At 72.5% G+C, this 55,868-nt stretch carries 55 protein-coding genes and 1 riboswitch (2 of these 56 cut by a window edge); of the genes, 24 read left to right on the forward strand and 31 right to left on the reverse strand.

Translation table 11 applies throughout. The features are described 5' to 3' along the window. The 4 genes in view from ACIHAD_RS14070 to ACIHAD_RS14085 are tightly spaced (at most 4 nt apart) and all read right to left on the reverse strand, a layout consistent with a single transcriptional unit that may run on beyond the window. On the reverse strand, positions 1–79 hold the 5' end (the start) of the coding sequence (locus tag ACIHAD_RS14070; protein ID WP_397354798.1) for a DUF2804 domain-containing protein. 905 nt of this gene lie to the left of the window's left edge; 79 of the gene's 984 nt are visible here — the first part of the coding sequence; its start codon is at positions 77–79; its stop codon lies off the left edge, out of view. Beyond that, positions 66–1,772 (reverse strand): glycoside hydrolase family 2 protein, encoded by a 1,707-nt coding sequence (locus ACIHAD_RS14075; RefSeq protein WP_397354799.1) that lies wholly within the window; start codon positions 1,770–1,772, stop codon positions 66–68. Before ACIHAD_RS14075 ends, ACIHAD_RS14070 begins: the two co-directional genes overlap by 14 nt. Continuing rightward, positions 1,769–3,388: an alpha-amylase family glycosyl hydrolase gene (locus tag ACIHAD_RS14080; RefSeq protein WP_397354800.1), complete on the reverse strand. Its 1,620-nt coding sequence runs from the start codon at positions 3,386–3,388 to the stop codon at positions 1,769–1,771. The genes ACIHAD_RS14075 and ACIHAD_RS14080 overlap by 4 nt, the downstream gene beginning before the upstream one ends. Positions 3,389–3,392: 4 nt before the next feature. Continuing rightward, positions 3,393–4,595, reverse strand: a complete 1,203-nt coding sequence (locus ACIHAD_RS14085; protein ID WP_397354801.1) for an MFS transporter — start codon at positions 4,593–4,595, stop codon at positions 3,393–3,395. A 120-nt stretch (positions 4,596–4,715) separates the two neighbouring features. Between ACIHAD_RS14085 and ACIHAD_RS14090 the strand changes: the two genes are divergently transcribed. The 9 genes from ACIHAD_RS14090 (at position 4,716) to ACIHAD_RS14130 (ending at position 13,904) form a co-directional block, all read left to right on the forward strand. Next, entirely contained in the window at positions 4,716–5,351 is a 636-nt protein-coding gene (locus ACIHAD_RS14090; protein WP_397354802.1) for a TetR/AcrR family transcriptional regulator, read from the forward strand. A 76-nt stretch (positions 5,352–5,427) separates the two neighbouring features. Further along, positions 5,428–6,552 carry a zinc-binding dehydrogenase gene (locus tag ACIHAD_RS14095; RefSeq protein ID WP_397354803.1) on the forward strand — a complete coding sequence of 375 codons (1,125 nt, stop codon included), beginning with the start codon at positions 5,428–5,430 and terminating at the stop codon, positions 6,550–6,552. A gap of 31 nt (positions 6,553–6,583) precedes the next feature. After that, entirely contained in the window at positions 6,584–7,942 is a 1,359-nt protein-coding gene (locus ACIHAD_RS14100) for an ABC transporter substrate-binding protein (RefSeq protein ID WP_397354804.1), read from the forward strand. Beyond that, complete coding sequence (locus ACIHAD_RS14105; RefSeq protein ID WP_364088450.1) at positions 7,939–8,823, forward strand: sugar ABC transporter permease; 885 nt, start codon at positions 7,939–7,941, stop codon at positions 8,821–8,823. The genes ACIHAD_RS14100 and ACIHAD_RS14105 overlap by 4 nt, the downstream gene beginning before the upstream one ends. Beyond that, positions 8,817–9,635, forward strand: coding sequence for a carbohydrate ABC transporter permease (locus ACIHAD_RS14110; protein WP_357704931.1), 819 nt, complete (start codon positions 8,817–8,819; stop codon positions 9,633–9,635). Before ACIHAD_RS14105 ends, ACIHAD_RS14110 begins: the two co-directional genes overlap by 7 nt. A gap of 7 nt (positions 9,636–9,642) precedes the next feature. Next, complete coding sequence (locus ACIHAD_RS14115) at positions 9,643–10,803, forward strand: mandelate racemase/muconate lactonizing enzyme family protein (protein WP_397354805.1); 1,161 nt, start codon at positions 9,643–9,645, stop codon at positions 10,801–10,803. A gap of 14 nt (positions 10,804–10,817) precedes the next feature. Further along, positions 10,818–11,483 carry a GntR family transcriptional regulator gene (locus ACIHAD_RS14120; RefSeq protein WP_397354806.1) on the forward strand — a complete coding sequence of 222 codons (666 nt, stop codon included), beginning with the start codon at positions 10,818–10,820 and terminating at the stop codon, positions 11,481–11,483. Beyond that, complete coding sequence (locus ACIHAD_RS14125) at positions 11,476–12,879, forward strand: NAD-dependent succinate-semialdehyde dehydrogenase (protein ID WP_397354807.1); 1,404 nt, start codon at positions 11,476–11,478, stop codon at positions 12,877–12,879. The genes ACIHAD_RS14120 and ACIHAD_RS14125 overlap by 8 nt, the downstream gene beginning before the upstream one ends. 11 nt (positions 12,880–12,890) lie before the next feature. Beyond that, the gene (locus ACIHAD_RS14130; RefSeq protein ID WP_397354808.1) at positions 12,891–13,904 is read left to right on the forward strand and encodes a DUF2804 domain-containing protein; all 1,014 of its coding nucleotides are present in this window, start codon (positions 12,891–12,893) and stop codon (positions 13,902–13,904) included. A gap of 5 nt (positions 13,905–13,909) precedes the next feature. On the opposite strand, the gene ACIHAD_RS14135 is transcribed toward ACIHAD_RS14130, so the two are convergent. The 4 genes from ACIHAD_RS14135 to ACIHAD_RS14150 all read right to left on the reverse strand — a co-directional run bounded on the left by ACIHAD_RS14135 (position 13,910) and on the right by ACIHAD_RS14150 (position 19,674). Then, a complete protein-coding gene (locus ACIHAD_RS14135) occupies positions 13,910–14,392 on the reverse strand; it encodes an FxsA family protein (protein WP_397354809.1) in 483 nt (160 codons plus the stop codon). 84 nt (positions 14,393–14,476) lie between these two features. Then, on the reverse strand, positions 14,477–15,223 hold the full coding sequence (locus ACIHAD_RS14140; RefSeq protein ID WP_397354810.1) for a polyprenol monophosphomannose synthase: 747 nt from the start codon (positions 15,221–15,223) through the stop codon (positions 14,477–14,479). After that, a complete protein-coding gene (gene lnt, locus ACIHAD_RS14145; RefSeq protein WP_397354812.1) occupies positions 15,220–16,890 on the reverse strand; it encodes an apolipoprotein N-acyltransferase in 1,671 nt (556 codons plus the stop codon). Before lnt ends, ACIHAD_RS14140 begins: the two co-directional genes overlap by 4 nt. A gap of 528 nt (positions 16,891–17,418) precedes the next feature. Further along, positions 17,419–19,674 (reverse strand): HelD family protein, encoded by a 2,256-nt coding sequence (locus tag ACIHAD_RS14150; protein WP_397354813.1) that lies wholly within the window; start codon positions 19,672–19,674, stop codon positions 17,419–17,421. A 251-nt stretch (positions 19,675–19,925) separates the two neighbouring features. Between ACIHAD_RS14150 and ACIHAD_RS14155 the strand changes: the two genes are divergently transcribed. Genes ACIHAD_RS14155 through ACIHAD_RS14180 form a run of 6 tightly spaced genes read left to right on the forward strand, consistent with a single transcriptional unit; the run spans position 19,926 to position 26,591 of the window. Beyond that, on the forward strand, positions 19,926–21,122 hold the full coding sequence (locus ACIHAD_RS14155) for an ROK family protein (RefSeq protein ID WP_397354814.1): 1,197 nt from the start codon (positions 19,926–19,928) through the stop codon (positions 21,120–21,122). Positions 21,123–21,182: 60 nt separating this feature from the next. Then, positions 21,183–22,514, forward strand: coding sequence for an ABC transporter substrate-binding protein (locus ACIHAD_RS14160; protein ID WP_397354816.1), 1,332 nt, complete (start codon positions 21,183–21,185; stop codon positions 22,512–22,514). Between the two features lie 6 nt (positions 22,515–22,520). After that, entirely contained in the window at positions 22,521–23,474 is a 954-nt protein-coding gene (locus tag ACIHAD_RS14165; RefSeq protein WP_397354817.1) for a carbohydrate ABC transporter permease, read from the forward strand. Beyond that, complete coding sequence (locus tag ACIHAD_RS14170; protein ID WP_397354818.1) at positions 23,471–24,361, forward strand: carbohydrate ABC transporter permease; 891 nt, start codon at positions 23,471–23,473, stop codon at positions 24,359–24,361. The genes ACIHAD_RS14165 and ACIHAD_RS14170 overlap by 4 nt, the downstream gene beginning before the upstream one ends. Further along, positions 24,358–25,617: a 6-phospho-beta-glucosidase gene (locus ACIHAD_RS14175; RefSeq protein WP_397354819.1), complete on the forward strand. Its 1,260-nt coding sequence runs from the start codon at positions 24,358–24,360 to the stop codon at positions 25,615–25,617. Before ACIHAD_RS14170 ends, ACIHAD_RS14175 begins: the two co-directional genes overlap by 4 nt. Continuing rightward, the gene (locus ACIHAD_RS14180; protein WP_397354820.1) at positions 25,617–26,591 is read left to right on the forward strand and encodes an N-acetylglucosamine kinase; all 975 of its coding nucleotides are present in this window, start codon (positions 25,617–25,619) and stop codon (positions 26,589–26,591) included. The genes ACIHAD_RS14175 and ACIHAD_RS14180 overlap by 1 nt, the downstream gene beginning before the upstream one ends. 129 nt (positions 26,592–26,720) lie before the next feature. Here ACIHAD_RS14180 and ACIHAD_RS14185 read toward each other — a convergent pair whose 3' ends face one another. From ACIHAD_RS14185 to ACIHAD_RS14205, 5 genes are all read right to left on the reverse strand, one after another. After that, positions 26,721–27,206, reverse strand: coding sequence for an Lrp/AsnC family transcriptional regulator (locus ACIHAD_RS14185; RefSeq protein WP_397354821.1), 486 nt, complete (start codon positions 27,204–27,206; stop codon positions 26,721–26,723). Between the two features lie 23 nt (positions 27,207–27,229). Beyond that, positions 27,230–27,823, reverse strand: a complete 594-nt coding sequence (locus ACIHAD_RS14190; protein ID WP_357704895.1) for an ATP/GTP-binding protein — start codon at positions 27,821–27,823, stop codon at positions 27,230–27,232. A gap of 247 nt (positions 27,824–28,070) precedes the next feature. Next, the gene (locus ACIHAD_RS14195) at positions 28,071–28,676 is read right to left on the reverse strand and encodes a terpene synthase family protein (RefSeq protein ID WP_397354822.1); all 606 of its coding nucleotides are present in this window, start codon (positions 28,674–28,676) and stop codon (positions 28,071–28,073) included. A 243-nt stretch (positions 28,677–28,919) separates the two neighbouring features. Next, on the reverse strand, positions 28,920–29,687 hold the full coding sequence (locus tag ACIHAD_RS14200; protein ID WP_397354823.1) for a protein phosphatase 2C domain-containing protein: 768 nt from the start codon (positions 29,685–29,687) through the stop codon (positions 28,920–28,922). 5 nt (positions 29,688–29,692) lie between these two features. Further along, positions 29,693–30,808 (reverse strand): M24 family metallopeptidase, encoded by a 1,116-nt coding sequence (locus tag ACIHAD_RS14205; RefSeq protein WP_397354824.1) that lies wholly within the window; start codon positions 30,806–30,808, stop codon positions 29,693–29,695. Between the two features lie 176 nt (positions 30,809–30,984). Here ACIHAD_RS14205 and ACIHAD_RS14210 point away from each other — a divergent pair, with 176 nt between their 5' ends. Together ACIHAD_RS14210 and ACIHAD_RS14215 are read left to right on the forward strand one after the other, a co-directional pair. Further along, the gene (locus tag ACIHAD_RS14210) at positions 30,985–32,232 is read left to right on the forward strand and encodes a PP2C family protein-serine/threonine phosphatase (RefSeq protein WP_397354825.1); all 1,248 of its coding nucleotides are present in this window, start codon (positions 30,985–30,987) and stop codon (positions 32,230–32,232) included. A gap of 10 nt (positions 32,233–32,242) precedes the next feature. Then, positions 32,243–33,136 carry a 5'-3' exonuclease H3TH domain-containing protein gene (locus ACIHAD_RS14215; RefSeq protein WP_397355371.1) on the forward strand — a complete coding sequence of 298 codons (894 nt, stop codon included), beginning with the start codon at positions 32,243–32,245 and terminating at the stop codon, positions 33,134–33,136. Here ACIHAD_RS14215 and menD read toward each other — a convergent pair. Next, a complete protein-coding gene (gene menD / locus ACIHAD_RS14220; RefSeq protein ID WP_397354826.1) occupies positions 33,126–34,787 on the reverse strand; it encodes a 2-succinyl-5-enolpyruvyl-6-hydroxy-3-cyclohexene-1-carboxylic-acid synthase in 1,662 nt (553 codons plus the stop codon). The two genes, ACIHAD_RS14215 and menD, sit on opposite strands and share 11 nt — an antisense overlap. After that, on the reverse strand, positions 34,784–35,677 hold the full coding sequence (locus ACIHAD_RS14225; RefSeq protein WP_397355372.1) for an o-succinylbenzoate synthase: 894 nt from the start codon (positions 35,675–35,677) through the stop codon (positions 34,784–34,786). The genes menD and ACIHAD_RS14225 overlap by 4 nt, the downstream gene beginning before the upstream one ends. A gap of 82 nt (positions 35,678–35,759) precedes the next feature. Between ACIHAD_RS14225 and ACIHAD_RS14230 the strand changes: the two genes are divergently transcribed. From ACIHAD_RS14230 to ACIHAD_RS14240, 3 genes are all read left to right on the forward strand, one after another. Then, entirely contained in the window at positions 35,760–36,905 is a 1,146-nt protein-coding gene (locus ACIHAD_RS14230) for an AMP-binding protein (RefSeq protein WP_397354827.1), read from the forward strand. Between the two features lie 44 nt (positions 36,906–36,949). Beyond that, positions 36,950–37,264 (forward strand): hypothetical protein, encoded by a 315-nt coding sequence (locus ACIHAD_RS14235; protein ID WP_397354828.1) that lies wholly within the window; start codon positions 36,950–36,952, stop codon positions 37,262–37,264. Between the two features lie 172 nt (positions 37,265–37,436). Next, positions 37,437–38,762: an RNA polymerase sigma factor gene (locus tag ACIHAD_RS14240; RefSeq protein WP_397354829.1), complete on the forward strand. Its 1,326-nt coding sequence runs from the start codon at positions 37,437–37,439 to the stop codon at positions 38,760–38,762. 157 nt (positions 38,763–38,919) lie between these two features. Here the strand turns inward: ACIHAD_RS14240 and ACIHAD_RS14245 are convergent, their stop codons facing one another. Further along, positions 38,920–39,318 carry a hypothetical protein gene (locus ACIHAD_RS14245; RefSeq protein WP_397354830.1) on the reverse strand — a complete coding sequence of 133 codons (399 nt, stop codon included), beginning with the start codon at positions 39,316–39,318 and terminating at the stop codon, positions 38,920–38,922. Positions 39,319–39,427: 109 nt separating this feature from the next. Here ACIHAD_RS14245 and ACIHAD_RS14250 point away from each other — a divergent pair, with 109 nt between their 5' ends. Together ACIHAD_RS14250 and ACIHAD_RS14255 are read left to right on the forward strand one after the other, a co-directional pair. Next, entirely contained in the window at positions 39,428–39,988 is a 561-nt protein-coding gene (locus ACIHAD_RS14250) for a TetR/AcrR family transcriptional regulator C-terminal domain-containing protein (protein ID WP_358286538.1), read from the forward strand. A 198-nt stretch (positions 39,989–40,186) separates the two neighbouring features. Continuing rightward, on the forward strand, positions 40,187–40,384 hold the full coding sequence (locus ACIHAD_RS14255) for a DUF5999 family protein (protein ID WP_125637444.1): 198 nt from the start codon (positions 40,187–40,189) through the stop codon (positions 40,382–40,384). On the opposite strand, the gene ACIHAD_RS14260 is transcribed toward ACIHAD_RS14255, so the two are convergent. After that, on the reverse strand, positions 40,341–40,976 hold the full coding sequence (locus ACIHAD_RS14260; protein ID WP_397354831.1) for an alpha/beta family hydrolase: 636 nt from the start codon (positions 40,974–40,976) through the stop codon (positions 40,341–40,343). The genes ACIHAD_RS14255 and ACIHAD_RS14260 overlap by 44 nt on opposite strands. A gap of 82 nt (positions 40,977–41,058) precedes the next feature. On the opposite strand from ACIHAD_RS14260, the gene ACIHAD_RS14265 reads away from it, so the two are divergent. Further along, positions 41,059–41,415, forward strand: a complete 357-nt coding sequence (locus ACIHAD_RS14265) for a hypothetical protein (protein WP_397354832.1) — start codon at positions 41,059–41,061, stop codon at positions 41,413–41,415. A 20-nt stretch (positions 41,416–41,435) separates the two neighbouring features. Here the strand turns inward: ACIHAD_RS14265 and ACIHAD_RS14270 are convergent, their stop codons facing one another. From ACIHAD_RS14270 to ACIHAD_RS14305, 8 genes are all read right to left on the reverse strand, one after another. Further along, positions 41,436–42,236 (reverse strand): hypothetical protein, encoded by an 801-nt coding sequence (locus ACIHAD_RS14270; RefSeq protein ID WP_397354833.1) that lies wholly within the window; start codon positions 42,234–42,236, stop codon positions 41,436–41,438. A gap of 126 nt (positions 42,237–42,362) precedes the next feature. Next, positions 42,363–45,188: an aminomethyl-transferring glycine dehydrogenase gene (gcvP, locus tag ACIHAD_RS14275; protein ID WP_397354834.1), complete on the reverse strand. Its 2,826-nt coding sequence runs from the start codon at positions 45,186–45,188 to the stop codon at positions 42,363–42,365. A 166-nt stretch (positions 45,189–45,354) separates the two neighbouring features. Beyond that, a riboswitch (glycine riboswitch) is annotated at positions 45,355–45,451 on the reverse strand. 48 nt (positions 45,452–45,499) lie between these two features. After that, the gene (locus ACIHAD_RS14280) at positions 45,500–46,120 is read right to left on the reverse strand and encodes a MerR family transcriptional regulator (RefSeq protein WP_357704863.1); all 621 of its coding nucleotides are present in this window, start codon (positions 46,118–46,120) and stop codon (positions 45,500–45,502) included. A 147-nt stretch (positions 46,121–46,267) separates the two neighbouring features. Beyond that, positions 46,268–46,738: a bifunctional nuclease family protein gene (locus ACIHAD_RS14285; protein WP_090771501.1), complete on the reverse strand. Its 471-nt coding sequence runs from the start codon at positions 46,736–46,738 to the stop codon at positions 46,268–46,270. Between the two features lie 132 nt (positions 46,739–46,870). After that, complete coding sequence (locus ACIHAD_RS14290; protein ID WP_397354835.1) at positions 46,871–47,497, reverse strand: MerR family transcriptional regulator; 627 nt, start codon at positions 47,495–47,497, stop codon at positions 46,871–46,873. Positions 47,498–47,520: 23 nt separating this feature from the next. Then, the gene (locus tag ACIHAD_RS14295; protein WP_352325615.1) at positions 47,521–48,033 is read right to left on the reverse strand and encodes an FHA domain-containing protein; all 513 of its coding nucleotides are present in this window, start codon (positions 48,031–48,033) and stop codon (positions 47,521–47,523) included. Positions 48,034–48,295: 262 nt separating this feature from the next. Beyond that, on the reverse strand, positions 48,296–50,800 hold the full coding sequence (locus tag ACIHAD_RS14300) for a sugar phosphate nucleotidyltransferase (RefSeq protein ID WP_397354836.1): 2,505 nt from the start codon (positions 50,798–50,800) through the stop codon (positions 48,296–48,298). A gap of 4 nt (positions 50,801–50,804) precedes the next feature. Then, positions 50,805–51,386 carry a CDP-alcohol phosphatidyltransferase family protein gene (locus tag ACIHAD_RS14305; protein ID WP_397354838.1) on the reverse strand — a complete coding sequence of 194 codons (582 nt, stop codon included), beginning with the start codon at positions 51,384–51,386 and terminating at the stop codon, positions 50,805–50,807. A 168-nt stretch (positions 51,387–51,554) separates the two neighbouring features. On the opposite strand from ACIHAD_RS14305, the gene ACIHAD_RS14310 reads away from it, so the two are divergent. Next, positions 51,555–53,189: a hypothetical protein gene (locus ACIHAD_RS14310; RefSeq protein WP_397354839.1), complete on the forward strand. Its 1,635-nt coding sequence runs from the start codon at positions 51,555–51,557 to the stop codon at positions 53,187–53,189. A 24-nt stretch (positions 53,190–53,213) separates the two neighbouring features. Here the strand turns inward: ACIHAD_RS14310 and ACIHAD_RS14315 are convergent, their stop codons facing one another. The 6 genes from ACIHAD_RS14315 to ACIHAD_RS14340 all read right to left on the reverse strand — a co-directional run. After that, the gene (locus ACIHAD_RS14315) at positions 53,214–53,351 is read right to left on the reverse strand and encodes a hypothetical protein (protein ID WP_397354840.1); all 138 of its coding nucleotides are present in this window, start codon (positions 53,349–53,351) and stop codon (positions 53,214–53,216) included. Next, entirely contained in the window at positions 53,351–53,842 is a 492-nt protein-coding gene (locus ACIHAD_RS14320; RefSeq protein WP_397354841.1) for a hypothetical protein, read from the reverse strand. Before ACIHAD_RS14320 ends, ACIHAD_RS14315 begins: the two co-directional genes overlap by 1 nt. Next, on the reverse strand, positions 53,835–54,425 hold the full coding sequence (locus ACIHAD_RS14325) for a phosphoribosylanthranilate isomerase (protein WP_397354842.1): 591 nt from the start codon (positions 54,423–54,425) through the stop codon (positions 53,835–53,837). Before ACIHAD_RS14325 ends, ACIHAD_RS14320 begins: the two co-directional genes overlap by 8 nt. Positions 54,426–54,435: 10 nt before the next feature. After that, positions 54,436–54,855 (reverse strand): hypothetical protein, encoded by a 420-nt coding sequence (locus ACIHAD_RS14330; protein ID WP_397354844.1) that lies wholly within the window; start codon positions 54,853–54,855, stop codon positions 54,436–54,438. Between the two features lie 62 nt (positions 54,856–54,917). Next, complete coding sequence (locus ACIHAD_RS14335; RefSeq protein ID WP_397354845.1) at positions 54,918–55,616, reverse strand: response regulator; 699 nt, start codon at positions 55,614–55,616, stop codon at positions 54,918–54,920. Beyond that, positions 55,613–55,868: the 3' end of a sensor histidine kinase gene (locus ACIHAD_RS14340; protein WP_397354846.1), read on the reverse strand. Its footprint extends 1,337 nt past the window's final position; the window shows 256 of its 1,593 coding nt (coding positions 1,338–1,593); its start codon lies beyond the right edge, outside the window — the gene reads right to left on this strand; the stop codon is at positions 55,613–55,615. The genes ACIHAD_RS14335 and ACIHAD_RS14340 overlap by 4 nt, the downstream gene beginning before the upstream one ends.

The raw sequence follows: 55,868 nt of genomic DNA on the forward strand, positions 1-55,868 counted from the left end.
CGACCGCGGCGGGGTCAAGCCGCCCGCCGGGCAGGCACAGGTCGGCGGGGGCGGTGATCTCCCGTTCATGGGTGGTCATGGAAGGCGAGCCTCCTGGTGACGGAGCGGATGAGGTCGGCGGGCAGCTTGAGCTCGGCCCTGTCGTAGGTGAGCAGGCCGTTCAGCTCGTCCTCGACGTCGGAGAGCTGGGTGTAGACCGTGGCGCTCAGACCCTTGGCGATGGCCGGGACGATCTGCTCCTCGTGCAGCCGGACGAACGCCGCGCCCAGCTCCTCGGCCGTGCGGAAGCGCCGGTAGCCGAACTCCTTCTCGCCCCAGGTGTGGCCCTCGACGGGCAGGCTGTAGCCACCGTACTCCGACAGGACCAGGACGCGGCCGTCCGGGCGGGGCGGGCGGAAGCGGCGGAAGTACACGTGCAGGCTGAGCAGGTCGCCCGCGCGCTGGTCGTGCCAGCCGCTGGCGTGGTCGACGGTCCGGGTGGGGTCGAGCCGGGCCAGCTCGGCGGCGATCCGCGCGGCGTCGAACTGTCCCCAGCCCTCGTTGAAGGGCACCCAGACCGCCAGGCTCACCACGTTGCGCAGGTGCTCGACGGTCTCGCGCAGCTCGGCCTCGAACGCGGCCCGCCCGTCGGCGTCGGCCCGGCCGAAGCGGCGGTGGCGGCGGTCGTCCAGGCGCAGCGGCAGGAGCGCCGGGGTGGTGATGACCAGCGGCCGGTAGGTCTCACCGCCGTTGACCAGGTCCTGCCAGACGAGCATGCCGAGCCGGTCGCAGTGGTGGTACCAGCGCAGCGGCTCGATCTTGATGTGCTTGCGCAGCATGGTGAAGCCGAGCCGCTTCATCATGACGATGTCGTCGACCATGGCCTCGTCCGAGGGCGGCGTGTACAGGCCGTCCGGCCAGTAGCCCTGGTCGAGGATGCCCGCGTGGAAGTACGGCCGGCCGTTCAGCAGCAGCCGGGGCACGCCCTCGGCGTCGGGGCCGACGGAGAAGGAGCGCATGCCGACGTAGCCGCGGACGCGGTCGTCGCCGAGCGAGACGGTCACGTCGTACAGGAAGGGGTCCTCGGGGGTCCACGGGCGGGCGCCGGGCAGCGGGACGCGCACCGGCCGCCCGGCGGGGGCGGTGACGCGGGCCGCCACCCGGCCGCCGGCGAGGATCTCCACTTCGGCCTGGCCGCCCGCGGCGTGCACGGTCACCTCGACGCACTCCTCGGCGAGCACGGGGGTGATCGTGAGCCGTTCCACGTGCAGGGCGGGCACGCGCTCGGCCCAGACCGTCTGCCAGATGCCCGACTGGGCGGTGTACCAGATGCCGCCGCGGCGCAGGCGCTGCTTGCCGCGCGCCCGCCACCCGGTGTCGGTGTCGTCCCGAACGGCCACGTCGAGGGTGTTGACGCCCCCGGTCAGGGCGTCGGTGACGTCGAAGGAGAACGGCAGGTAGCCGCCGCTGTGGCCGCCGACCTCGACGTCGTTGACCCACACCCGGCAGGTCTGGTCCACCGCGCCGAAGTGCAGGATCACCCGCCCGCCGACCGGCCCGGGGGGCGGCTCGAACGAGCGGCGGTACCACAGCGTCTCCCCCGGCCGCAGCTGCCGGCCGACGCCGGACAGCGGCGCCTCCGGCGAGTACGGCACGAGGATGTCGCCGTCGTGGGACTCCGGCCGCGAGCCGTCGTTGATCGCGTACCGCCAGCGGCCGTTGAGGTTGAGGTAGCTGTCGCGGACGAGCTGGGGGCGCGGGTACTCCGGCAGCGGGATCGGCTCGCCGGTCACGAGAGCCACACCGCCGTGTCGGCGGGCAGCGTGCCGCCGTCCAGGGGGCCGCTGGCCAGCAGGACGTCGTGGTGCGGGGGCAGCGGCACCGCGCCGGGGCCGAAGTTGACCACGAGGGTGAAGCCGGGCCCGCGGGTGAGGGCCAGCACGCCGGGCGGGGCGTCGAGCCAGGTCAGGTCACCGTCGCCGAGCGCGGGGTGCTCGCGGCGCAGGGCGATCGCGCTGCGGTAGAGGCTGAGCGTGGAGGCGGGGTCGTCCCGCTGGGCGGCGACGGTGAGGGAGGCCCAGTCGGCCGGCTGGGGCAGCCAGGTGCCGCCCGTGCCGAACCCGTACGGCGCGGACGTGCCCGACCAGGGCAGCGGCACGCGGCAGCCGTCCCGGCCGATGAAGGCGCGGCCGGTGCGCTCGAACATCGGGTCCTGCCGCGCCTCGGCCGGCATGTCCAGATATTCGGGCAGGCCCAGCTCGTCGCCCTGGTAGAGGTAGGCGCCGCCGGGCAGGGCCAGCAGCAGCAGCGCCGCCGCGCGGGCGCGCCTGAGGCCGAGCTCGCGGTCGACGGCGACCCGGCCGAGCAGCACGTCGGCGGTGGGGGCGCGGACCAGGTCCTGGTCGATGCCGAACCTGGTCACCATGCGCGGCACGTCGTGGTTGCCCAGCACCCAGGGGATCGAGCCGCCCGTCTCGCGGGCCAGCCGGTGGGACTCCTCGATCACCGCGCGGAACTCGCCGGCCGACCACGGCAGGGGCATCAGCCGGAAGTTGAACAGCTGGGCCAGGCCGTCGCCGGTGAGGTAGGGCCGGGCCTGGGCGGGGTCGCCGAACCAGATCTCGGCCACCGTGCCGCGCCGGCCCGGGTAGGAGGCCAGGATCTTGCGCCAGGACCGGTACAGCTCCAGCAACTCGGGCTGGTGCTCGTACGGGACCGCCGACCGGCCGGGCGCCAGCGGCGCGCCCTGGCTGCCGGGGACGACGTCCGGCAGGCCGTCCTCCTTGAACAACATGGCGGCCACGTCGATGCGGAACCCGGACACGCCGCGGTCCAGCCAGAAGCGCAGCACGTCCTCGAACATGGCGGTCACGCCGGGGTGGCGCCAGTTCCAGTCGGGCTGGGCGGAGTCGAACAGGTGCAGGTACCACTGGCCGTCGGGCGCCTGGGTCCAGGCGGGGCCGCCGAACATGGACTGCCAGTTGTTGGGCTCGTCGCGGAAGACGAACCACTCGCGTTCGGGGCTGCCGGGGCCGGCCGCCAGCGCCTGCCGGAAGCGGGGGTGGGCCGAGGAGCAGTGGTTGGGCACGATGTCGACGACGACCTTGATGTCCCTGGCCGTGGCGGCGGCGACGTAGGCGTCGAAGTCGGCCAGCGTGCCGTAGCGGGGGTCCACGTCGGTGTGGTCGGCGACGTCGTAGCCGCCGTCGGCCAGCGGCGAGGGGTAGAACGGGCTCAGCCAGACGGCGTCCACGCCCAGGTCGGCCAGGTGGTCCAGGCGGGCCAGCGCGCCGGGCAGGTCGCCCTGGCCGTCGCCGTCGCCGTCGGCGAAGCTGCGGGGGTAGATCTGGTAGACGACGGCGTCGCGCCACCAGGCGTCGCCGTCGAAGGCTGCGGATCCGTCGGACACTGCTTTATCGGACACTGCGGATTCTCCAGATGAGGCAGGCGCCGAGCGCGGCGAAGGCCGCCGCGACGGCGTACATGAGCGGGTAGCCGCCCGCGGAGGTGACGAGGGGCGCGGCGATCACCGGCCCGAGGGTGTTGGAGGCGGAGTTGGCCAGGCTGACGATGCCCAGGTCCTTGCCGCGGTCGGCGTCGGCGGGCAGGAGCTGGGTGACCATGGCCTGGTCCACGGCGGCGAACATGCCGTAGCCCGCGCCGAGCAGGACGCTGGCGGCCAGCGCGGCGGGCCAGCTCGTCAGGAACGTCAGCACCAGCCCGGAGGCGGCCATCGTGAGGCCGCCGATGAAGACGGCCGACCTGCGGTTGCCGAACCGGTCCGACAGCCAGCCCGCCAGCAGCGTGGGCACGACACTGCTCAGCGTGAAGACCGCCACCAGCACCACGACGCCCTGCTCGACGGTGGAGCCGGGGAAGAGCGCCTCGTAGCCGACGCCGTCGCGCAGGTAGTACTGCAGGTAGCCGATCGCCATGGCCAGGGTGAGGGTGATCAGGAAGCGGCTCAGCCAGGCCCAGGCGAAGTCGGGGTGCTTGCGCGGGCTGACCCGGAAGCTGCGCAGCAGCGCGCGCAGGTCGAACGGCGGCAGGTCGGCCGGCGCGGTGGCGGGCTCCTTGGTGAACAGGCTGAACGGCAGCACCAGCAGCAGGATCAGGACCGCCATCGCCATGAACCCGGCCTGCGAGCCGGTCGCCACGACGGTGACCACGACCCCGCCCAGCAGCGGCCCGGCGAGCTGGCCCACGCCCGCCAGCGCCGAGGCCTTGCCCCGCTGGTGGATCGGCACCTGGTCGGGGACGGTGGCGATGGCGGTGGCCAGCGCCGCGGTGAAGGCGAGCTGGGCGACCGCCCAGCCGACGACCAGCCCGGCCAGGGAGTCCTGGCGGGACAGGAAGACCAGGGACGCGGCGCAGACCAGCGCGCCGCCCGCGATCCAGGGGCGGCGCCGGCCCATCCGGGCGCGGGTGCGGTCGGACAGGGCGCCGAACAGCGGGTTGGCCACGATCGTGCAGACGGCGGCGACGGCGAACACCACCGCCAGCGACGCCTCCTTGTGCTGGGGATCGATGCGCGCCACGTGGGAGGGGAGCAGGATCTGGTTTCCGACGGTCATCGCCATGATGACCCCCATCTGGGCCAGTGCCAGCAGGGACATCCAGCCCGCGGATACCCGTCTGTCAGGCGTGAGGCGCATTTCGGCCATGCATGTCCTCCGGGGGGAACGTGAGAGGATGTCACGTTAGAACATGACAGGTCGTTATGTTAAGACTTGTCCGTGGAGAACCCCGGAATCCGGCGGCGACCGGTCCAGAGGCGCAGCATCGACAGGGTCGAACGCATCCTCGACGCCTGCGCCCGCCTGCTGGACGAGGTGGGCCTGGACGCCCTCACGATCTCCGACGTCGCCAGGAGCGCCGGCGTGCCCGCCGGCACCATCTACCAGTTCTTCGACGGCAAGCCCGGGATGCTGCGTGAGCTGGCGCTGCGCAACCTGGAGGTCCTGCTGGCCCGGATGCGGGCCAGGGTCGCCGAGGAGCCGCCGCTGACCTGGCCGCGGGCGGCCGAACTGGTGCTGGCCGAGACGGTGGCGATGCGCAGGAGCGTGCCGGGCTTCACCGTGGTGGACTTCGCCGACACCCGGCCGGGCGGCGCGTCGTTCCTGCCCGCCGGGCGCGTGCAGGAGAGCGGGGACGTGCTGGCCGAGCGGCTCTACCACTTCGCGCTGGAGGAGGCGGGGCTGCCGCCGCTGCCCGATCCTTACCGGGTGATGCGGCTGGCCATCCAGTGCACGGCGGCGGTGTTGTACCTGACGTTCTCGGCGACGCCGCAGGGTGATCCGGCCATGATCGACCAGGGGCGCAGGCTGCTGCGGGCCTACTTCGTGGACGTGGCCTCAGAAACATTCCGGTAACAAGGATTGACCGTTCAAAACCGGACGAACTACCGTCTTCCACATTCTATAGAAAGCAGAATGCAGGAGGCGGTGCATGGACGCGACGGCACGCGCGGCGATCGTCACCGACGTCGCGGGAGCGGTGGAGGTGCGCGAGTACGACCTGCCGGAACCCGGCCCGGGACAGTTCGTCCTGGAGGTGGAGCTGTGCGGCATGTGCGGCACGGACGCCCACATCTACCGGGGCCGGCTGGCCAGCGTCAGGTTCCCCGCGCTGCTCGGGCACGAGATCGTCGGCCGGCTGGCGGCGCTCGGCGACGGCGTCGGGGCCGACCACGCGGGCCGGCCGGTGGCCGTCGGCGACCGGGTCGGCGTCTTCCCGTCGCTGAGCTGCGGCCGGTGCTTCGAGTGCCAGGTGCGCCGCAGGCCGGGGAGTTGCCCGGACCGGCGGCCCTCCTACGGGTTCGCCTCCCCCGCCGACCGGCCGCCGTACCTGACCGGCGGTTTCGCCACCCACCTGTACGCCTCGAACGCGGGAACGGTGTTCTACCGGACCGATCTGCCCGCCGAGGTGGCCGTGCTGCAGGAGCCGCTGTCGGTGGCCCTGCACGGCGTGGAACGTTCCGCGATCCGGATCGGCTCCACCGTCGTGGTCCAGGGCATCGGCGCGATCGGCCTGATGGCCGTGGTGGCCGCCCGCGCCGCCGGGGCGGCCAAGGTGGTCGCCGTCGGCGCGCCCGGCGCCCGGCTGGAACTGGCCGCGCTGCTCGGCGCGGACGCCGTCGTCGGCCTCGGCGAGGAACCCGCCGCGCGCCGCCGGGCGGTCTTCGACGCGCTGGGACGCCAGGGCGCCGACGCCGTCATCGGCACCGCGGGCTCGCCCGAGGCGTTCACCGAGGCGCTCGGCCTGGTCGCCGACGGCGGCGTGCTGGCCGAACTGGGCAACTTCACCGACCGCGGCACCGTCCCCTTCAACCCGTACAGCGACCTGCTGAAGCGGGACCTCACGATCGCCGGCGTCTACGGCGCCGGCCCCGACATGCAGCGCCGTTACCACCAGGCGCTGACGATCCTGGAACGCGGCGGCAGCCCCTTCGAGCGCGTGGTCAGCCACCGCGTGCCGCTCGGCCGGGTCCGCGAGGCGCTCGAAGCCCTGGGCTCGGGCCACCCACTGGACGGCCGGGACGTCGTCAAGCTCGCCGTCGACCCCTCCGCCTGAAATCCCCCATTCCCCTCCCGGGAGGACACAAGTGTTGAACAACACCCGGCTCGTCACGGCCGCGGCCGTGCTCGCGCTCAGCGTCGCCGCCTGCGGCTCGCCGTCGGAGGAGGTCGCGGCCGACGGCGGCGGCCTCGGCACGGCGCAGGCCCCGGTGTCGATCCGCGTGATCGCCAACGACGCGTTCGCCAAGCAGTGGCAGGACAAGCTCGTGCCGGAGTTCGCCAAGAAGTACCCCGGCATCAAGGTCACCGTCGACGGCGCGCCCTACAACGACCAGCTCCCCAAGACGATGCTGGAGCTGACCGGCACCACCGCCACCTACGACGTGGTGCTCGCCGACGACCCCTGGCTGCCGCAGCTCGCCAAGACCGGCGCCCTGTACGACCTCAAGAGCCCCGAGCTGGCCAAGTGGAACGATCCCGGCTACGACTGGGCCGACTTCAACGCCTCCCCGCTGGCCGCCGGCGAGTGGGAGGGCAAGCAGTACGCCGTGCCCGTGCGCTCGAACCTGCTGCTGATGTTCTACAACAAGTCGCTGTACAAGAAGGCCGGGGTGGCCGAGCCGACCGCGCAGACGACCTGGGAGCAGTACTTCAAGGACGCCCCCAAGCTCGTCCAGGACACCGACGGCGACGGCAAGACCGACTCCTGGGCCGTGGGCACGTACTTCACCAAGGACCCGCTCACCCCCACGGTGTGGCAGACCGTGCTCAACTCCGACGGCGGCAAGATCCTCGACGGGACGAAGGTCGCCTTCGGCACCCCCGCCGGCGTCAAGGCCCTGCAGACGCAGGTGGACCTGCTCAAGTACGCGCCGCCCGGGGCCAGTACCTACCAGTTCAACGAGCCGCTGGAGGCCTTCCGGCAGGGCAAGACGGCCACCATGTTCATGTGGGGCAGCGTCTTCAAGGGCACCGCCGTGGACAAGGAGACCACCACCCTGACCCCCGAGCAGGTGGGCATCACCACCCTGCCCGCCGGATCGGCCGCGCCGGGCGCCCACCGCGGCATCTGGACGGCGGGCATCTCCAAGAAGTCCACCCACCCGGCCGCCGCCTGGACCTGGCTGCAGTGGGTGACCTCCAAGGAGGGCGAGCAGTTCACCGGCAAGGCGTTCGGCACCTTCCCCGCCCGTAACTCCAGCCTCGACGGCACGCCGCCGGCCGAGTGGGCCGGCCCGGTCTACAAGGCGCTCAAGGACGGCTACGACGTCGTCTCCAAGGGTGAGATGTGGCGGCCCAGGCTGCCCGAGTCCGACGCCGTGCAGCAGATCCTGGCGCTGCAGACCAGCCGGGCCATGTCCGGGCAGGCCACCGCGCAGCAGGCGATCGACCAGGCCGCCAAGGAGATCACCGACCTGCTGAAGTCCAAGGGCTACAACCAGTGAGGCGTGCCCGACTGGGAGAGCCGGGCACGGCCTGGCTCTTCCTCGCCCCCGCCCTGCTTCTGCTGGCGGGCATGCTGCTCTACCCGATCCTGTACACGGCCTGGGTCAGCGTGTCCGACTTCGACCTGGCCTCCTTCCAGCCGTCCGGATGGGTCGGCTGGCGCAACTACGAGGCCGTGCTGCACGACCCGGGATTCCTGGACTCGCTCAAGGTCACCGGGGTCTACCTGGTGATCGCGCTGCCGCTGCAGATGGTGCTCGGGTTCGCCATCGCGTTCCTGCTCAACGTCGCCTGGCGGGGGCGGGGCGTGCTGCGTGCCCTGTTCCTCATCCCGATGGTGGTGGCCCCGGTGGTCGCCGGCGGCGTGTGGCGGATGCTGCTCGACCCGCTGTGGGGCGTGGTCAACTACACCCTCGGCCTGGTCGGCGTCGGGCCGGTGGAGTGGATCGGCGACCCGACGCTGGCCATGGTCAGCCTGATCGTCATCGACACCTGGCGCTGGACGCCGTTCGTGGTGCTCATCGCCTCGGCCGGGATCATGGCGCTGCCCGGCGACGTGTACGAGGCCGCCAGGTCCGACGGCGCCGGCCGCTGGGCGATCCTGCGGCGCATCACGCTGCCGCTGCTGGTGCCGGTGATGGCCGCCGCGTTCGTGGTGCGCTGGCTGGGCGCGGTCAAGATGTTCGACATCGCGCTGGCGGCCACCAGGGGCGGGCCGGGCAACTCGACCAACGTCATCAACCTCTACATCTACGAGAAGGGCTTCAGGAGCCTGGAGTTCGGCTCGGCCTCCTCGATGGCGACGATCGTGCTGGTCCTGACCATGCTGATCACTTTTGTCCTGTTCCGTGTGACCCGGCGTCTGGAGAACCGATGGTGAGACGGTACGCGGCCGTCACCGGGGCCGTCCTGGTGACGCTGGCCTTCCTGTTCCCCGTGCTCTACATGGTCTCGATCTCGTTCAAGCTGCCCCGGGACATCTTCACGGTGCCGCCGCGGTGGCTGAGCGAGTTCACCCTCGACAACTACGTCAGCTACTTCCAGCAGGCGCGCATCCTGCCCCGCATGATCAACACGGTCATCGTGGCGGCGGGCGCCTCGGCCATCTCCATGGTCGCCGGCTCGATGGCCGGGTACGCGCTGTCGCGGCTGCGGATGCGCGGCGCGGGCGTGGTGGGCGGGCTCATCCTGGCCTCGCGCGCGGTGCCGCCGATCGCGCTGGTGGTGCCGCTGTTCCTGGTGGCCAGGAAGCTCGGGCTGACCGACCAGTACATCACCGTGATCCTGGCGTACGTGACCTTCCTGGTGCCGTACGTCGTGTGGCTGATGCGGGCCTTCTTCCGCGGGCTGCCCAAGGAGCTGGAGGAGGCGGCGATGATCGACGGCTGCTCGCGCTTCGGCGCGTTCTTCCGCATCATCGTGCCGACGAGCCTGACCGGCCTGGTCTCGACGTTGATCTTCTGCATCATCCTGGCCTGGGAGGAGCTGCTGTTCGCGCTCATCCTCACCAACGACCGGGCGGTCACCATCCCCGTCGCCATCGCCGGGATCGCCGCCGACACCGAGAAGGGCGGGATGTGGGGGCCGCTGGCCGCGGTCGGCGTGCTGACCGTGCTGCCCGTGGTGGTCTTCGCGCTGCTGGTGCAGAAGTACCTGATCAAGGGTCTCGCGGACGGCGCGACCAAGGGGTGAGGAGCCGATGAGGATCACAGACGTCCGCGCGCGGGTCATCGAGCTGCCCTATCCCCGGCCGTTCGTGCCGTCGTGGGCCCCGGAGGGCGCGCACCGGGCGATGTCGGCGGTCGTCGTCGAGGTCGAGACCGACGAGGGCATCGTCGGGGTGTCCGGCGGCGACATGGGGCACGGCACCGGGCCGATGCTGCTGGAGGCGATCCGCGGCTGGATCCGCCCGCAGCTCGTCGGCCTGGACGCCTTCGACACCACGCACGTCGCCAACCGGCTGCGGTACGTGGCCGAGTACGTCTTCCCCCGGCCGTGGGTCGTCGGCGTCGCCGTGTGGGACGCCGTCGGCAAGGCCTGCGGGCAGCCGCTGTACAAGCTCTGGGGCGGGCACTCGGGAGCTGTCCGCGCGTACGCGAGCTTCGGCGAGCTCCGCGACCCGCGGCAGCGGGCCGAGGACGCCCTGGCCGCCGTCGAGCGGGGGTTCCAGGGGATCAAGCTGCGGGTGCACGCGGCCACCGTCGCCGAGGACGTGCGGCAGGTCGCCGCCGTCCGCGAGGCGGTCGGCCCGGACGTGGCGATCATGGTGGACGCCAACCAGGCGGCCGCCCGATGGCGCTACGCCCCCGACGGCACCCGCCTGATCTGGGACTTCGAGCGCGCTCTCACCACGGCCAGGGAGCTGGCCGGCCTCGGTGTCGCGTGGCTGGAGGAGCCGCTGCCCCGGCACGACTACCGCGCGCTGTGCGAGCTGACCGCGGCCTCGCCGATCCCCATCGCGGGCTGCGAGCACAACCGCGGCATCGGCCAGCTCGTGCGCATGCTGGAGGATGGTTGCTTCGACATCTTTCAGCCCGACGCGAACGAGAGCGAGGAGATCGGCGCGCTGCGCGACTTCGGCGCCATGGCCGCCGCCCGGCAGCGCAAGGTCATCCCGCACGCCTGGGCCACCGGGCTGGGCGTGGCGGGCAACCTGCAGCTTTGCGCCTCCCTGCCGAACTGCGACTGGCTGGAGTACCCCTACGATCCGCCGGTGATCGTCCCGGAGGTGTTCCACGCCATGCTGACCGAACCGCTGCTGCCCGACTCCCGCGGTCTCGTCGCCGTTCCGACGGGGCCCGGAATCGGTGTAGAGCTGGACCACGCGGCGATCGAGCCGCTCACCGTCCAGCGGGTCTGAAGGGCTCCCCAACCATGGCCGAATCGCGTTCCCCCTTCCGCACCAAGGCGGATCTTGCGGCGGACCACATCAAACATCTGATCATGAGCGGCGAGGCGCCTCCCGGCACGAAGATCACCACCAGGGTGGTGGCCGAGGCCGTCGGCATCAGCGAGACACCCGTGCGCGAGGCGATCAAGCAGCTGTGCTCGGAGGACTGGCTGGTCGAGCGTCCGCACGTCGGCGCCGTGGTCGCCGAGCTCACGGTGGCCAACGTGCGCGAGCTCTACAGCGTCCGGGCCGCGCTCACCGCGCTGGCGCTGGAGCTGGGCGGCGTGCCGCTGGAGGGCGCGCGGCTGGCCGAGGTCGACGCGGTGCTCGCCGAGTGCGAGACCGCCGTCGCCCGCGAGGACGTCGCCGCCTTCGCCCGCCTCAACCGGCGCTTCCACTCCCTGCTGTGCGACACCGAGCACAGCAAGCTCACCCACCGCATGCTGCAGAGCCTGTGGGCGCGCACGGAGACCGCCCAGCGCGGCTTCCGCCTGGTGCCCTGGCGGCTGCCCAAGTCGCACGCCGAGCACATCGCCATCAGGAACGCCCTGGTGGCGGGCGACATCCCGCTGGCCGGCACGTTGCAGCACGCGCACGAGATGGCCGCCATGAAGGCACTCATCGAAGGAATCCAGGAGACACATGGCTGACACCCGCAGGGCTCTGGTCGGAGCCTCATGGCAGGAGGCCGACCAGACCTTCACCGTCCGCTCCCCCGCCACCGGCGAGCCGCTGGCGCAGGTCGCCGACTGCGGCCCCGAGCTGGCCACGCAGGCGGTCGACGCCGCCGCGGCCGCGCTGCCCGGCTGGCGGGCCATGCCCGCGCACGAGCGCGCCGACCTCATGCGGGCCGCCGCGCGCGAGCTGACCGCGCGGGCCGGCCGGATCGCCGCGATCATGACGGCCGAGCAGGGCAAGCCGCTCGCCGAGGCGACCGGCGAGGTGCTTTCGGGCGCCGACCACCTGCTGTGGGCCGCCGAGGAGACCCGCCGCCTGTACGGCGAGACCGTGCCCGGCGCACACGAGGGCAACCGCATCTGGCTGCTGCCCGAGCCGGTCGGCGTGGTGGCCGGCATCACCCCGTGGAACTTCCCGGTCTCGATGATCACCCGCAAGCTCGGCCCGGCGCTGGCCGCCGGTTGCACGGTCGTGCTCAAGCCGGCCGAGCAGACCCCGCTGTCGGCGATCGCGGTGGCCGAGGCGTTCGTCGCCGCCGGGCTGCCGCCGGGGGTGTTCAACCTGGTCACCACGTCCCGCCCCGCCGGGTTCGGCCAGGCCGTGATGACCGACCCGCGGGTGCGCAAGGTGTCCTTCACCGGCTCCACCGAGGTGGGCCGCGAGCTGATCAGGCAGAGCGCCCACGACGTCAAGCGGCTCAGCGTCGAGCTGGGCGGGCACGCGCCCGTGCTGGTCTTCCCCGACGCCGACCCGATCGCCGCCGCCCGCGCGGTGGCCCGCAGCAAGTTCCTCAACGCCGGGCAGGCCTGCACCTCGCCCAACCGGATCTTCGTCCACTCCTCGCTCGCCGCCGCCTTCACCGCCGAGCTGGTACGCCAGGCGCGGGCGGCCGAGCTGGGCCCGCTCATCGACGAGCCGGCCGTGGCCAAGGTGAGCAGGCACGTCGAGGACGCCGTCGCCCGCGGCGCGACCGTCCTGACCGGCGGGCGCCGTCCCGAGGGAGCGGGCACGTACTACCCGGCGACCGTGCTGGGCGGGGTGAGCGAGGACATGCTGGTCTGCCGCGAGGAGACGTTCGGGCCGGTCGCGCCGGTGCTGGAGTTCGACGACTGCGACAAGGTCGTCGAACGCGCCAACGCCACCCCGTACGGGCTGACCGCCTACGTGTGGACCAACGACCTGACCAGGACCCTGCGGGTGGCCGAGGAGCTGCAGTTCGGCATGGTCACCGTGAACGGGGGCCCGCTGGCGCCGCCGCAGGCGCCGTTCGGCGGCATCAAGAGCAGCGGCTACGGACGCGAGGGCGGCCACCACGGGGTGGCCGACTACCTGGAGTACAAGTACCTCAGCGTGGGGCTGGGACGATGACGGAGAGCACGATGAAGACGAGCCCGCGCACGGTCGCCGAGCGCGAGATCACCCGCAGGGTCGACCTGTGCCTGCCCGACGGCCGGCTCAACCCGGCCGCGGTCGGCTGGAGCCGCACCCCGCTGCACCGCGCCAACATCCGCGGCTGGGGCCGCACCATGCGCTGGGACTACTGGTGCGTCACCAGCCCCGGGCACGTGTTCGCCTTCAGCGCCAGCAGCCTCGACTACCTGGCCGGCGAGTCGGCGTTCTTCCTCGACCGGCGCACCGGCGAGCAGGTCTCCAGCCGGGGGCTGCTCGTCCCGGCCAGGGGCGTGGCCTTCTCCGAGCGCGGCGGCGAGGGCAGCGTGCGCATCGGCGCCGGCCCGGTGCGCATCAGCGTCGACGAGACCGCCGACGGCACCCGGCTGCGGCTGAAGTCCGCCGAGATCGCCGCCGACGTGCTCGTGCGGCGGGTGCCGGGCCGCGAGAGCCTGTCGGTCGTGGTGCCCTGGGGCCCGCGCCGCTTCCAGTACACGGTCAAGGACGTCGGCCGTCCCGCCGAGGGCACCGTCCGCGTCAACGGGCTGACCTACGAGTTCGACCCCGCCGACGCCCTCGCCACGCTCGACCTCGGGCGCGGGCGCTGGCCCGGCGACATCCGCTGGAACTGGGGCGCCGCCGCCGGACGGCCCGGCGGCCGGGACGTCGCCCTGCAGATCGGCGGCAAGTGGACCGACGGCACCGGCAGCGTGGAGAACGGCCTCATCCTCGACGGCCGCCTGCACAAGATCAGCGAGGAGCTGGTCTGGCGGTACGACACCTCCGACTGGCGCGCGCCCTGGCGCATCGTGGGCGACCGCGTGGACCTGGAGTTCGTCCCCGAGCACGTGCGGGAGGCCGACGTGCGGCGCGCGTTCTACATGCGCAGCCAGGAGGCCCAGGCGTTCGGCCACTACCGCGGCACGGTCGTCGCCGACGACGGCGAGAGCGTGACGGTCGACGGCCTGTACGGCTGGGCCGAGGAGGTCTACCGGCGCTGGTAGCGCCGCTAGGCGTCCTGATCGTCGCGGATGACCTCGCCGTGCACGACCTTGCCGCCCTCGGGGGCCCGGTCCACGCCGGGCGCCGACGGGAACAGGTTCGCGTACGGAGAGGCCGCCGCCACCCGCTTGACCCGCCGGTCGAAGAACCACGACGCCAGCCGTCGCATCAGCGGCCGGGTGAACGGCAGCACGAAGACGAAGCCGACGACGTCGGTGAAGAAGCCCGGGATCATCAGCAGCACGCCGCCGGCCAGCACCAGGCCGCCGTCGGCCAGCTCGCGGTCGGGCACGCGGCCCTCCGACAACGCCGCCTGCAGACGCCGCCAGGCCCGGCGGCCCTCGCGGCGCACCAGCCAGGCGCCCAGCAGGCTGCCCGCGACGAGCAGGCCGACGGTCGGCCATCCGCCGATCATCGATCCGACCTGGATCAGCAGCCAGACCTCCAGCACCGGGACGCCCAGCAAGGCCAGGAACAGCAGCAGCCGCATCGTTTCCTCGATTCCGCGCACACGTACATCAGGAACAACGTCCGGCGGGCCGTGTGCGTTCCTGGACGCGGATCCTCGCGCCGGTCAGCCGCGGGTGCGGCGCAGGCGGCGGGGCAGGCCGGTGACGCCCCACATGCCGATGCGCCACAACGCCTCGGACATGACCTTGCCGTTCATCTTGCTCTTGCCGACCGTGCGCTCGACGAACGTGATCGGCACCTCCACCACCCGCAGCCCGTGCCTGGACGTGCGGAGCGTGAGGTCGACCTGGAAGCAGTAGCCCTGCGACTCGACCCCGGACAGGCCCACCTTCTCCAGCGTGGAGGCCCGGTAGGCGCGGAAACCGGCGGTGGCGTCACGCACCGGCAGGCCGAGCATCACCCGGGTGTAGATGTTGGCGCCCTTGGACAGCAGCTCGCGCCGGTGCGGCCAGTTGACCACCTTGCCGCCGGGCACGTAGCGGGAGCCGATCGCCAGGTCGGCGCCGTCGGCCAGCGCCTGCAGCAGCTTGGGCAGCTCCTCGGGCTGGTGGGAGCCGTCGGCGTCCATCTCGACCAGCACGTCGTAGCCCTCGCCCAGCCCCCAGCGGAAGCCGGCGATGTAGGCCGCGCCGAGCCCCTGCTTGCCCGGCCGGTGGAGCACGTGGACGTGCTCGTCGGCCTCGGCCAGGCCGTCGGCGACCTCGCCGGTGCCGTCGGGGCTGTTGTCGTCGGCCACCAGCACGTGGGCGTCCGGCAGCGCGGCACGCACGCGCTCGACGATCGCGGGCAGGTTGTCGCGCTCGTTGTAGGTCGGGACGACGACGAGCACCCGGCCGAGAGTCTCCATCATGAGCCGTTTCCCATTCGGTCGCCTCGCCTGCCGCGCCGTGCGGCGACTCCGACAGCCACCGCTCCCATCAACATCAATGCCCATTCAGGAAGCTCGCCCACCTTTGTGGCGATCGTTTCCTGGGTGCGTACGGGCACCTTGACCACGTTCATGTCGGGGACAAGTTCACGGGTCTGCCAGGAGACCTTACCGTCAGGCGTGACATATGCGGAGATCCCGGTCGTGGCGGCCGTCACGACGGCCCTGTTGTGCTCGACGGCACGCAGCTTGGACATCGCGAGCTGCTGCGGCGGCAGGTTGGACAGCGCGTAGCTGGCGTTGTTGGTCTGCACGACCAGCGGGGTGCCCCCGGCGCGCACGGTGCCGCGCACGGTGTCGTCGTAGGCCACCTCGTAGCAGTTGACCGCGCCGATCGTGACCGGGCCGAGCTTCAGGTCGCCCGGCTTCGTGCCCGCGACCGACTGCCGGCCGACCAGGTTGGCCCGCTCCCACAGCGCCAGCACGATCTCCTTGAACGGCGTGTACTCCCCGAACGGCACCAGGTGCTGCTTGTCGTAGTAGGCGCCGGGCCCGGTGACCGGGTCCCACACCAGGCTGCGCGTGGCCCGGTGCTCGTCGCCGATGGCCACGACGGCGCCGACCAGGGTGGGCACGCCGACGTACTTGACCGACTCGTCGATGACCTGGCGGGCGAAGGCGCTGGTGTAGGGGTCGATGTCGGTGGAGTTCTCGGGCAGGACGACGATGTCGGGTCTGGCCAGGGCCCCGGCGCGCACGGCGGCGGCCAGGCGCTTGGTCTCCTCGGCGTGGTTGCGCAGGACGACGGCCGGCTCGTCGCCGAGCGCGTGCATGCCGCGCCCCGGGACGTTGCCCTGCACGATGCCCACGTTGATCGAGCGGCCCTCGTCGCCCGGCCTCGGCAGGGCGAGCGTGAGCAGCGGCACGGCCAGCGCCAGGGCGGCCGGGACGGCCCTGCGCACGGCGGCCGCCGGGCGCACCAGGACGGCGTGGGCCAGCAGGGCGCCGCACAGGGTGACGGCGAAGGACACCAGCGGCGCGCCGCCCAGCGCGGCGTAGGAGGTGAACAGGGACTCGCCCTGGCTGAAGGCCACCCGCGCCCACGGGAAGCCGCCGACGGGCACCAGGCCGCGGGCCCACTCCATCGCCACCCACAGCGCGCCGAACCACAGCGGCCACAGGCGCAGCCGGAACACCAGCGCGGCCAGGGCGGCCATGACGGCGTAGAACACGCTCTCGGTGGCCACCAGCATGACCCAGACGTCGTCGCCGATCGTGCGCACCCAGGCGAGGGCGGGGAACAGGAACACCGCGGCGCCCAGGTAGCCCAGCCACGCGGCCCGCCGGGGACGGGCGCGGTAGAGGCCGGCGACGATCAGGCCGATGCCGACGGGGGCGCACAACCACCAGTCGAGCGGCGGGAAGGCGGTGTAGAGCAGCAGCCCGCCGGCCACCACGGCCACGACCCGCGCGGCCAGGACCCACCGGCCCTCGCCCTTGACGCGAACACCCTTGTCCGAAGAAGGGGCGGTGTCCTCAGGCGTGGTGTCCTCGGGCGTGGTGTCCTCGGGGGCGGCGTCGGAGGCGTCCGCCTCGGGAGCCGGTTCGCGCCCGGCGACGGGCGGAAGGCTCGTCTTGTCCTGAACCACGCCGGGTCTCCTCGCAAAATCGCACGCCTGCTTGCGAAAACGCTACCGCCCCGGGGCCGCGCTCAAGCCAGCGGCGCACACCGAGATCGAAAACAGCCGCTCGCAGGCGGTCGGGCGGCCGGCTGGGTGATCCCGTTCGGGACGGGATCACCCGGCGCGATCCGCGATCCTGCGCACGAGAGCGGGAAGAGGGCCCGGAAACCCTTCGGACCGGACCCGTCTCGTCGGCGGCGAGCGCGGAATTCCGTTGTCTACTGGGCTCCCGGACCCGTCCCGGGTCCAACCCCCCAACCGGTTGGGGTGCCCCGACTCGACGGACCGACGGCCCTGCACCTGGCTGTGTGGACGAAGTCACGCTCCGTCACGGACGCAGGATCCGGCGATGTCAGAGACGGCCAACCGGCCAAGTCCCGTGCTGGACTGCGCAGCAAACTACCGACTCCACCTCAGATGTCAACCGTGTCCCGATCAGCGGGAACATCAAGTTTCCGCAGGTGGGGCATGTTCGGCCTGCCGTCGTAAAGCGGGTCAAAGCCCGTTTGCCGACGTCGGGGACCTGCTCGGCAGGCCCGACAGAGCCGCCGACAACGGGCCTTCGTGGACGACGCCCAGCCGTTGCGTGGCACGGGTCAGGGCGACGTACAGGTCGCTCGGACCGCGTGGCGACTGGGCGGCGATGAGGTCCGGCTCGGCCACGATCACCGAGTCGAACTCCAGGCCCTTGGCGTCGGCCACGCCCATCACCGCCAGGGGCGCGTCCAGGGCGGCCGCCCCGGCGGCCCGTCCGGCGCCGGACGTGACCACGGCGGCGCCTTCCACGGCCGCGACCAGCCGCGCGCCGAGCGTGTCCAGCAGGGCGTCGGGCACCACCACGGCGACCTTGCCGCCCTCCGCGACCTCGGACCTGGCCAGCTCCGGCAGCGCCGGCAGCGGCGCCGCCCAGGGCCGCGCGCCGAGCTCGCGCACCGACGCCGGCGCCTCCAGGGCCGGATCGATGGTGGCCAGCACCCGCGCGGCCACCTCCATGAGCTCCACGGGCGTGCGATAGTTGACCGTCAGCCGCTCCTGACGCCAGCGCCCGGCCACGTACGGGTCCAGCACCTGCGCCCACGACCGCGCCCCCGCCGCCGAGCCGGTCTGGGCGATGTCGCCGACGATCGTCATCGACCGCGTCGGGCAGCGCCGCATGAGCGCCCGCCAGGCCATCGGCGACAGCTCCTGCGCCTCGTCCACGATCACGTGCCCGTAGGCCCAGGTGCGGTCGGCGGCGGCGCGTTCGGCGGTGGTGAGGTAGGGGCCGTCGGCGCGCTGGCGGTCGGCCAGGCGCTCGGCCTCCATGACGTCGGACAGGCCGGTCAGCTCCAGCACCTCGCGGGCGTAGGCCAGTTCGGCCTCGCGCTGGTGCTCCTCGGCCTGGCGGGCCGCGGCCAGCTCCTCCTCGGCCTGCATCGCCGAGGCGCGCAGCACGTGCTCGTCGATGTCGCCCAGCAGTTCGGCGGCCTCGTCCAGGAGCGGGACGTCGGCGTCGGTCCACTCGGCCGAGTCGCGCCGCAGCAGCGCCCTCTCCGCGGGGCTGAGGACGCCCCCCGCCGCGTCGAGCCGCTCGGGTGACCCGTACAGGCCGAGCAGCAGCCGCTGGGGCGTCAGGTACGGCCACAGCCGGTTGAGCGCCGACTTGACCACCGGCTCGGTACGCAGCTCCTCGCGCAGGTCGGCCAGCTCGTCGTCGTCGATGAGCCCCTTGCCGATCTTGCGGGCCTGCTGCCTGGCCAGCGCGTTCAGCAGCGACCTGACGAACACCGCGCGCGCCTGGTTGTGCGGGCGGCGCGAGCGCACGGCCTTGTTCCTGGCGGCGTCGAGCATGGCGCGGTCGATGGTGAGCGTCAGCCGGCCCATCGTCAGCTCGACGGGCCTGCGCGGCACCTTCTGCCGGTCGCGCACCGCCCGCTCGATCACCTCGGCCATCCGCGCGTCGCCCTTGACCGCGGCCACCTCCGGACGGTCGCGCCGGGTGGCGGTCACGCCCGGGTACAGCTCCCCCACGGTGGACAGCAGCACGTCGGTCTCGCCGAGCGAGGGCAGGACCTGCTCGATGTAGCGCAGGAAGGTGAGGTTGGGGCCGAGGATGAGCACGCCGCGGCGCTCCAGGCGCTCCCTGTGGGTGTAGAGCAGGTAGGCGGCCCGGTGCAGGGCCACCACGGTCTTGCCGGTGCCGGGGCCGCCCTGCACGACCAGGACGCCGTTGAGGTCGCTGCGGATGACGCGGTCCTGCTCGGCCTGGATGGTGGCGACGATGTCGCGCATGCGGCCGGTGCGGCGCTCGTCCAGGGCGGCCAGCAGCGCGGCCTCGCCGTTGAGGGTGGCGCGGTCGTCGTCGGTGAGCGCGTCGAGGTCGAGCAGGTCGTCGTCGACGCCGATGACGTTGCGTTCCCTGGTCTGCAGGTGGCGGCGCCTGGTCAGGCCCATGGGCGCGGCGGGGGTGGCGCGGTAGAAGGGCTGCGCGACCGGCGCCCGCCAGTCGATGAGCAGGCGGCGCTGCTCGTCGTCGGTGAGGCCGAGCTTGCCGATGTAGAGGCGGCCCTCCTCGACGTGGTCGAGCCGGCCGAAAACCAGCCCGCGCTCCACCGCCCAGAGCCGGGCCAGGCGGCCGGCGTACATGTCGGCGAAGGAGTCGCGCTCGGATCTGTTCTGCATCGTGCCGACGGCGCCCGTGGCCAGCACTTCCTTGAGCCGGCGCTGGGTACGCTCGCGCAGCTCGTCGAGGCGGTCGTAGAGACCGGTCACGTACGACTGCTCCTTGGCGAGCTCCGTTTGACGAGTTGCCGCCTGACCATTATTGTGGTTAATGGGACACTCCGGGCCATTCTGCTTGTTGTTGCGACAAACGATGACATTAGCATGCCTGTCGAGGCACTCCCATCTTCCCTTCCCCTTCCCGGGTCACGGCTTGGTTTCGCCCTCTTGACCAGCATGGGAGAACTCCCTATGTTCACGAGTTAGGAAAGTTTCCTAACTTCGTCGAAGGAGTCCTCCTGATGACCGGTCCGGTTCCGGGAACGCCCAGCCTGCTGCGCGCGATCAACGACCGCGCGGCCCTGCGGGCGCTTCTTGAGCGCGGGTCGCTGACCCGTCCGGAGCTGGGCGCCCTGACGGGCCTGTCCAAGCCCACCGCCTCCCAGCTCCTGTCGCGCCTTCAGGAGGCCGGGCTGGTCGTGCTGGACGGCATCAGGGAGGGCCTGCCGGGCCGTACCGCCGAGGTCTACCGGATCAACCCGGCGGCGGCCTACGTGGGCGCGCTCGACGTCACCCCCGACCGCATCGAGGCCCGCGTCGCCGACATCACCGGCACGGTCGTGGGCTCGTACACGCTGCCGACGACCCGGCGGCCGGGCGGCGAGCTGGTCGACCGGCTCGGCGCGGCGCTGGCCGGCGCGAACCCGCCGGACAAGCTGCGCAGGGTCGTCATCGGCGTGCAGGCGGCGATCGACCCGGCCACCGGCCGGCTCGGCTACGCCGCCGCCAAGGACGTGCCCGGATGGCAGATCGACGACCTCGTGCCCACCCTCAGCGCGGGTCTCGGCGTGGCCGTGGACGTGGAGAACAACGTCAACCTGGTCGCCCTGGCCGAGCAGGCGCACGGCGCGGCGCGCGGCCACTCCGACTTCGTGCTGCTGTGGGCCGACGAGGGCATCGGCTCGGCCATCGTGCTCGGCGGGCGCATGCACAGGGGCGCGACCGGCGGCGCGGGCGAGGTGGGTTACATGCCGACCCCGGGCGCGCCGACGGCCCGCGAGGCCGGCCGCTACGCCAACCACGGCTACCAGGCGCTGACCGGCGGACCGGCCGTGCTGCGGCTGCTGCGCTCCTACGGCGTGCACGGCACCGACTTCCGCCAGGCCATCACCAAGGCGGTCCGCGTGGCGGAGGGCTCGGGGCAGAAGGCCGACGACGCCAAGGCGGGGCTGCGCGACATCGCCGCCCGCCTGGCGGTGGGCCTGGCGGCCATCACGTCCGTCATCGACCCCGGCCTGATCGTGCTGACCGGCGGCGTCGTGCTGTCGGGCGGCGAGCCGCTGCGCGAGCTGGTCGAGCACGAGCTGCACGCGCTCACCATCCCGCGCCCGGTCGTGCGGCTGTCGCATGTCGAGGGCAACCCGGTGCTGGCCGGCGCGCTCGACCTGGCCCTGGACACCGTGCGCGACGAGGTCTTCAGCTCGACCGTCCCTTCCTGAGCCATTTCTTCCCGTTCCACCCTCCCTTCATGATCCCCCCAGCGGCAGGAGGCACCCCCCGTGCGCTTCGTCCCCCTGGCGGCCGTCGCGATCCTCGCGCTCACCGCCTGCACCGCCGGCAGGGAGGCCGGGCCCTCGCTCGGCTCCCAGCCCAGGCCCTCGGGTTCGGCCTCCGCGGCCCTCCCGGCGGCCACGATCCAGCTCTGGCACGGATTCTCCACCGACGCCGAGGTCAAGGCGTTCGAGGAGGCCATCGCCGGGTTCCACGCCAAGTTCCCGCAGATCACCGTCAAGGCCACCAAGGGCGTCCAGGACGACCAGATCACGCAGGCCATCCGGGGCGGCAACGCGCCGGACGTGGCGGCCTCCTTCACGACGGACAACGTCGCCCAATGGTGCAGGTCGGGATCGTTCCAGGACCTCACCCCCGTGATCAAGCAGGACGGGATCGACCTGTCGGTGCTGCCCGCGGTGGCACGTTCCTACACGAGCTTCGGCGGCCGGCAGTGCACGCTGCCGCTGCTGGCCGACGCGTACGGCCTGTACTACAACAAGGCCCTGATGAAGGGCCACCAGCCACCAAGGACGCTGACCGAGCTGGCCGACCTGGCCAAGAAGCTGACCGTGCGCGACGCGAACGGCGACATCAAGGTGGCCGGGTTCGTCCCCAGCACGCAGTACTACGAGAACAGCCCCAGCCATCTGGCCCCCATGGTCGGCGCCACCTGGTACAACGCCGACGGCACCTCGGCCATCGGCACCGACCCGGCGTGGAAGGCCCTGCTGCGCTGGCAGAAGGACCTCATCGACTGGTACGGCTACGACAAGCTGGAGAAGTTCCGCAAGAGCCTGGGCGACGAGTGGAGCGCCGACCACCCGTTCTACAAGGGCAAGATCGCCATGGTCCTGGACGGCGAGTGGCGCAACGCCATGATCGCCAACGACGCCGGGAAGCTCGACTACGCCACCGCTCCCCTGCCGGTCGCCGACGACAAACCCGACCTGTACGGCAGCGGCTTCACCGCCGGCACCGTCATCGGCGTCCCCAAGGGCGCCAAGAACCCCCAGCAGGCCTGGGAACTGGTCAAGTACCTGACCACCGACACCAGCTCGCTGGTGACGCTCTCCAACGCCCTGCGCAACGTGCCCACGACCAAGGCCGCGATGGAATCGCCCGACCTGGCCAAGGACGCGAACTTCGCCACCTTCCTCGACGTCTTCGCCCACCCCAAGACCTCGACCCTGCCGCCGAGCGTCAACAGCGTCTTCAACCAGGAGGCGCTGGCGACCTTCGTCGTCAAGTGGGAGAAAGGCGCGGTCACCGACCTGGACGCCGGGCTCAAGGGCGTGGACAAGCAGATCGACGACAAGCTGAAGCTGTCCGGGGGCTGATCGGCGATGGCGTCGTCCCCCCCGTCCCCCCACGCCGCGCCGTCGAGGTGGCGGCGCGGCGAGGGCCCGCGCGCCCTGCTGTGGCTGTCGCCGTGGATCGTCGGAGTGTCGGTCTTCTTCGTCTATCCGCTGCTGTCCACGGTGTACTTCTCCTTCTACCGCTACGACATGACCAGCACGCCGGAGTTCATCGGGCTGGACAACTACGCGTACCTGCTGCACGACCCGAGGGTCGCGATGTCGGCGAAGAACACGCTGTGGCTGGTGGCGATCATGGTGCCCGCCACCGTGCTGTTCTCCCTGGCCCTGGCCCAGCTCGTGGTCAGGCTCAAGGCCGGGGTCGGCGTGCTGCGGACGATCTTCTACCTGCCGTCGCTGGTCCCGCTGGCGGCCGGGACGATCACGTTCGTCTTCCTGATGAACCCGGCCACCGGGCCGTGGAACAAGTTCCTGGCCCTGTTCGGGATCCACGGACCCGACTGGTTCGGCGACCCGGCCTGGTCCAAGCCGAGCCTGACGCTGCTGTCGCTGTGGAGCTGCGGCCAGCTCGCCGTGATCTTCATGGCGGCGCTGCTGGACGTCCCCAGGCACCTGTACGAGGCCGCCGCCATCGACGGCGCCGGGGCCTGGCGGCAGTTCCGCAGCGTGACGCTGCCGACGATCGCGCCGGTGCTGATGTTCGCCCTGGTCACCAACGTCATCTACGCCCTGCAGTACTTCACGCAGGCGATGATCGCCTCCCGGGTGGCCTCGGGCGCGACCGACTCCCCCGGCTCGGCCTTCACCCCCGGCTACCCGGACGAGTCGCTGCTGACGCTGCCGCAGTGGCTCTTCCAGTCGGGCTTCCGCGACTGGACGATGGGCTACGCGTGCGTGCTGGCGCTGTTGCTGTTCGCCACGTCCATGATCTTCACGTTGATCCTGCTGCGGCAGTTCCGCCGGGCCGAGGAGGCGATATGAGCGCGACCATGACCGCCCCGGCCCCACCGGCGGCGCCCGCGCGGCGGCAGGGGGTCAGGGCCCGGCGGCGGCGCACGCTGGTGTGGATCGCCACGCACGCGGTGGCGATCGTGCTGGCCCTGATGTTCCTGGCGCCGGTGGTGTTCCTGACGCTGACCGCGCTGATGACCGACGAGCAGGCGCTGACCGGCGACCTGTGGCCGCGCACGTGGAACTTCGACAACTTCGTGGTGGTGTTCGAGAAGTCGAAGCTGCTGCGCTGGGGGATCAACACGCTGCTGTACGCGGGCCTGGGCACGGTGTTCACGCTGCTGTCCTCCGTCCCGGTGGCCTACGCCCTGGCCCGCTTCCGCTTCCGGGGGCGGCGGGCGGCCTTCCTCCTGGTGATCACCGCGATGATGCTGCCGCCGCAGGTCATCGCGGTGCCGATCTACCTGGTGTGGGCCCGGCTGGGGCTGACCGACAGCCTGTGGCCGCTGATCCTGCCGATGTTGTTCGGCGACGCGTTCTCGATCTTCCTGCTCCGCCAGTTCCTGATCACGATCCCGCGCGAGTACATCGACGCGGCGAGGGTGGACGGGTGCTCGGACTTCAGGACGCTGGTGCGGGTGATCCTGCCGATGGCCCGTCCGGCCGTCGCCGCCGTCGCCCTGTTCCAGTTCTTCTACTGCTGGAACGACTACTACGGGCCGCTGCTGTACGCCGGCGTCGAGCAGGAGGGCTGGACGCTCTCGCTCGGCCTGGCCACGTTCAAGGCGTTCCACAGCGTCCAGTGGAACCTCACCATGGCCGCCACCCTGCTGGTGACCGCGCCGGTGATCATCGTGTTCTTCTTCGCCCAGAGAGTGTTCATCGAGGGCGTGACCTTGACAGGAGTGAAGGGTTGAAACTCGCCGTGGTCGGGGGCGGCTCGACGTACACGCCGGAGCTGATCGACGGGTTCGCCAGGCTGCGTGACGAGCTGCCCGTGACGGAGATAGCCCTCATCGATCCGGATCCGTCCCGTCTTGAGCTGGTGTCGGGGATGTCGCGGCGCATGCTGGCGCACGCCGGGCATCCGGCGCGCGTGCTGGCCACCTCCTCGGTCGCCGAGGGCGTCGCGGGGGCGCGGGTCGTGCTGTTCCAGCTCCGGGTGGGCGGGCAGGCGGCCAGGAACGTGGACGAGACGCTGCCGCTGGAGTGCGGCTGCGTGGGCCAGGAGACGACCGGCGCGGGCGGCCTGGCCAAGGCGCTGCGCACGGTCCCGGTGGTGCTGGAGCTGGCCGAGACCGTACGCCGGGAGGCCCCCGACGCCTGGATCATCGACTTCACCAACCCGGTCGGCATCGTCACCAGGGCGCTGCTCGACGCCGGACACCGGGCCATCGGGCTGTGCAACGTCGCGATCGGGTTCCAGCGCCGCTTCGCCGAGGGGCTGGGCGTCGAGCCCGGCCGCCTCTCGCTCGGCCACGTCGGGCTGAACCACCTGAGCTGGGAGCGTTCCGTCCATCTCGACGGCCGGGACGTGCTGCCCGACATCATCGACCGGGCCGGCGAGGAGATCGCCGAGTCCCTCGGGCTGCGGGTGGAGCTGATCCGGCGGCTGGGCGTCATCCCGTCCTACTACCTGCGCTACTTCTACGCCCACGACGCGGTGGTGCGCGAGCAGCGCGCCAAGCCGTCGCGGGCGGCCGAGGTGGCGGCGATGGAGACGCGGCTGCTGGAGATGTACGGCGACCCGTCGGTGGTGACCAAGCCGGAGCTGCTGGCCCAGCGGGGCGGCGCCTTCTACTCGGAGTCGGCGGTGGCCCTGATCGCCTCCCTGCTCGGTGACCGGGGCGACGCCCAGGTCGTCAACGTGCGCAACCAGGGCACCCTGCCCTTCCTGGACGACGACGCGGTCATCGAGGTGCCCGCCGCGATCACCGCCTCCGGCGCCGCGCCGCTGCCGGTGCCGCCCGTCGAGCCGCTGTACGCGGGGCTGATCGCGCACGTGTCGGCGTACGAGACCCTGGCCCTGGACGCGGCCCGCCGGGGCGGCGCCGACCGCGTGCGCGACGCCCTGCTGGCGCACCCGCTGATCGGCCAGGACGACGTCGCCGAGGAGCTGACCGGCCTGCTGCTGGAGGCCAACCGGGAGCACCTGCCCTGGACGGTGGGCTAGTGGCACGCCCCCGCCTGCTCCTGGCCGTCGACGGCGGCAACAGCAAGACCGACGTGGCGGTGGTCTGCGACGACGGCGAGGTGGTCGCGACCGGCCGGGCGGGCCCCTTCGAGCCGCAGAGCGCGGGCGTGGCGGCGGCCGTGGACGTGGTGGCCGAGGCGGCGGCCCGCTGCGGCGTGCCGGTCCCGGCGTTCGACCACGTCTCGGCCTGCCTGGCCGGGGCCGACTTCCCGGTGGAGGAGGAGGCGCTGGCCGCGGAGTTCGCCGCGCGCGGGTTCGGCGACGTGGTGGTGCGCAACGACACCTTCGCGCTGCTGCGGGCCGGCACGTCGGCGCCGTGGGGGGTCGCGGTGGTGTGCGGCGCGGGCATCAACGCGGTCGGCGTCTCCCCCACCGGGCAGGTCGCCCGCTTCCCCTCGCTCGGCCGCCTCAGCGGCGACTGGGGCGGCGGCCAGGGCGTGGCCGAGGACGCGCTGTGGCACGCCGTGCGCGCCGAGGACGGCCGCGGCGCGCCGACGGCCCTGACGGACCTGGTCACGTCCCATTTCGGCACGGCGACCGTCGAGGAGCTGGTGCTCGGCCTGCACTTCGGCCGGGTGGACGAGGGACGGCTGCACGAGCTGGCCCCCGGCGTGCTGGCCCTGGCGGCGGCCGGGGACGCGCTGGCCCGGTCGCTGGCCGAGCGGCAGGCCGAGGAGGTCACCGTGATGGCCGAGGTGTGCCTGCGGCGGCTCGGCCTGCTGGAGACGCCGGTCGAGGTGGTGCTCGGCGGCGGCATGCTCACCGCCCGAGACCCGCTGCTGACGCCGCTGCTGGAGGCGGCGTTCGCGGCCAGGGCGCCGCAGGCCGAGCTCGTGGTGGCGGACCTGCCGCCGGTGGCGGGGGCGGCGCTGCTGGGGCTGGAGCACCTGGGCGCCCCGCAGAGCGCGCTGAGGCGCCTGCGCGCCCACTTCGAGCTCCCGGTCACCCGCTGACCCGCCGTCCGGGCAGGTGCCGGACCGCCCGTCCGTCCGGGCACGTGCCGGACCGCCCGTCCGTCCGTCCGGGCATGTAGCGCGTTCCGGACGCCGGTTCTCGGGGCCGGCGTCCGTGGCGCGGCCGCGTCAGGCGGAGGCGTTCTGGTCGGGCTCGGCGGGGGTGACGTCGGAGGCGACGACGGGGGCGCGGTGCTCGTAGGGCGTGCTCAGGACCACGGTGGTGCGGGTGGAGACGTTGGCCGAGGCGCGGATCTGCTGCAGCAGGTCCTCCAGCGCCACCGGGGAGGCCACCCGGACCTTGAGGATGTAGCTCTCGTCCCCGGCGACGCTGTGGCAGGCCTCGATGGCGCTCAGGTGGGCCAGCCGCTCGGGGGCGTCGTCGGGCGCGGCGGGGTCGATCGGCTTGATCGACACGAACGCGGTCAGCGACAGCCCGATCGCGTCGTGGTCGATGATGGCGGCGTAGCCGCGGACGACCCCGCGCTTCTCCAGGCGGCGTACGCGCTGGTGGACCGCGGAGACGGAGAGCCCGGTCTCCCTGGCCAGGTCGGTGAAACTCATGCGGCCGTCGTGGGCGAGAAGCGTGACGATCCGGCGGTCGATCTCCTCCATCGGTCAAAGGTAGCCGGTGATGGTCACGACATGGTCCCGACGGGAGCGACCCCTCTGTTCATCGCGTGCTCGACCAGGGTGATGAGCACCTGGCGGCCGGAGTCGCGCCTGCGGGCGTCGCACAGCACGATGGGGACGTCGGGTTCCAGCCCGATGGCCGAGCGGACCTCGCCGACGGTGAAGGGCCTGGTGCCGTCGAAGCAGTTGAGCGCGATGATGAACGGCTGCTCGCGCTTCTCGAAGTAGTCGACCGCCGGGAAGCAGTCGGCCAGGCGGCGGGTGTCGGCCAGCACCACCGCGCCCAGCGCGCCCATGGCCAGCTCGTCCCACACGAACCAGAAACGTTCCTGGCCCGGGGTGCCGAACAGGTAGAGCATGTAGTCGTCGCGGATGGTGATGCGGCCGAAGTCCATCGCGACGGTCGTGGTGAGTTTGCGCTCGACGCCCGACAGGTCGTCGACGTGCGTGCCGACGTGGGTGAGCGCCTCTTCCGTGCGCAGCGGGCGGGTCTCGGAGACGGCGCCCACCATGGTGGTCTTGCCCGCGCCGAATCCGCCGGCGATCAAGATCTTGATCGCGGTCGGGAGCCGCCAACGGTCGACGCGACCGAATTCCATCCAGCACCGCCCGTACAGGTCCCGCGCACGTGCGACCTTCGCGCATGGTCAGTGAAATCTGTCAAGGCGCGTGGTGAAGGCCGTTCGACGTGCCTGGCATCGAGCCACCCTAGCAACGCCACATTTTGCACTCAAGACATAAACTTTTACAAGGAACCAAATGTCACGGTTTATCGTCGCTAGTCCCATAAATCGCCTGCGCGGTGCGGGGCGGTCAAGGGACTTGTCAGCTTATTCGACGGGATCGTTAGGTAGCTGGGTCGAAGTCCGAAATACCGGTGAAGCCGGCGTTGAAGCCGATCCGTCGGCGCAGGTAGGCGGCCGTGCGCGGGCTGCACCCGCGCAACGTCTCGATCAGGCCGGTCGCCTCCCGGGCCAGACCGGCCATCGCGTCGGTGACCTCGCCGCCGGTGACCCCGAGCCCGAGCACGTTGAGGTCCCCCCAGCTCAGGTCCCTGCGGTAGGAGGCGACGTCGCCGAGCAGGTGCAGGTAGCGCTGGACCCGGCGGCTGACCGCCCGCAGCTCCGCCAGGTGGCCCCTGGTCCAGCCGTCGCCGGTGTAGATCCAGTGGGACAGGTCCACGAAGCAGGAGCCGCGGCTGTCGGCGTTGTCGAGGTAGCGTTCCAGCGTGGGCACGGCCCGCGTGTCCCGCCACCCCCAGGCCCTGGCCATCCCGTCCAGCGTCCGGGCGAGCTGGTCGTGCCAGAGCCGCCGCGCCAGGCCGAACCCCTCGACGGTGGCCAGCTCGTCCCGCAGGTCGGCCAGGAAGCGGGTGACCGGCGACCGCGGCACCGCGCCCCCGGCGACCGCCAGGCACTCGCGGGTCAGCCGGTCGACCTGCTCGCCGGGCACCCTAGGGCCACCCGCACGGTACGCAGCTCATGGGCGACGCCCCCCAACAGCCGGCCGGACGAATGCACCTGCCGACGAATTGTTTCATGATCACGTAAGGCCGATCAAGGCGTCCCCACCCTCACCCGCCCACCCCACCGATACCCACAAACACCCCGCCACCCCCCTGTCCTCGGATCGCCGAGGCCCCGCGGGGCCGCCGAAGCCGCGGCCCCCCAGGGGCGGCAAGCCGGTCAGGGGCGGTCAGGGGGTGGGTGGGAAGGCGGCCCAGAGGGCGGTGGCGTCGTCGTGTCGCTTGCCGCGCACCGCCCCCCGCGCGACCTCCAGCCCCCGTACGGCCGAGATGAGCGCCCCAGGCCCCCCGCCGGCCAGCTCGGCCAGCACCGACTCCCAGCTCCACCCGTACCACTCCACCAGCCGGGTCACCCCGTCGGTGAACAGCCCGGCCCCCACCAGCCCGGACGCCTCCACGACCCCGCTGACCGCCCGCCCGGCGGCCTCGGGCCGGGTGGAGGCCACCCAGAACCCGCCGTCGGCGTTGCGCATGCGCCGCACCAGCTCCAGCGAGTACGGCCGCCCGCCCGGCAACCGCTCCACCCGGTCGTCGCCGATGACCTCGGCCCCGCCGTCGGCGCGCGCGAGCACGACCGGGGAGTCCCCCAGCACCAGGTACTCCACCACTCCCCCGCCGAAGCGCATCATGGCCACGGTCGCGGACGGCGAGTCGGGGTCGCCCAGGTCGCACGTGCCGGAGTGGGCGCCCATGGTGACGGAGATGGCCTCGGCCAGGATCTCGCCCAGGGACGAGCGCCCGTCGGCGGCCAGACCGGCGGCCAGCGCCCCGCCGAGCCGCCCCACCAGCCACGCGACGCCGTGGGCGCAGCCGCCGTCGACCCCGGCCGCGGCCGTGGCCCCGTCGAGCACGACCGCCCACGAGGGCCCGGCCACCGCCAGGTCCTCGTTGGGCCGCGCCGACCCGGGCCGGGTGGCGTACCTGACCTCGGTGAACACGACCGTTACGGCTGGACGGTCACCAGCTCGCGCGGCGTGTTGTTCAGCCGCTCGCCGCCGGTCTCGGTACACACGACGATGTCCTCGATCCGGGCGCCGTGACGGCCGGGCAGGTAGATGCCGGGCTCGACGGAGAAGGCGAACCCGGCCTCCATCGGCTCGTCGTTCCCCGAGACGATGTAGGGCTCCTCGTGCGTCTCGATGCCGATGCCGTGGCCGGTGCGGTGGATGAAGTAGTCGCCGTAGCCCGCCTCGGCGATGACGTCGCGGGCCGCCGCGTCGATCGACTCGCACGACACGCCCGGCCGCACCGCGGCGCAGGCGGCGTCCTGGGCCCGGCGCAGCACCTCGTAGTAGGCGGCGAACTCGGCGGGCGGCTCGCCCACGCTGTAGGTGCGCGTGGAGTCGGAGCAGTAGCCGTTGTGCAACTGGCCGCCGATGTCGACCACGACCGGCTCGCCGGCCTGGATCACCCGGTCGGACACGTCGTGGTGGGGGCTGGCGCCGTTGGGCCCGGAGGCGACGATGACGAAGTCGACGGTGGCGTGGCCGGCGGCCAGGATCGCCTCGGCGATGTCGCGGCCCACCTCGCGCTCGGTACGGCCGGCGCGCAGCAGCCCGGGCACCTGCCGGTGGACCGCGTCGATGGCCTCGCCCGCCTCGCGCAGGGCCGCCACCTCGGCCGGCGACTTGCGCATGCGCAGGTCGCGCAGCACCGTGCCGGCCAGCACCTGCCCGGCCTCCGGCAGCACCTCGCGGAAGCGCAGCGACGCCATGGCCCACATGCGGTCGGCCAGCCCCACCTTGGCCACCCGGCCCAGCCGGGAGGCGGCGATGCGGTAGGGGTCGTCGGTCTCGTCCCAGGCCACGAACTCCAGCCCGAGCCGGGCGGCGGGCGAGGCCTGCGCGGCCGGCAGCTCAAGCCGGGGCACCATCATGTACGCCTCCCCCGAGGCGGGCACCACGAGGCAGGTCAGCCGCTCCAGCGGCTTGGCGTCGTAGCCGCTGACATAGCGCAGGTCGGGCCCGGGGGTGAGCAGCAGGGCGTCGAGGCCGGCCTTGGCGGTGGCCTCCTGCGTGGCGGCAAGACGGGACACGGGATACAGGTCTGAGGACGTCACGAGCCAAATCTACTCGGAGGCCCGGCGACCTCACTCCAGCAGGCCGCTTGTCCGCCGAGGGCTAAAATCCGCGAAAACTTCTCACAACGCGGGACCCCATGGCTACACTCCGTTCCACATTGATCACGTAGTGTGGGGTCAATTGTCCAGTTCCACTGCACTTTGAGAGTGAGGCCATGGTCGACTTCGCAGGCGCGGCAGAGCTGGTCAGGCAGGGGGCGCCGCACGGGCGGGCGCGCGGGGCCGGCGCGGAGCTGCTGGCCGTCCGGCTCGCCCACGCCGAGCGGCTGGGCAACATGGGCTGGGCCGAATGGAACCTGCGCACGGGGGCCGCGATCTGGTCCGACCAGGTCTACGCGATCTTCGGAAGGGACCGCGAGGAGGGGCCGCTGTCACTTCCCGACCTGGCCGTCATGGTCGAGCCCGCCGACCTCGGCGCGCTCGACCGGCTGCTGTGGCAGGTGGTGGAGGGCGTCGAGGCGGTGCACGCGGAGTTCCGCGTCAGGCGCGGCACGGGCGAGCTGCGCGACCTGCGCGTCGTGCTCGAACCGCTGATGTCGTCCGGCGGCCCGGTCGGCATGCACGGCGTCATCCAGGACATCACCGGCCGCCGCAGGGCCGAGCGCCTGATGTCGGAGTCGCGCCGCCAGCTCCTGGAGGCCCGCGAGCAGGCGGCCGAGGAGCGCAACGTGATGCTGGCGCTGCGTGAGGCCATCCTGCCCGCGCCCACCGGCTGCCTCGACCTGCCGGGGGCCAGGATCGCCGTCCGCTACGTGCCGGCCGAGAAGACCGCGAGCCTGGGCGGCGACTGGTTCGAGGCCGCGACCACGCCCGACGGCCGCCTGCTGCTGGCCATCGGCGACGTGTCGGGCCACGGCCTGCCCGCCATCGCCCACATGGCCCACTTGCGCCACGCGCTCGTCGGCCTCACCATGACCGGCCGGCCCGCCGACCGCCTGCTGTCCTGGCTCAACGATCTGGTCCTCCACCAGCTCAAGGACACCACCGCCACGGCCGTCATCGGCCACCTCGACCCCGAGAGGCTGCTGTTCACCTGGGGCCAGGCGGGCAACCTCGACCCCATCCTGGTGCGCGGCGGCCGGGCGTCCAGGCTGGTCAGGCCGCGGGGCGTGCTGCTCGGCGCGGTCTCCGGGCGGCCCTACGAGCTGGCCCACACCCGGCTGCGGCCCGGCGACCTGCTGCTGATGTTCACCGACGGGCTGGTCGAGCGGCGCACCCGCGACATCGACGTCGGCCGGGAGCTGGTCCTGGCCGCCGCCGCCGGCCTGTCCGCCCACGACCTGGAGGCCGGGCTCGACCGCCTCCTGGCCGAGATCGGCGGCCCCAACCCCGAGGACGACGCGTGCCTGCTGGCCGTCGCCGTCCCGGAGCCGGACGGGAGGGCGGCGGGGGTGCGACCATAGACGGGTGCTCATGCTTCTGGACACACCGTCCCTCTACTTCCGCGCCTTCTACGGCGTCCCGGAGTCGGTCAAGGCGCCCGACGGCTCCCCTGTCAACGCGGTGCGCGGCCTCATCGACATGATCGCCACCCTGGTACGTCAGCACTCCCCGGCCGCGCTCGCCGCCACCATGGACGCCGACTGGCGGCCCGCCTTCAGGGTGGCGGCGATCCCGACGTACAAGGCGCACCGGGTGGCCCACGGCGACGCCGAGGAGGTGCCCGAGGCGCTGGTCCCGCAGATCGCGGTGATCAACGAGGTCCTCGACGCCGTGGGCATCGCCCGTCCCGAGTCGCCCGGCTTCGAGGCCGACGACGTGATCGGCACCCTCACCCACCAGGCCAGGGGCGCCGTCGAGATCGTCACCGGCGACCGCGACCTGTTCCAGCTCGTCGACGACTCGCGCCCGGTCCGCGTCCTGTACACCGCGCGCGGCATCCGCAACCTGCAGTTCGTGGACGAGGCGTTCGTCACCGCCAAGTACGGCATCCCCGGCCGCGCCTACGCCGACTTCGCCACCCTGCGCGGCGACCCCAGCGACGGCCTGCCCGGCGTGCCCGGCGTCGGCGAGAAGACGGCAGCGGCCCTGATCACCCGGTTCGGCTCGCTCGCCGCGCTGCTGGAGGCGCTCGACTCCGGCGTCACCGAGGGGTTCCCGGCCGGCGCCCGCAACCGCCTGGCCGCCGCCCGCGACTACCTCGACGCCGCGCCGGCCGTGGTCGAGGTGGCCTCCGACGCGCCGCTGCCCGCCGCCGACCTGACGCTGCCGGACAAGCCGCGCGACCCGGAGGCCCTGGTGGCCCTGGCCGACCGCCACGGCCTCGACAGCCCGCTCAACCGCCTGCTGGAGGCGCTCAGGAGCTGAGGAACTCCCGCACGGCGTCCTGGGCCGCCTCGCGCAGGCGGCCGTGCACGGCCGCGTTCTCCTCGCGGTCGGTGCGCACCTCCACCACCCGCGGCCCCTCGCCGCGCATCGCCTTGGGCAGCTCGCTGACGTCCCCGAGCAGCGTGTACGGCGTCCCGGTGGCGGCGGCGGTGTAGGCCAGGTCCACGCCGTGCGGGGTGCCGAAGACCCGCTCGAACGGGTCGCGCACCGCCGCCTGCGGCAGCAGCGAGAAGATGCCGCCGCCGTCGTTGTTGACGACCACCATGCACAGGTCCGGACGGGGCTCGCGCGGGCCGAGGACCAGCCCGTTCTGGTCGTGCAGGAACGACAGGTCGCCGAGCAGCGCGTACGAGGGCCCGTTGTGCGCCAGCGCCGCCCCCATGGCCGTGGACACCAGCCCGTCGATGCCCGAGGCGCCCCGGTTGGCCATCAGCCTGATGCCGCGCCGCGGCCGCATGGACTGGTCGAGGTCCCTGATCGGCATCGAGGAGCCGCAGAACAGCAGCGCGCCGTTGGGCAGCGCGTCGACCAGGTCGCGGGCCAGGCGCGGCTCGGTGGTGCCGGAGACGTCCAGGACGGCGTCGAGGGCCGACCGGACGGCGGCGTCGGCCTGCCGCCAGGCGTGCAGCCAGCTGTCGTCGCCGGAGGCCACCGGGATCTCCACGGCCTGCGCGACCTGCGTGGCCGACCTGGTCGGGTCGGGCCAGCGGTCGAGGTCGGGGGCGACCACGATGTGCTCCTCGGCCCGCTTGAGCCACGACAGCAGCGGCCGCGACAGCCCGGGGCGGCCCAGCGTGACGACCACGTCGGGGCGGTGGGAGTCGGCGAACTCGGGGGTGCCCAGCAGGTAGTGGTAGCTGGAGATGGAGTGGTCGCCGTAGCGGGCGCCGCCGTTGGGCTCCGACAGCACCGGCCAGCCCGCCATGCCGGCGGCGGCCACGTAGCGCCGGACGTTGGCCGCGCCGTCGCCGACGACGAGCACGCCGCGCCGGGTGGGCGGGATGTGCAGGGCGATGGGCGGGGGCGCGACGCGGGCCCGCACCCAGGGGCCGTTCGCGCCGCCGTCGAGCGGCTCGGACCAGCTCGTGTCGCCGTCGGGGATCAGCGGTTCCCTGAAGGCCATGTTGAGGTGCACCGGGCCGGGGTTGGCCGGGCCCGAGGCGCGCTGGTAGGCGCGGCAGGCCAGCGAACGCCAGTAGGCGACCATGCCGGGACGGTCTTCGGGCACGCCGACCTCGGCGAACCAGCGGATGGCGGTGCCGTACAGCTTGACCTGGTCGATCGTCTGGTTGGCGCCGGTGCCGCGCAGCTCGGGCGGGCGGTCGGCGGTGAGGACGAGCAGCGGCACGCCCGACTCGTTCGCCTCGATCACCGCCGGGTGGAAGTTGGCCGCGGCCGTGCCGGATGAGCAGATCAGCGCCACCGGCCGTTCGGAGCGCTTGGCCAGGCCGAGCGCCAGGAAGGAGGCCGAACGCTCGTCGATGCGCACGTGCAGGCGCACCCGCGACTCGGCGTGCAGGGCCAGGGCGAGCGGGGCGGAGCGCGAGCCGGGCGCGAGCACCACGTCGGTCAGGCCACAGCGCACCAGCTCGTCGACGAGCACGGTGGCCAGCGCGGTTGCGGGGTTCAACGTGACGCCTCCTGCATCCGGCGAAGCCACTGGGCAGATTCAATCTCAAATTCCGACAAATGCTGAAAATTCACCGAGGGGCGTCGAACCGGGAGCCACCCGTCCACGGGCGCCAGCGAGTCGTCCACCACGTCGCCCGCCAGCAGCGACATCGTGCCGAGCCCGCACGCGTACGGCAGCGACGGCAGCGCCGCCGCCAGCGCGACCCCCGCCGCCAGCCCCACGGACGTCTCCACGGCGCTGGAGACCACGGCGGGCAGCCCGCAGGACTCCACCACCCGCAGCGCGGCGCGCACCCCGCCCAGCGGCTGCACCTTGACCACCGCGATGTCGGCGGCCTCGGCCGCCCTGACCCGCAGCGGGTCCTCGGCGCGCCGGATCGACTCGTCGGCCGCGATCGGCACGTCGACCGCCCTGCGCACCGCGGCCAGCTCCTCCAGGGTCGCGCACGGCTGCTCGGCGTACTCCAGGCCGAACCGGTCGAGGCGCTTGAGCCGGGTGACGGCCTCGTCGACCTCCCAGGCGCCGTTGACGTCGACCCTCAGCCGCCCGGACGGCCCCAGGGCGTCACGCACCGCCTCCACCCTGGCCAGGTCGTCGGCGAACGTCTGGCCAGGCTCGGCCACCTTGACCTTCGCCGTGCCGCAGCCCGAGCGTCGCACCAGCTCGTGGGCCTGCTCGGCGCCGACCGCCGGGACGGTGGCGTTGACCGGGACGCGGTCGCGCACCGGCTCCGGCCACCCCTCGAAGGCGGCCTCACGGGCGCACGCCAGCCAGCGGGCGCACTCGCGCGGGCCGTACTCGGGGAACGGGGAGAACTCACCCCAGCCCGCCGGACCGTGCAGCAGCACGCCCTCCCTGACGGTCTGCCCGCGAAACCGCGTCCGCATCGGAATCCGGAAGACCACGGGAGAACGCGCCACGACCCTACCCTGCACCTGTGTCCGACCTGTCGCCATTAACCTTACGAGCATGTGGAGGAACCCGTCGCATCCGGACCGTCCGCTGCATGCCATTGTGCAGCCTCCGGGACCCGGCCTTTTCACCGCGATCCGCGACGCGCTCTCCGGCGACGGCCCCGCCGTCCTGCCGCTCCAGCCGGGCCACGAGCGCCAGGTCCTCCAGGCTCTGCGCCCCACGCACGTCGACGGCGAGCCGCGTCCCGGCGGCGCCGGCGTCCCGGACGACGTGGCGGTCGTGATCGCCACCAGCGGCAGCACCGGCGTGCCCAAGGGCGTGCAGTTGTCGGCGTCCGCCCTGCGCGCCTCGGCGTCGGCCTCGCTGGACAGGATCGGGGCCGGCGAGGGCGACCGGTGGCTGTGCTGCCTGCCCGTCTCCCACGTCTCGGGCCTTCAGGTGCTGGTCCGCGCCCTGCTGTCGGGCAGCGAGCCGATCATCCACCCCTCCTTCGACATGGGGGCCGTGCTGTCCTCGGGGGCCGACCACGTCTCCCTGGTGCCGACCCAGCTCCACCGGCTGGTCGAGGCGGGCGCGGACCTGTCGGTGTTCCGCACGATCCTGCTCGGCGGCGCGGCGCCCCGGTCCGGGCTGGTCGAGCGGGCCGGGGAACTCGGCGCGCGGGTGGTGACCACGTACGGGATGAGCGAGACGTGCGGCGGCTGCGTCTACGACGGCCACGCCCTTTACGATGTAGATCTCAAAATCGGCGAGGACGGCCTGATCAGGATCGCCGGGCCCGTGCTCTTCTCCGGCTACCGCTTCGCCGGGCGCGACCCCTTCGACGGCGACTGGTTCGTCACCTCCGACCTCGGCGAGCTGAGCGGCGGCCGGCTGCGCGTCCTCGGCCGGGCCGACGACGTCGTCAACACCGGCGGCGAGAAGGTCGTGGCCGCCGTGGTGACCGCTGTGCTCGGCGCCCATCCCGAGGTCGCCGACGTGGCCGTGGCGGGCCTGCCCGACCCGGAGTGGGGCGAGGCGGTCACGGCGTTCGTGGTGCCGGCCGACCCGGCCGCGCCCCCCACGCTGGCCGAGCTGCGCGCCTTCTGCCGCGACCGGCTGCCCGCCCACGCCGCCCCGCGCGGCCTGCGCCTGCTCCCCCGCCTGCCGCTGCTGCCCAACGGCAAGACCGATCTCGTACGGCTGCGTACAGGAACCTGACGCGCCGCGGCTGCGTCATAACGGGGAGAAGGAAAGGAGCCTTCATGAACCAGACCCGCAAGATGTGGACGTCCGCGGCCGTCGTCGGCGTGATCGTCGTCGGTGGCGCCTCGGTCGCGGCGGCCGCCTCGGCGGGCAAGCTCGACGCGGTCGCCAGGGAGACCCGGGCCGTGGTCGAGCAGTCGTCGCCGACCGGTCGGCCGGTCCCCGCGCCCGACAGCACCGAGGGCATCGTGATCTCCACGGAGGTCAACCCCGACCCGCGCGAGGTCATCGACTACTGGACCGACAAGCGCATGGAGGAGGCCGAGCCGATGCCCATGCCCGAGGCGACCGGAAGCTTTGAGGTGGCGGAGTAGATTCCCGCCTTCCCGGGGGTGGCGCGCCCCGTGGGCGTTCCGCCCCTTTTTCATCCGTCCGGGAACAAATAACGGTGGATGGCGTTATTGATACTGGTGCGCTGTGCGGAGTGACCACCGCCCCACCACAACCTGCCTGATCGCTTCGACTCCGTACGGAGGAGGTGTCCTCATGCCCAGAACCGCCGTGGCGACCCCACCCGCGACTCTCGACCAGCTCATTGAACGAGGGCGAGCCCAGGGTCACCTTTCTCTGGCGGAGCTGCGTGACGCGTTCGCCCAGGCCGGCATCAGCCCCTCTGAAGGCCGCACGATCCTGCGCGAGCTGTCGGAGGCCGGTGTGAGCCTGGCCGCCGAGAACGAGCCGTCCCTGGCCAAGACCGCTGCCAAGAAGACCACCCAGAAGAGCGCTCCGAAGCCGAGGAAGGCTTCCGGGGCAAAGGCTACCGGCCGCACGGCCGCCGAGGCAAAAAGCCAGGTGGACGGCAAGCCGGAGCACGAGGAGGACGTGGCGCCCGACGACCTCGAACTGACCTCCGAGGACACCGAGATCGAGAACGACGCCATGGACCTGGACGACAACCAGTCCGTGATGGGCGACTCGGTCCACACGTACCTGAAGTCGATCGGCCGCCGTACGCTGCTCACCGCCGCCCAGGAGGTCGAGCTGGCCCGCCGGATCGAGGCCGGCCTGTACGCCGAGTACAAGCTGGAGACCGACCCCGACGCGCCGTCGTCCGTCCGCGACGACCTGCACCTGGTCATCGAGGACGGCCGGCAGGCCAAGGACCACATGCTGGAGGCCAACCTGCGGCTGGTCGTCTCGGTGGCCAAGAAGTACACCGACCGCGGCATGTCCCTGCTGGACGTCGTCCAGGAGGGCAACCTGGGGCTGATCAGGGCCGTGGAGAAGTTCGACTACACCAAGGGCTTCAAGTTCTCCACCTACGCCATGTGGTGGATCCGCCAGGCCATCCAGCGCGGCTTCGCCGACTCCGCCCGTACGATCCGGCTGCCCGTGCACGTGCTGGAGATGCTGTCCAAGCTGTCGCGGATCGAGCGCGACATGCACCAGAGGCTGGGCCGCGAGCCCACGCCCGAGGAGCTGGCCGTCGAGCTCGACAAGACGCCGGACCAGATCGAGGAGCTGCTGCGCACCAGCCGCCAGCCGATCTCGCTGAACGCGACCATCGGCGAGGACGGCGAGACCACGATCGGCGACCTCATCGAGGACGTCGACTCGCCGGAGGCGTCGGAGATCGTCGACCGCCAGCTGCTGGGCGACCAGCTGCGCGGCGTGCTCGACAACCTCTCGCCCCGCGAGTCGAAGATCATGGCCCTGCGGTTCGGCCTGGTGGACGGCAAGCCGCACACCCTGGACGAGATCGGCAAGCACCTCGGCCTGACCCGCGAGCGCATCCGCCAGCTGGAGAAGGAGTCGCTGTCGAAGCTGCGCCACCCGAGCAACACCCGTCCCCTGCTCGACTGGGCCAGCTGACCCACGCCCGAGCCCCGGCACCCCACGCCGGGGCCGCTCACGAGAGCCCCTGCCATGCGCAAGGGGCCTCACCGGCGCCCCGGCCGCCCGCCCGGAGTTCCGGAACACACGAAGAGCCCCGGCGCGCGAGGCGCCGGGGCTCTCGTGGTGCCTGAGCTCAGGCGGTGGCGGGCACCGGCCGGGGCACACGCGGGATGCCCCACATGCGGTTCTCCTCGCGCAGCGTGCGCAGCCGGTCGACCTCGGCCGTCCACATGGCCCCGGGGGGCGTGGCCTTGGCCTTGCGGCGCGCGATGCGGTCGTCGTACGACCGCACGCCGAACGTGGCCCGCTGCCCGGCCTCCGCGGCCCGCAGCGCCTCGGTCAGCGCGACGTCGAACGCCCGGCCCGCCGCCAGCAGCTCGATCTCGTCGGCCGCGGCGGCCCGCAGGTCGCGCACGATCTGCTCGGCCTGCCTGGCCTTGTCAAGCAGCTGCGGGTAGCCCTTGGAGATCTCCTGGTCCGCGTGGTAGCGAACCTCGGCCTCCCGGCTCACCCGCGGACGGAAAAACGCCATCGACCCTGCCCTTCACGCAGTCTTTGCTGTTCAACCCACAAGGGTACGCCGTCCGACACCGCCTCCGAACACCGGGCGACGGACGGGGCCGCCCAGTAAGATGATCACCATGCCCGCAAAGAGACCTCCCGTCCCACTCTCCCGCGAGCGCATCATCGAGGCCGCACTCCACATCGCCGACAGCCAGGGGCTGCGCCGGCTCACCATGCGCCGGCTGGGCGACGCCCTGGAGGTGGAGGCCATGGCCATCTACCACCACCTGCCCCGGGGCAAGGAGGCGCTGATGGACGCGCTGGCCGAGCACGTCACGTCCGTGCACGTGGAGCAGGCGGCCACCTGGCAGGAGACGGCCAGGGCGTGGTGCCGGGCGGGCCGGGAGCTGCTGCGCGAGCATCCGGGCGTGCTCGCGCTGGCCCTGACCAAGCCACCCAAGGGCGCCACCGCCGTCGCCATCAGGGAGCAGACCGAGCAACTCGCCGACGGGGGCCTGAACGACGCCCCGGAGGCCGTACGGGCGCTGCGGGCCTTCGTGTTCGGCAGCGTGGCGGTCGAAGTCCAGCAATCAGGATGGGCTGACCCGGAAGTTGATGAATGGGTCAGGCGGGACGAAAGGGCTGATGTGGACTTCGAAAGAGGGCTCGACGCTTTGCTCAAGGGGTTGCAAACGTAGTGCGCGTGTCACGCTTGGCCCGTTATCCTGCATAAGGCACGCTGTGTCGAAGGTCACACGACGGGGGGATCCTCCTGTAACAGTCCGAACGGGCTATGTCGGACCGTGTGACGCACGTCGCACACTTGCCAGAACAACAAACCCGAGCCGCTCCCGTCCCTCTCCCGGGAGCACCCACGAGATATCGGAGGCACGCCGATGTGCCCGCACGACCCGGCCTGTCCGTCTGCCGAGGCGCCGGACCGCGAGGCAGCACGTACCCTCGCATGCCACCCCGAGCAGGGGTGGAGCCTTCTCTGCAACGGCGTCGTCCTGTTCGAGGACACCGGGGAGCTCCTGCCCAGTGGCACCGTCATCGCGCCGCACCGGCCCGACCCCCTGGTGGGCGCCGCCTGACGGCGGCGTAGCCGCCGATCCACCGGGCCACGACCTCGCCCACCCGGGTGGGGTCCCGCTTCAGGTCGTGGCCCTCACCCGGCAGCACCACCAGCCGGGCGCAGTCCGCGGGATCCGGCACCCCGAACGGATCCCGGTCCCCGTTGACCACCAGCACGTCGACCCCGGCCCCGCGCAGCTCCTCGGCCCTGGAACGCTCCGGCTTGCCCGGCGGGTGCAGGGGGAAGGCCAGCGCCACCACCGCCGCCGCGCCCACCGCCGAGGCCGTACGGCAGGCCACCCGGGCGCCGTTGCTCCGGCCGCCCTGCACCAGCGGCAGCCCCGGCCATCCGGCCCGCAACTCGGCCAGCACGGCCTCCCACGCCTCGTCCTGGCGGACCGCCGAGCCCGGCGCCCGCGCCCCCGCGACCCGGAACGCCTGTGACACCCTGGCCACGGTCGCCCCCACCCCGAGCGCGGCGTCGCGGACGGCCAGCAGGTCGGGCGCCTCCACTCCCCCGGCCGAGCCGTGGGTCAGCACCAGCAGCAGCCGGGGCTCGGCCGCCTCGTCGACCTGCACCAGCGCGGGCCCTCTCGGAGTCATGATCTCCATGGCAGCACCGTACCTGGGGAGGATCCGCCGTTGGCTCCCAGGGACGATGACGGCGCGCCGGACAACCGGGATGATGACCTGTATGCCAGAGATGCGCCCCATCCGGGATGACCTGCAGGCCACCCTCGACGCCCGCCGCGACCTCGGTCCCGACTACGAGACCGCGCTCGTCGAGTCCTTCGTCGAACGGCTCGACGCCACCATCGCCGCCCGCGTCCAGGCCGAGCAGGGCGGCCACGGCCTCGCCCCGGTCAAGCCCAAGCACCGGCAGAACACCGGCGCGGCGATGATCCCCATCGCGCTGGGCTCGATGGGCCTCGGCATCCCGCTGACCGCCATCGCGGCCGGCAACTCGGGCCTGGTCGGCCTGACGATCACGTGGCTGGCGATCGTCGCCATCAACGTGGCCGCCGCCGTGGCCATCATGCGCCGCGGCTGAGAGCCCTCAGGGGATTCGGGTCAGGCGTCGCGGTGAAATCGCAGCCGGACCTCGGCGGCCATGGTCTCGTCCTCGTGTTCGAGGCCGTACGTCCACACCTGGCCGGCGTCCTCGGTGCGCCCGCGCAGCGGCAGCGTGCGGGCCAGCAGCTCGATGGCCAGCGCCCCCGTCCGGGGGTCGGCCCCGCTCTCGACGGCCTCGGCGAACTCCGCGCAGGCCTGCTCCAGGTGCGCGATGCCGAGCAGCACCCGCAGCCCCGGCAGCTCCCGCGCCGGGGCGAACTCCAGCGCGTCCAGCAGCAGCCCGGCCGCCTCCCCCGGATCGCCGTGCTCCAGCAGCGTCTCGGCGAGCTGGCGTGCCGCGTGCGCGGCGGCCTCGGCGTCGCCCACGTCCAGGCCCGCGTCGTAGGCGGCGCGCAGCTCCTTGTCCGCCTCCTGCGGGCTGCCGGCCAGCCGGGCCAGCGCGAGGTGCGCCAGCGGGACGTAGGCCGGCGTGCCGACGCCGAGCACGGCCTGCCAGGCGGCCCTGGCCTGGTCGTCGCGGCCCTCGCGCTCGAAGCCCTGGGCCAGGTGGCAGGCGGCCTGGGCGGCGTACTCGGGATGGCCGGTGGCCAGCGCGGTGCGGGCCGCGGCGCGGGCGGCGTCGGTGTCGCCGCGCTCGTCGAGCACCACGGCCAGCCCCACGGCCGCCTGGGCCCGGTCGGGGCTGTCGGGGTCGGCGACCAGCTCGGTCAGTATCGCCGCCGCACCGTCGAGGTCGCCGCCCTCGGCCAGGCGGCGGGCGGTGTCGAGAGGCGGGGTCTCCAGCTCTGAGAACGTCAAGAGAGCTCCTTCGGGCGACGGATCGCACCGAGCCTAACGGCTCGTCGCGATCATGTCTGCTCACTTGACGGTGTGGGACTGGGCCGTGCCCGAAGCGGGCCTCCGGGCGGGGACCCGCTCGGCGGATCAGTCCTCGTACGCCTCCAGCGGCGGGCAGGAGCACACCAGGTTGCGGTCGCCGTACGCCTGGTCGATGCGGCGCACCGGCACCCAGTACTTGCCCTCGCGCAGCGAGGCCAGCGGGTAGGCCGCCTCGGTCCGCGAGTACGGGTGGGGCCACTCGTCGGCGGTGACCGACTCGGCCGTGTGCGGCGCGTTGCGCAGCGGGTTGTCGGTCTTGTCGTAGTCGCCGGAGGCCACCTTGGCGATCTCGCCCCGGATGGCGATCATGGCGTCCACGAACCGGTCGAGCTCGCCCAGGTCCTCGCTCTCGGTGGGCTCGATCATCAGCGTCCCGGCCACCGGGAACGACATGGTCGGCGCGTGGAAACCGTAGTCGATCAGGCGCTTGGCCACGTCGTCGACGGTGACGCCGGTCTCCTTGGTGATCTGGCGCAGGTCCACGATGCACTCGTGCGCGACCAGGCCGCCGCGGCCGGTGTAGAGCACCGGGTAGTGCGGGGCCAGCCGCCGGGCCAGGTAGTTGGCCGACAGGATGGCCTGCTCGGTGGCCGCCGTGAGGCCCTCGGAGCCCATCATCCGCACGTACGCCCACGAGATCGGCAGGATGCCCGCCGAGCCGTACGGGGCGGCCGAGACCGGGCCGACCGGGCCGCCGTCGCGCAGCGGGTGGCCGGGCAGGTAGGCCGCCAGGTGGCCGCGGACCGCGACCGGGCCGACGCCGGGGCCGCCGCCGCCGTGCGGGATGCAGAACGTCTTGTGCAGGTTGAGGTGCGACACGTCGGCGCCGAACTCGCCGGGCTTGGCCAGGCCCACCAGGGCGTTGAGGTTGGCGCCGTCGACGTAGACCTGGCCGCCGGCCTCGTGCACCTTGGCGCAGACCTCGGTGATCGACTCCTCGTACACGCCGTGCGTGGACGGGTACGTCACCATGATCGCGGCCAGCCGCTCGCGGTGCTTGGCGATCTTGGCGTCGAGGTCGGCCAGGTCGATGTTCCCGTCGCCGTCGCAGGCCACGACCACGACCCGCATGCCCGCCATGACGGCGCTGGCCGCGTTCGTGCCGTGGGCGGAGGACGGGATCAGGCACACGTCACGCTCGGTGGCGCCGTTGGCCTGGTGGTAGGCGCGGATGGCCAGCAGGCCGGCGAACTCGCCCTGGGAGCCCGCGTTCGGCTGGATGGAGACCGCGTCGTAGCCGGTCACCTCGGCCAGCCAGCCCTCCAGGGTGCCGATGAGCTCCCGGTAACCCTCGGTCTGGGCCTCCGGCGCGTACGGGTGGACGCCCGCGAACTCCGGCCAGGTGATCGGCTCCATCTCGGTGGTGGCGTTCAGCTTCATCGTGCAGGAGCCGAGCGGGATCATCGAACGGTCGAGCGCGATGTCCTTGTCCTGGAGCCTGCGCAGGTAGCGCAGCATCGCGGTCTCGGAGCGGTGGCTGTGGAAGACCGGGTGGGTCAGGTAGTCCGACTCGCGCAGCAGGTCGGCCGGCAGCGCGTCGGCCGACAGCTCCACCTCCTCGCGCTCGACGCCGAAGGCGGCCCACACCTTGACCAGCTCGGCCGCGCCGGTCTTCTCGTCACAGGCGATGGAGACGTGGTCGTCGCCTGCCTGCCACAGGTTGACGCCCCGCTCGGCGGCGGCGGCCACCACCTCGGCGGCCCGGCCGGGCACGCGGACGAGCACGGTGTCGAAGAACTCGCCGTGCACGACCTCCAGGCCGGCCTCGCGCAGCCCGCCGGCCAGCGCGACGGCGTGCCGGTGCACCCGCAGCGCGATGCGGCGCAGGCCCTCGGGGCCGTGGTAGACGGCGTACATGCCGGCGATCACCGCCAGCAGGACCTGGGCGGTGCAGATGTTGCTGGTGGCCTTCTCGCGGCGGATGTGCTGCTCGCGGGTCTGCAGGGCCAGCCGGTAGGCGGGGTCGCCGTCGACGTCGACCGACACGCCGACCAGGCGGCCGGGCATCTGCCGCTGCAGGCCCTCGCGTACGGACATGTAGGCCGCGTGCGGCCCGCCGAAGCCGAAGGAGACGCCGAAGCGCTGGGAGGAGCCGACGGCGATGTCGGCGCCCAGCTCGCCGGGGGCGGCCACGAGCGTGAGGGCCAGCAGGTCGGCGGCGGCCACGACGAGCGCGCCCGCCTCGTGCGCCCTGGCGGCCACGTCGCGGAAGTCGCGCAGGCGGCCCGAGGCGCCCGGGTACTGCACCAGCACGCCGAAGCACTCGGGCAGCTCGCCGTCGAGGTCGTGCTCGACCAGCGTGATGCCGAGCGGCTCGGCGCGGGTGGCCAGCACGGCCTTGGTCTGGGGCAGCGTGTCGGCGTCGACCACGAACACGTCGCTCTTGGATTTGCCCGCCCGGCGGGCCAGCGTCATGGCCTCGGCCGCGGCGGTGCCCTCGTCCAGCAGGGAGGCGCCGGCGACGTCGAGGCCGGTCAGGTCGGAGACGACCGTCTGGAAGTTCAGCAGCGCCTCCAGGCGGCCCTGCGAGATCTCCGGCTGGTACGGCGTGTAGGCGGTGTACCAGCCCGGGTTCTCCAGCAGGTTGCGCCGGATGACGGCGGGCGTGACGGTGTCGTGGTAGCCCAGCCCGATCATGGAGGTCAGCACCCGGTTGCGGGAGGCCAGCTCGCGCAGCTCGGCGATGGCCTCGGTCTCGCTCGCGGCGGCCGGCAGCTTGAGCCGGTCCTTGGCCCTGATGGCCTCGGGAACGGCCACGGCCACCAGATCGCCGACGGACTCGAAGCCCACGGCCTCGAGCATGCGCTGCTGCTCGGACTCCGATGGGCCGATATGCCTGGACGAGAACGGCGGAGCGGACAGGTCGGTCATGGAGGTTGCCTCCTGAGGCGTGGAGACCGGCGCCGGGGCGCGGGCGAGTGCCGGATCTCCCCCTCTGTCAGCGCGACGTCATCGCGACCTGAGAGCTTCACCCCGCCGTGGGGCTTGCACCGTCGGTGAGGTGCGCCTGGCGGGCGCACCTGCTTTCCAGAGTTGCCTCACCCGAGCGGTACGGGATGCCTGAGAGATTCCGGGGAGGGTTGCTCCTTCGGCGCCCCAGGACCGAGGCCCAGGGACTCTCCCGCACGGGGTCGTCAGCCTTACTCTGTCCTAGATTACTACGGTGTGTTCAGCGGTTCAGCTCACCCCGTGCGGCGTGCGCGCCGGCGCTTGGCAAGCTCGTCAGTGGGATGGTCGGCCGGGACGCTGTCCTCGACCGCCGCCCGTTCCCCCGGCAGCTCCGCGAGGGAGCCCTCGACCTCGCGCCAGACCCGGCCGAGCGCGATGCCGAACACGCCCTGCCCGCCCTGGAGGAGATCGATCACCTCGTCGGCGGAGGTGCACTCGTAGACGCTGACCCCGTCGCTCATGAGCGTGATCTGCGCGAGGTCGGCGACCCCGCGGTCACGCAGATGCTGCACCGCGGTGCGGATCTGCTGCAGCGACACTCCCGTGTCGAGCAGCCGCTTGACGACCTTGAGCACCAGGATGTCGCGGAAGCTGTAGAGCCGCTGCGAGCCCGAGCCGTGCGCGGCTCTTATCGTGGGCTCCACCAGGCCCGTGCGCGCCCAGTAGTCGAGCTGCCTGTAGGTGATGCCGGCCGCCGAACACGCTGTGGGCCCGCGGTATCCGATGTCGGCGGGCAGCGTCGTGGGCTGCTCGTCGAAGAGCAGGCCCTGCTCTCCGGCACGCTGCCGCGCACTCTCACGCCGCACCGGATCTTCCTGGCCGGCCGTCTTTCCCTCGCCGCTGCTGACCGCCACGCGGACCTCCGGCTTTCTCTCATCCCGCGGCCTGATCTGGGGGTTCGTAAAGGGCGACCACGGGTTTCACTTGCACCGTAGGACCGTGACCATGCTCAGTCAACGATCCGGCTCGGCGCGTCGTGAAGCGTAAATGCACTGAAATACCTACCCCGCCCTGCCGAAGTCCTCGGGAGTGATCGTGTCAAGGAACTCCCTGAACTTCTCCACCTCGTCCTCCTGGTCGTCCGGGATGATCACACCGGCCTCCTGGACGACCTCTTCGCTGGCGAAGATGCGGGCGCCGGTACGCAGGGCCAGGGCGATCGAGTCGGACGGCCTGGCGCTCACCTCCACGCCGTTGGAGAACACAAGGTCGGCGAAGAAGATGCCGTCACGCAAAGCGACGATGTTGACCGCGCGCAGCCCCACGCCGAGCGCGCTCAGCACGTCCCTGAACAGATCATGGGTGAGCGGCCGGGGCGGCGGCTCCTCGGCCTGCGCCAGGGCGATCGCGGTCGCCTCGGTCATGCCGATCCAGATCGGAAGGAACCGTTCCCCGTGTGCCTCCTTGAGCAAGACGATCGGTTGATTTGTGGGCATCTCAACTCGTACGCCCACGACCTCCATCTGCAACACGGGCTGCTCCGTATTCGACCGGCCGGTCGCCCGGCACAGCTGTTGACTGGGTCGCTTCTGCTCCACACTTGTGCATTTCAACGTAACACCCGGCAGGCCTGGAATGTGCCCCGGCCTTCCAGCTCCGTGCCCTCAGCGGCCCAGGACAGACCTGACGCCGCTGCGCACCAGGGAGGCGTGCAGATCGAGCAGGAGCTGGGACAGCTCCCTGGCCGCCTCGTCGGCCTCGCCGATGGCACCGGGGGCGCGTCGCTTGAGTATGGGCGCGACGGCCTGCTCGACCAGCCCGCACTCCCGCTCGGCGGCGGCCTTGACCGCGCGCAGGTGGCGGGCGTGCAGGCCGAAGCGGGCCAGGGCGCCGACGCTGCGCGCGACCTTCAGCGCCTCCTCGTCGTAGCGCCTGGCCACGGGGGCGAGCAGGCCGTAGTCCTCCAGCTCGGCGAGGGTCTCCTCGTCGATGCCGGCGGCCTCCAGCAGCTCGGCCCGGCTGAACCGGATCTCCTGCGGCTGCTGCACCGCGCGCGGGCGGCCGAAGCTCTCGGCCATCCTGTCCTTGATCACCCGCAGCGGCAGGTAGTGGTCACGCTGCTCGGTCAGGATGAAGCGCAGCTGCTCGACGTGGAGGTGGGTGAACTTGCGGTAGCCCGAGGGGCTGCGCTCGGGCTCGATCAGCCCCTCACCCTCCAGGAAGCGGATCTTGGACACGGTGACGTCGGGGAACTCGCCCTGCAGCAGGGCGAGCACCTCCCCGATGCTCATGTGCGAGCGTGCCGCCTGTGAGCTCATGCGCCGGCGTTGACCCTCATCAGGAAGACGAGGCGGAACTTGCCGATCTGCACCTCGTCTCCGGAGTGCAGGGGGACCTCCTCGATGCGCTCCCGGTTGACGTAGGTGCCGTTGAGGCTGCCCACGTCGCGTACGGAGAACTGGCCGCCGCGGTGGCGGTAGAACTCGACGTGGCGGCGGGAGACGGTGATGTCGTCGAGGAAGATGTCGCTCTCCGGGTGGCGCCCGGTCGTGGTGAGGTCCTTGTCGAGCCGGAACCGGCTCCCCTGGTTGGGCCCCCTGGTCACGGTGAGCAACGCCGTGCCGGGCGGGAGCTGTTCGACCAGCGCCCGTTCGGCCAGGAGCATGTCGCCTGTCTCAGCCTCGTACGCCTCGATTCCCGCGACCGAGATCGTCGATGTGGTGTCCCCGGAGACCTCGGGTCTGGTCAGCGGTGACCCACAGCGGGAACAGAAACGGGCATCCTCGGGGTTGGCGTGCCCGCACTGCGTGCAGTAGACGCTCGGCATCGATCGGCTCGGCCTCCTACCGCGAAGACGCGGCGACGGTGCTGGGGACGCGCCTGCCTTCGCTCTTCAAGTTTGCGAATGCCGCAACTTACGCTGATCAGCGGCAAAGGTCAAGGCGGGGCGCTGGACTGCTGGTTCGGACGCTGACAAAGTTACCGCCGCCCCCACCCCGTGGTCCATGCCGCCGCGCGTTTCTACATTACGATCTTGCGGCACTCCGCGCGCACATCGCGGGCGAAGGCTTTTCCGCTACTCTACGTGATCAGACGGCTGCCTGTTCGACCACGCGGGCCCAGCGTTCGAGCAACGCCTGGGCGCCGTCCATGTCGGGAGCCTCGGCCCACAGGTCGGTGACCGGCTCGGCGGCGGCGGGCAGGATCAGCACCCACGATCCGTCGTCGCGGGCGACCCGCACGCCGTCGGTGGTGTCCACGCGCCAGCCGTCGGGCTCGGCCTCGGCGGCCTCGATGACCGAGCGCATGACCGCGCCCTTGGCCGCCCACTGGGTGGGCACGCTCCGCCGCAGCAGCTTGACCTCGGGGATCCTGGCGTCGATCTGACTGAGCGACAGCCGGGTGCGGGCCACCAGCCCCAGCAGGCGCATGAACGCGGCCAGGCCGTCGATGGCCGGGCTGAACTCCGGCACGACGAACCCGCCGCGCCCGTCGGCCGCGAAAATCATGTCGGGGCCCTCGGCGGCGGAGGTCAGGGCGTCGAGCGCGGTCGAGGTCCACTGCACCTGGACGCCGTGGAAGCGGCAGACCTGCTCGGCGACGCGCGTGGTGGTGACGGGCAGGGCCACCCGGCCGCCCCCGCGCTCGGCCGCCACCAGGTCCAGCACGACGAGCAGGGCGCGTTCCTCGCTGATGAGCTGGCCGGTCTCGTCCACCAGCGCGATGCGTTCGCCCACCGGGTCGAGGCGCACGCCGAACGCCGCCCGCGAGGAGCTGACCAGCTCCGACAGGCGTTGCAGGTCGCGGCGGCGCTCGGCCAGCGTCTCGGTGGGCGAGACGTCGTCCAGGCGGGCGTTGACGGTGAGCACCTCGACGCCGGCCCGGCTGAGCAGCGTGGGCATCACCAGGGAGGAGGTGCCGCCGGCGCAGTCGACCACGACCTTCATGTCCTTGACGCCGGTCACGCCGATGGCCCGCATCAGCTCGTGCGTGTAGCCCTCGACGGCCCTGGCCGGGTAGTGCAGCTCGGCGATCTCGCCGGGGAAGGCCCGCCGGTACTCCTGGCGGGAGAAGACGCGCTCCAGCTTGCGCTGGGCGGCCGGGGGCAGGTCGGCGCCGCGGTCGTCCATGATGACGATGTCGACGCTCTGCGGGTCGCCCGGCGTGGTGCGCAGGGCGATGCCGCCGGCGGCCGACTCGCGCGCGGTGTGGAAGCGGGCCACGGGCAGCGGCGCGGCCTCCAGGTCCAGGACGTTGATCGCGGCGGCGGTCAGCGCGCCGATCACGGCCCGCTTGAGCGCCCTGGCGGCCAGGGAGCAGTCGCGGGAGGTGACGACGTAGGCGCCCTTGCGCAGGGTGGTGGCGTACGCGCCGGCCAGGCGGACGCACAGCTCGGCGGTGATCTCGACGTTGACCAGGCCGCTGACGCCGCGCGGGCCGAACAGGTTGCGCTGGCCGCGCGACTCCCAGATGACGCTGGTGTTGACGACCGCGCCGGCCTCGATGGTCTTGAACGGGTAGACCTTGACGCCGCTGGAGATGTACGCCTCGGCCTCGATGACGCATTCGTCGCCGATGACGGCGTCCTCCTCGACGCGGGCGCCGCCCATGACGTCGGTGCTCTTGCCGATCACGCAGCCGCGCAGGTGGGCGCCGGGGCCGAGGTAGACGTTGTCGTGCACGACCGCGCGGTGCAGGAAGGCGCCCTCGCGCACGACCGCGTTGTTGCCGAGCACGGTGAACTCGCGCAGTTCGGCGCCCGCCTCCACCTTGGCGTAGTCGCCGATCAGCAGCGGGCCCTTCAGGACGGCGTCGGGGTCGACCGTGGCCGAGTCGGCCACCCAGACGCCCGGGGAGAGCTCGAAGCCGCCGATGTCGAGGCGGACCCGGCCCGACAGCGCGTCGGCCTGGGCCTTGAGGTAGCTGGCGTGGGTGCCGACGTCCTCCCAGTAGCCGCCGGCGACGTAGCCGTAGATGGGGGCGCCGCGTTCCAGGAGGGCGGGGAAGACGTCTGATGACCAGTCGACCGGTTCGCCGTCGGCCACGGCGTCGAGGACCTCGGGCTCCATGACGTAGATGCCGGTGTTGACGGTGTCGGAGAAGACCTGCCCCCAGGTGGGCTTCTCCAGGAAGCGCTGAACGCGTCCGCTCTCGTCGAGGATGATGATCCCGAATTCGAGGGGGTTGGGTACGCGTTTCAGGCCGATGGTGACAAGAGCCGAATTTTCGCGATGAAAACGGATCATGTCGGATAAGTCGATATCCGTGAGGGCGTCGCCGGAGATGACCAGGAAGCGGTCGTCGCGGAGGCGGGCGGCGGCGTTCTTGACGCTGCCCGCGGTGCCGAGGGGCAGGTCCTCGGTGGCGTACTGGAGGTTCATGCCCAGCTCGTCGCCGTCGCCGAAGTAGTTGCGCACGAGGGCGGCCAGGAACTGGAGGGTGACGACCGTCTCGGTGATGCCGTGCCGTTTGAGCAGGCGCAGGACGTGTTCCATGATCGGGCGGTTGACCACGGGGAGCAGAGGCTTGGGCTGGTTGGCGGTCATCGGACGCAGCCGAGTCCCCTCCCCGCCCGCCATGACGACCGCCTTCACCCGATCACTCCTTCGTGGTCGCGGTTACGAGTTGGCGCACCTGCACCACATACAGGATCCCTGCCCACCAATACAGGCCCGTGCCCCACAGCGCGAAGGCCCACCCGGCAATTCGCGCTATATCGGCATACCACCCGGTGTGGGAGGCGAGGAAGAGCAGCGGGAAGGCGTACATGAGGTTGAACATGGCGGCCTTGCCCAGGAAATGCACCTGAAGTGCCTTATAGCCATGTTTGCGAAGTACGGGGAACGAACAGGCGACGAAGAGCTCCCGGGCCACGATGACGGCCACCAGCCACCACGGGATGACCTCCCGCAGCAGCAGGGCCAGGATGGTGGCGAAGACGTACAGCTTGTCGGCGGCCGGATCGATCACCCGGCCGAGCTTGCTGGTCTGGTTGAACGCGCGAGCGATCTTGCCGTCGAGCCAGTCGGTGAACCCGGCCACGATGAGGATGCCGATGGCCCACCCGTCCGCCCGTGGGCCCAGGACCAACCACAGGAACACGGGGACGCCCAGCAGGCGCAGGAAGCTCAGCAGGTTGGGAACCGTCCAGATCCGGTCCTCGGCGGAAGTTTCGCTCACGCAGAGACCCTACTGCGTGGAACTCCGGCACAGACGCCCCACCAGCGACCATTCCCTGCCTGGACTTCCCCGCGGGGCGGGGTGAGTGGGCGTTTCGCGGCATGTGGGGGCGGGAAAAGGCTGGGTGATCGATCCCCCCGCGGTGCCGGCCTGGCTTGGGGGGATCGGATGTGGCCCTGGGAGTCCGGCGTGCTGCGGGGCGCGCCGGAGATCGCCTTGTTCCTCTGCCTGGCCCTCGGGTTCGCCCTGGGCCGGATCAGGTTCCGCGGGGTGGCCCTCGGCGGCGTGGCCGGGACACTGGCCGCGGCTCTGGCCGTCGGGCTGCTGACCGGCGGCGTCGTGGTCCACCAGCAGGTGCGCGTGATCGCCTTCGCGATCTTCGCCTTCACCCTCGGCCACACCCTCGGGCCCGCCTTCTTCGCGGCGTTCGCCGGGCGCAACCTGCGGTACGTGTGGTTCACGGTCGCCGAGGTCGTGGGGGCGCTGGCGGTCGCGGCGCTCGTCGCGGACGCGCTGGGGCTGGATCCGGGCACCACGGCAGGGCTGGTCGCGGGGGCGGCGGCCGGGCCGGTGGCCCTGGGGACGGCCTCCGACGCCATGCAGGCCGCCGGGATCGCGCAGGCCACGCTCGGGCCCGCGTACGTCCTGTCCTATCTCTTCGCGCTGGTCACGATCGCGCTGCTGACCGGCCGGGCCGCGCCCGCGGTGCTGCGGTTCGACCCCGGCGAGGAGGCCGCGGCACTGTGGCGGCGGCTGGACGGCGCTGAGGAGACGCCACCGCCGCCGGTGCTGGGCAAGGCCCACCAGGTCACCACCGGCGAGGGCAGGACGGTCGGGCAGGCGGAGATCGCGATGGGCACCCGGGTCTCGGTGGAGCGGCTGCGCAGGAACGGCCGGCCGATCGCGTTCGGCCCGGACACGCTGCTGCAGCGCGACGACGAGGTCGTGGTCGTCGGCGTGCGGCAGGACGTCGTCAACGCGGGCGCGGTCGTCGGGCCCGAGGTGCCCGGCGGGCGGGAGCTCGACCTGGACCTGGAGGTGGCCGACGTGATGCTCGCGAGCCGGCCGCCGGCGACCGTCCGCGACCTGCGCGCCGGGCTGTCCGGGCAGGGGGTGCAGGACCTGCACGTGTGCGAGGTGACGCGGGTGGGGTGCCGGTTGCCGGTCAGGCCGGGGACGGAGCTGTGCGCCGGTGACGTGGTGCGGGTGACCGGGATGAAGCGGGACGTGGACCGGGCGGCGGCCTGGCTCGGGGCGCGGGCGGACGCCGGGCGGCGGGCCGACGTCGTCTACCTGGCCGCCGGGCTCGTCGTCGGGCTGGTGGCGGGGGTGGCGGGCGGCCTCACGGTGTCGCTCGGGTGCCTGGTGGCCGGGCTGGTGTTCGGCCGGGCGCGGGCGGGACGTGCCCGCTTCGGGCAGTACGACGCGGGCGCGGCGCGGGTGGTGGGCGAGGTGTCGCTCGGCGTGTTCGTGGCGGCCCTCGGGCTGTCGGCGGGGCCGGCGGCGGTGGAGCTGGTGGGGCGGCACGCCTGGCAGGTGGCCCTCGGCGCGGTCGCCACGGCCGCGGTACCCGTGGTGATCTCGCTGGCCATGGGGGCCAAGCTGATGATGTTGCCGCCGCCGCTGGTGCTGGGCGCGGTGACCGGCCAGCACGGCCTGACGACGGTCCTCGGCGCGGTGCGCAGGATGTCGGGGAACCGGACGCCGATGTTGTCGTACACGGTCGTGCACGCGCTGGCGGGAGCCGTGCTGGCCCTGCTGGGCCCCGCCGCGGTGGCCCTGGCCCGCTGGACGGGCGGCTGACCGGACCGCCGGCGCGCGGGAGGCTCAGGTGCGCAGGAAGGCGTGCGTGTGGCCGACGGGGACGAAGCCGAGCCGGCCGTAGAACTCGCGCGGCCAGTCGGCGGCGTCGGCGACCAGGAACGTCAGCTCGGTGTCCGCCGTGGCGGCGAGCAGCGCGGTCATCAGGGCACGGGCGAAGCCCCGGCCCCGGTGGCGCTCGCCGCCGCGGCGCGCGCGGCGAGCCCTTCGATCACGCTCTCCCCCGCCCGCGGCAGCGACTCGCGCCACTCCTCGCGCAGCACGGGCAGCAGCTCCTCCAGGTCGAGCCGCTCGGTGGCAGGCGCGGGCGCGGAGGGACGGGGGCCGTGGAAGGCCATGACGACGTTGGTCTCGTGCTGGTAGCCGGCGGCGGCGAACGCGGGCCGGAACTCCTGGCCCAGGCGGTCGTCGTCGACGCACACCAGCCGGTGGCCGAGCCCGGCGAGCCGCTCCTCGGCCGCGGCGAGCACCGGCCCGGGGCCGCCGCTCCAGACGATCAGCTTGTTGTCGTCGTGCGACATCGGGTAGCGCTCGTCGAGCACCGCGAACCCGCCCGGGACCGGCGCCACGGCGGGCGCCTTGCGGCGGGCGAGGTCGTGCACGAAGGCGAGCGCCCGCGACAGCTCGTCAGCCACCGCGGGCGGCCCGCAGGAAGGCCCTGATCAGGGCGGAGTCCTTGACCCCGGGCGCGGTCTCGACGCCGCTGGACACGTCGACCCCCCACGGGCCGGCGGCCTGGACGGCCTCGGCCACGTTCGACGGGTCGAGCCCGCCGGCCAGCATCCACCGGCCGGACGGGCGGCCGCGCACCGCCGCCCAGTCCCAGGGCTCCCCCGAGCCGGGACGCGGGGCGTCGACGATGAGCAGGTCTTCGTCGTGGGCGCCGCAGCGCAGGTCGGCGGCGGCGTCGACGGCGCGAACGAGCGGGCGGCCGAGGTCTTTCAGCGCGGTGAAGTCGGCGTGGGGGTGGTCGCCGTGGAGCTGGACGGCGCGCACGCCCGAGGCCAGCGCCGCGGCCCGGACCGTCTCGGGGTCCTCGCCCCGGAAGACGCCCACGGTGAGCACGTGGGCGGGGATCGCCGCGGCCAGCTCGGCCGCCCGCTCGGGCGTCACCCTGCGCGGGCTCCGGGTGAGCACGAACCCGATGGCGTCGGCGCCCGCCTCGACGGCGACCACGACGTGCTCGGGCTCGCTCAACCCGCAGATCTTCACATACACACCACAGACCTTAGCGGCGACGGGACGCCGACGGCGACCACGACCAGATCAGCAGCGCGCCGATGAGGCCGAACAGCAGCACCCCGTTGGGCAGGTGGGCGCCCAGCCAGAGCCAGGTGACGTGCTGGAGGCCGCCGACGACGAACAGCGCGACGCTGGCCCACACCGGCCAGCCAGCGCCGCGGCCGGGCCGCCAGACCAGGACGGCCAGCACGATCTGCACGAGCGCCACCAGATGGACGACCATGCCCGCCATGACGTGCGTGTCGGCCAGTGTGCCGCCGCCCGCCGCCACGGCCTGCCCGGCGAACGAGGCGGCCACGAGCAGCGCGACGGCCTGGGCGATGATGGCGACGCGCAGGCTGTGGAGCAGCCCCGCGGACACCTGCCGTGTCGTGCCGGGGCGCGGCATGACCTGAGTCTCCCCCATGATGTGGGTCCTTTCTGCGAACGAAGGACCCACATCGTGTCGAGGGCGGCCACATACGGTCGTCAGCCTGCGGGATGACCCCCCGGTCCCCCACGTGGCGGACGGACCGGGCGGAAGGCCGCGTCCACCAGACCGGCGCGGTGGGCGACCACGGCGGCCTGGATGCGGTTGCGCAGGCCGAGCTTGTCCATGGCGGCGGCGATGTGCGTCTTGACGGTGGTGATGCCGACGTGCAGCTCCTCGGCGATCTCGGCGTTGGACAGGCCGGTGCCGACCAGGGCGAGCACCTCCAGCTCGCGTTCGGTCAGCCCGGACGGCGGCGGCGCGGCGGCCTGCTCCTCGGCGGCCAGGAACCGTTCGACGACCCGGCGCAGCACCGAGGGGGCCAGCAGCTGCTCCCCCGCGGCGGCCCTGCGCACGGCGTCGACCATGCGTTCCGGCTCGTCGTCCTTGACCAGGAAGCCGACGGCGCCGGCGCGCAGGGCGGCGTGCACGTCGGCGTCCTCGGCGAACGTGGTGAGCACGACGACGCGGGCCCCCGGGCGGGCGGCCAGCACCCGCCTGGTCGCCTCCAGGCCGTCGACGCGGGGCATGCGCAGGTCCATGAGGATGACGTCGGGCACGTGGCGTTCGGCCAGGCGGACGGCCTCGGCGCCGTCCACGGCCTCGCCCACGACCTCCATGTCACCCGCGGCCTGCAGCAACATGCGCACGCCCGCGCGGACCAGCGCCTGGTCGTCGGCCACCAGCACCCGGATCACGCGGCGCTCCTGGCGGGCAGGCTGGCCAGCAGCAGCCAGCCGCCGTCGCCGTCCGGCCCGGCGCTGAGGGTGCCGCCGAGGGCGCGTACACGCTCGCGCATGCCGGCCAGGCCGCGGCCGGAGGAGGGCAGGCGTTCGATGACGGTGGGCGGGCGGCCGTTGCGGATCTCGATGGACAACCCTTCCTGGGCGGGGGCCACGATGACGCGGACCCGGGTGCCGGGTCCGGCGTGTTTGAGCACGTTGGTGAGA

Origin of the sequence: Nonomuraea sp. NPDC052265 (genome assembly GCF_044547985.1) — a bacterium.
GTDB lineage: Bacteria > Actinomycetota > Actinomycetes > Streptosporangiales > Streptosporangiaceae > Nonomuraea.

What these genes read in the sequence shown, in the direction of transcription:
- ACIHAD_RS14085 (WP_397354801.1), bottom strand. Translation starts at nt 4,595, where the DNA reads ATGTCCCTGCTGGCACTGGCCCAGATGGGGGTCATCATGGCGATGACC.
- ACIHAD_RS14095 (WP_397354803.1), top strand. Translation starts at nt 5,428, where the DNA reads ATGGACGCGACGGCACGCGCGGCGATCGTCACCGACGTCGCGGGAGCG.
- ACIHAD_RS14110 (WP_357704931.1), top strand. Translation starts at nt 8,817, where the DNA reads ATGGTGAGACGGTACGCGGCCGTCACCGGGGCCGTCCTGGTGACGCTG.
- ACIHAD_RS14115 (WP_397354805.1), top strand. Translation starts at nt 9,643, where the DNA reads ATGAGGATCACAGACGTCCGCGCGCGGGTCATCGAGCTGCCCTATCCC.
- ACIHAD_RS14120 (WP_397354806.1), top strand. Translation starts at nt 10,818, where the DNA reads ATGGCCGAATCGCGTTCCCCCTTCCGCACCAAGGCGGATCTTGCGGCG.
- ACIHAD_RS14125 (WP_397354807.1), top strand. Translation starts at nt 11,476, where the DNA reads ATGGCTGACACCCGCAGGGCTCTGGTCGGAGCCTCATGGCAGGAGGCC.
- ACIHAD_RS14130 (WP_397354808.1), top strand. Translation starts at nt 12,891, where the DNA reads ATGAAGACGAGCCCGCGCACGGTCGCCGAGCGCGAGATCACCCGCAGG.
- ACIHAD_RS14135 (WP_397354809.1), bottom strand. Translation starts at nt 14,392, where the DNA reads ATGCGGCTGCTGCTGTTCCTGGCCTTGCTGGGCGTCCCGGTGCTGGAG.
- ACIHAD_RS14140 (WP_397354810.1), bottom strand. Translation starts at nt 15,223, where the DNA reads ATGATGGAGACTCTCGGCCGGGTGCTCGTCGTCGTCCCGACCTACAAC.
- ACIHAD_RS14155 (WP_397354814.1), top strand. Translation starts at nt 19,926, where the DNA reads ATGACCGGTCCGGTTCCGGGAACGCCCAGCCTGCTGCGCGCGATCAAC.
- ACIHAD_RS14165 (WP_397354817.1), top strand. Translation starts at nt 22,521, where the DNA reads ATGGCGTCGTCCCCCCCGTCCCCCCACGCCGCGCCGTCGAGGTGGCGG.
- ACIHAD_RS14170 (WP_397354818.1), top strand. Translation starts at nt 23,471, where the DNA reads ATGAGCGCGACCATGACCGCCCCGGCCCCACCGGCGGCGCCCGCGCGG.
- ACIHAD_RS14185 (WP_397354821.1), bottom strand. Translation starts at nt 27,206, where the DNA reads ATGGAGGAGATCGACCGCCGGATCGTCACGCTTCTCGCCCACGACGGC.
- ACIHAD_RS14190 (WP_357704895.1), bottom strand. Translation starts at nt 27,823, where the DNA reads ATGGAATTCGGTCGCGTCGACCGTTGGCGGCTCCCGACCGCGATCAAG.
- ACIHAD_RS14210 (WP_397354825.1), top strand. Translation starts at nt 30,985, where the DNA reads ATGGTCGACTTCGCAGGCGCGGCAGAGCTGGTCAGGCAGGGGGCGCCG.
- ACIHAD_RS14215 (WP_397355371.1), top strand. Translation starts at nt 32,243, where the DNA reads ATGCTTCTGGACACACCGTCCCTCTACTTCCGCGCCTTCTACGGCGTC.
- ACIHAD_RS14225 (WP_397355372.1), bottom strand. Translation starts at nt 35,677, where the DNA reads ATGCGGACGCGGTTTCGCGGGCAGACCGTCAGGGAGGGCGTGCTGCTG.
- ACIHAD_RS14230 (WP_397354827.1), top strand. Translation starts at nt 35,760, where the DNA reads ATGTGGAGGAACCCGTCGCATCCGGACCGTCCGCTGCATGCCATTGTG.
- ACIHAD_RS14235 (WP_397354828.1), top strand. Translation starts at nt 36,950, where the DNA reads ATGAACCAGACCCGCAAGATGTGGACGTCCGCGGCCGTCGTCGGCGTG.
- ACIHAD_RS14240 (WP_397354829.1), top strand. Translation starts at nt 37,437, where the DNA reads ATGCCCAGAACCGCCGTGGCGACCCCACCCGCGACTCTCGACCAGCTC.
- ACIHAD_RS14245 (WP_397354830.1), bottom strand. Translation starts at nt 39,318, where the DNA reads ATGGCGTTTTTCCGTCCGCGGGTGAGCCGGGAGGCCGAGGTTCGCTAC.
- ACIHAD_RS14250 (WP_358286538.1), top strand. Translation starts at nt 39,428, where the DNA reads ATGCCCGCAAAGAGACCTCCCGTCCCACTCTCCCGCGAGCGCATCATC.
- ACIHAD_RS14255 (WP_125637444.1), top strand. Translation starts at nt 40,187, where the DNA reads ATGTGCCCGCACGACCCGGCCTGTCCGTCTGCCGAGGCGCCGGACCGC.
- ACIHAD_RS14260 (WP_397354831.1), bottom strand. Translation starts at nt 40,976, where the DNA reads ATGGAGATCATGACTCCGAGAGGGCCCGCGCTGGTGCAGGTCGACGAG.
- ACIHAD_RS14265 (WP_397354832.1), top strand. Translation starts at nt 41,059, where the DNA reads ATGCCAGAGATGCGCCCCATCCGGGATGACCTGCAGGCCACCCTCGAC.
- gcvP (WP_397354834.1), bottom strand. Translation starts at nt 45,188, where the DNA reads ATGACCGACCTGTCCGCTCCGCCGTTCTCGTCCAGGCATATCGGCCCA.
- ACIHAD_RS14290 (WP_397354835.1), bottom strand. Translation starts at nt 47,497, where the DNA reads ATGAGCATCGGGGAGGTGCTCGCCCTGCTGCAGGGCGAGTTCCCCGAC.
- ACIHAD_RS14295 (WP_352325615.1), bottom strand. Translation starts at nt 48,033, where the DNA reads ATGCCGAGCGTCTACTGCACGCAGTGCGGGCACGCCAACCCCGAGGAT.
- ACIHAD_RS14310 (WP_397354839.1), top strand. Translation starts at nt 51,555, where the DNA reads ATGTGGCCCTGGGAGTCCGGCGTGCTGCGGGGCGCGCCGGAGATCGCC.
- ACIHAD_RS14315 (WP_397354840.1), bottom strand. Translation starts at nt 53,351, where the DNA reads ATGACCGCGCTGCTCGCCGCCACGGCGGACACCGAGCTGACGTTCCTG.
- ACIHAD_RS14330 (WP_397354844.1), bottom strand. Translation starts at nt 54,855, where the DNA reads ATGGGGGAGACTCAGGTCATGCCGCGCCCCGGCACGACACGGCAGGTG.